Source organism: Streptomyces sp. NPDC037401 (genome assembly GCF_055602345.1).
Genome location: NZ_JBVJWO010000007.1, coordinates 165,714 through 223,384, shown reverse-complemented (window position 1 = coordinate 223,384; position 57,671 = coordinate 165,714). Strand labels below are relative to the sequence as shown.

At 71.3% G+C, this 57,671-nt stretch carries 47 protein-coding genes, 4 tRNA genes and 1 pseudogene (1 of these 52 only partly in view); 44 read left to right on the top strand and 8 right to left on the bottom strand.

What is annotated here, in order from left to right:
• From ACZ7H1_RS09340 to ACZ7H1_RS09325, 4 genes are all read left to right on the top strand, one after another.
• Positions 1 to 52 carry the final stretch of an ABC transporter permease gene (locus tag ACZ7H1_RS09340; RefSeq protein ID WP_470785065.1) on the top strand. It extends 2,405 nt beyond the left edge of the window, so only the last 52 of its 2,457 coding nucleotides appear in the window; the start codon falls outside the window, past its left edge; it ends in the stop codon at positions 50 to 52.
• Between the two features lie 105 nt (positions 53 to 157).
• The gene (locus tag ACZ7H1_RS09335; protein ID WP_470785063.1) at positions 158 to 1,543 is read left to right on the top strand and encodes a pyridoxal phosphate-dependent decarboxylase family protein; all 1,386 of its coding nucleotides are present in this window, start codon (positions 158 to 160) and stop codon (positions 1,541 to 1,543) included.
• Positions 1,540 to 2,022, top strand: coding sequence for an HD domain-containing protein (locus ACZ7H1_RS09330; RefSeq protein ID WP_470785062.1), 483 nt, complete (start codon positions 1,540 to 1,542; stop codon positions 2,020 to 2,022). The genes ACZ7H1_RS09335 and ACZ7H1_RS09330 overlap by 4 nt, the downstream gene beginning before the upstream one ends.
• A 176-nt stretch (positions 2,023 to 2,198) precedes the next feature.
• Positions 2,199 to 2,393 carry a hypothetical protein gene (locus ACZ7H1_RS09325; RefSeq protein ID WP_470785060.1) on the top strand — a complete coding sequence of 65 codons (195 nt, stop codon included), beginning with the start codon at positions 2,199 to 2,201 and terminating at the stop codon, positions 2,391 to 2,393.
• A 103-nt stretch (positions 2,394 to 2,496) separates the two neighbouring features.
• Here the strand turns inward: ACZ7H1_RS09325 and ACZ7H1_RS09320 are convergent.
• Positions 2,497 to 2,570, bottom strand: a tRNA-Gly gene (locus ACZ7H1_RS09320).
• A gap of 140 nt (positions 2,571 to 2,710) precedes the next feature.
• On the opposite strand from ACZ7H1_RS09320, the gene ACZ7H1_RS09315 reads away from it, so the two are divergent.
• From ACZ7H1_RS09315 to clpX, 5 genes are all read left to right on the top strand, one after another.
• Positions 2,711 to 2,787 (top strand) — tRNA-Pro (locus ACZ7H1_RS09315).
• 284 nt (positions 2,788 to 3,071) lie between these two features.
• Positions 3,072 to 4,463, top strand: coding sequence for a trigger factor (tig, locus tag ACZ7H1_RS09310; protein ID WP_470785058.1), 1,392 nt, complete (start codon positions 3,072 to 3,074; stop codon positions 4,461 to 4,463).
• A gap of 257 nt (positions 4,464 to 4,720) precedes the next feature.
• Entirely contained in the window at positions 4,721 to 5,338 is a 618-nt protein-coding gene (locus ACZ7H1_RS09305; protein WP_366480418.1) for an ATP-dependent Clp protease proteolytic subunit, read from the top strand.
• Positions 5,339 to 5,391: 53 nt separating this feature from the next.
• Entirely contained in the window at positions 5,392 to 6,060 is a 669-nt protein-coding gene (locus ACZ7H1_RS09300; RefSeq protein WP_470785057.1) for an ATP-dependent Clp protease proteolytic subunit, read from the top strand.
• A gap of 153 nt (positions 6,061 to 6,213) precedes the next feature.
• Positions 6,214 to 7,500, top strand: coding sequence for an ATP-dependent Clp protease ATP-binding subunit ClpX (clpX, locus tag ACZ7H1_RS09295; protein WP_470785056.1), 1,287 nt, complete (start codon positions 6,214 to 6,216; stop codon positions 7,498 to 7,500).
• 73 nt (positions 7,501 to 7,573) lie between these two features.
• On the opposite strand, the gene ACZ7H1_RS09290 is transcribed toward clpX, so the two are convergent.
• A complete protein-coding gene (locus ACZ7H1_RS09290; protein ID WP_470785054.1) occupies positions 7,574 to 8,533 on the bottom strand; it encodes a hypothetical protein in 960 nt (319 codons plus the stop codon).
• Between the two features lie 127 nt (positions 8,534 to 8,660).
• On the opposite strand from ACZ7H1_RS09290, the gene ACZ7H1_RS09285 reads away from it, so the two are divergent.
• Complete coding sequence (locus tag ACZ7H1_RS09285) at positions 8,661 to 11,285, top strand: valine--tRNA ligase (protein WP_470785052.1); 2,625 nt, start codon at positions 8,661 to 8,663, stop codon at positions 11,283 to 11,285.
• A gap of 91 nt (positions 11,286 to 11,376) precedes the next feature.
• Here the strand turns inward: ACZ7H1_RS09285 and ACZ7H1_RS09280 are convergent, their stop codons facing one another.
• Positions 11,377 to 11,931: a vitamin K epoxide reductase family protein gene (locus tag ACZ7H1_RS09280; RefSeq protein WP_470785051.1), complete on the bottom strand. Its 555-nt coding sequence runs from the start codon at positions 11,929 to 11,931 to the stop codon at positions 11,377 to 11,379.
• A gap of 151 nt (positions 11,932 to 12,082) precedes the next feature.
• Between ACZ7H1_RS09280 and ACZ7H1_RS09275 the strand changes: the two genes are divergently transcribed.
• Positions 12,083 to 13,231, top strand: coding sequence for a sensor histidine kinase (locus tag ACZ7H1_RS09275; RefSeq protein ID WP_470785049.1), 1,149 nt, complete (start codon positions 12,083 to 12,085; stop codon positions 13,229 to 13,231).
• Between the two features lie 65 nt (positions 13,232 to 13,296).
• Here ACZ7H1_RS09275 and ACZ7H1_RS09270 read toward each other — a convergent pair whose 3' ends face one another.
• Positions 13,297 to 14,373 carry a rod shape-determining protein gene (locus ACZ7H1_RS09270; protein WP_470785048.1) on the bottom strand — a complete coding sequence of 359 codons (1,077 nt, stop codon included), beginning with the start codon at positions 14,371 to 14,373 and terminating at the stop codon, positions 13,297 to 13,299.
• Positions 14,374 to 14,490: 117 nt separating this feature from the next.
• Between ACZ7H1_RS09270 and folC the strand changes: the two genes are divergently transcribed.
• The 18 genes from folC (at position 14,491) to galE (ending at position 38,843) form a co-directional block, all read left to right on the top strand.
• Positions 14,491 to 16,002: a bifunctional tetrahydrofolate synthase/dihydrofolate synthase gene (gene folC, locus ACZ7H1_RS09265; protein ID WP_470785046.1), complete on the top strand. Its 1,512-nt coding sequence runs from the start codon at positions 14,491 to 14,493 to the stop codon at positions 16,000 to 16,002.
• A gap of 3 nt (positions 16,003 to 16,005) precedes the next feature.
• On the top strand, positions 16,006 to 16,365 hold the full coding sequence (locus tag ACZ7H1_RS09260; RefSeq protein ID WP_470785044.1) for a DUF4233 domain-containing protein: 360 nt from the start codon (positions 16,006 to 16,008) through the stop codon (positions 16,363 to 16,365).
• Between the two features lie 226 nt (positions 16,366 to 16,591).
• On the top strand, positions 16,592 to 17,005 hold the full coding sequence (gene ndk, locus ACZ7H1_RS09255; RefSeq protein WP_470785043.1) for a nucleoside-diphosphate kinase: 414 nt from the start codon (positions 16,592 to 16,594) through the stop codon (positions 17,003 to 17,005).
• A gap of 285 nt (positions 17,006 to 17,290) precedes the next feature.
• On the top strand, positions 17,291 to 18,310 hold the full coding sequence (locus tag ACZ7H1_RS09250) for a rod shape-determining protein (protein WP_125647420.1): 1,020 nt from the start codon (positions 17,291 to 17,293) through the stop codon (positions 18,308 to 18,310).
• A 124-nt stretch (positions 18,311 to 18,434) separates the two neighbouring features.
• Positions 18,435 to 19,403: a rod shape-determining protein MreC gene (mreC, locus tag ACZ7H1_RS09245; RefSeq protein ID WP_470785042.1), complete on the top strand. Its 969-nt coding sequence runs from the start codon at positions 18,435 to 18,437 to the stop codon at positions 19,401 to 19,403.
• Positions 19,404 to 19,412: 9 nt separating this feature from the next.
• Positions 19,413 to 20,108, top strand: coding sequence for a rod shape-determining protein MreD (gene mreD, locus ACZ7H1_RS09240; protein WP_470785040.1), 696 nt, complete (start codon positions 19,413 to 19,415; stop codon positions 20,106 to 20,108).
• A 13-nt stretch (positions 20,109 to 20,121) separates the two neighbouring features.
• Positions 20,122 to 22,302, top strand: a complete 2,181-nt coding sequence (gene mrdA, locus ACZ7H1_RS09235; protein ID WP_470785038.1) for a penicillin-binding protein 2 — start codon at positions 20,122 to 20,124, stop codon at positions 22,300 to 22,302.
• On the top strand, positions 22,299 to 23,498 hold the full coding sequence (rodA, locus tag ACZ7H1_RS09230) for a rod shape-determining protein RodA (RefSeq protein WP_470785036.1): 1,200 nt from the start codon (positions 22,299 to 22,301) through the stop codon (positions 23,496 to 23,498). Before mrdA ends, rodA begins: the two co-directional genes overlap by 4 nt.
• Before the next feature lie 75 nt (positions 23,499 to 23,573).
• Positions 23,574 to 25,106 (top strand): CYTH and CHAD domain-containing protein, encoded by a 1,533-nt coding sequence (locus ACZ7H1_RS09225; RefSeq protein ID WP_470785035.1) that lies wholly within the window; start codon positions 23,574 to 23,576, stop codon positions 25,104 to 25,106.
• A gap of 82 nt (positions 25,107 to 25,188) precedes the next feature.
• Positions 25,189 to 27,114 (top strand): TIGR03960 family B12-binding radical SAM protein, encoded by a 1,926-nt coding sequence (locus tag ACZ7H1_RS09220; RefSeq protein ID WP_470785033.1) that lies wholly within the window; start codon positions 25,189 to 25,191, stop codon positions 27,112 to 27,114.
• A gap of 119 nt (positions 27,115 to 27,233) precedes the next feature.
• On the top strand, positions 27,234 to 28,493 hold the full coding sequence (locus ACZ7H1_RS09215; protein WP_470785032.1) for a hypothetical protein: 1,260 nt from the start codon (positions 27,234 to 27,236) through the stop codon (positions 28,491 to 28,493).
• A gap of 129 nt (positions 28,494 to 28,622) precedes the next feature.
• The gene (locus tag ACZ7H1_RS09210; protein ID WP_470785031.1) at positions 28,623 to 29,402 is read left to right on the top strand and encodes a TIGR03936 family radical SAM-associated protein; all 780 of its coding nucleotides are present in this window, start codon (positions 28,623 to 28,625) and stop codon (positions 29,400 to 29,402) included.
• A 232-nt stretch (positions 29,403 to 29,634) separates the two neighbouring features.
• Positions 29,635 to 33,660, top strand: coding sequence for an Rne/Rng family ribonuclease (locus ACZ7H1_RS09205; RefSeq protein WP_470785030.1), 4,026 nt, complete (start codon positions 29,635 to 29,637; stop codon positions 33,658 to 33,660).
• Positions 33,661 to 33,860: 200 nt separating this feature from the next.
• Complete coding sequence (gene rplU, locus ACZ7H1_RS09200) at positions 33,861 to 34,181, top strand: 50S ribosomal protein L21 (RefSeq protein ID WP_114036861.1); 321 nt, start codon at positions 33,861 to 33,863, stop codon at positions 34,179 to 34,181.
• 14 nt (positions 34,182 to 34,195) lie between these two features.
• Positions 34,196 to 34,450, top strand: coding sequence for a 50S ribosomal protein L27 (gene rpmA / locus ACZ7H1_RS09195; RefSeq protein WP_008738950.1), 255 nt, complete (start codon positions 34,196 to 34,198; stop codon positions 34,448 to 34,450).
• A gap of 161 nt (positions 34,451 to 34,611) precedes the next feature.
• Positions 34,612 to 36,054: a GTPase ObgE gene (gene obgE, locus ACZ7H1_RS09190; RefSeq protein WP_470785028.1), complete on the top strand. Its 1,443-nt coding sequence runs from the start codon at positions 34,612 to 34,614 to the stop codon at positions 36,052 to 36,054.
• A 67-nt stretch (positions 36,055 to 36,121) separates the two neighbouring features.
• Positions 36,122 to 37,792 (top strand): glycosyltransferase family 2 protein, encoded by a 1,671-nt coding sequence (locus ACZ7H1_RS09185; RefSeq protein WP_470785026.1) that lies wholly within the window; start codon positions 36,122 to 36,124, stop codon positions 37,790 to 37,792.
• A gap of 52 nt (positions 37,793 to 37,844) precedes the next feature.
• The gene (gene galE / locus ACZ7H1_RS09180; RefSeq protein ID WP_470785025.1) at positions 37,845 to 38,843 is read left to right on the top strand and encodes a UDP-glucose 4-epimerase GalE; all 999 of its coding nucleotides are present in this window, start codon (positions 37,845 to 37,847) and stop codon (positions 38,841 to 38,843) included.
• A 33-nt stretch (positions 38,844 to 38,876) separates the two neighbouring features.
• Here the strand turns inward: galE and ACZ7H1_RS09175 are convergent, their stop codons facing one another.
• The 3 genes from ACZ7H1_RS09175 to ACZ7H1_RS09165 form a co-directional block, all read right to left on the bottom strand.
• Positions 38,877 to 40,784, bottom strand: a complete 1,908-nt coding sequence (locus ACZ7H1_RS09175) for a glycosyltransferase family 2 protein (RefSeq protein ID WP_470785024.1) — start codon at positions 40,782 to 40,784, stop codon at positions 38,877 to 38,879.
• Between the two features lie 114 nt (positions 40,785 to 40,898).
• On the bottom strand, positions 40,899 to 42,095 hold the full coding sequence (locus ACZ7H1_RS09170; protein ID WP_470785022.1) for a glycosyltransferase: 1,197 nt from the start codon (positions 42,093 to 42,095) through the stop codon (positions 40,899 to 40,901).
• A complete protein-coding gene (locus ACZ7H1_RS09165; protein WP_470785165.1) occupies positions 42,095 to 44,935 on the bottom strand; it encodes a bifunctional glycosyltransferase/CDP-glycerol:glycerophosphate glycerophosphotransferase in 2,841 nt (946 codons plus the stop codon). The genes ACZ7H1_RS09170 and ACZ7H1_RS09165 overlap by 1 nt, the downstream gene beginning before the upstream one ends.
• Positions 44,936 to 45,214: 279 nt before the next feature.
• On the opposite strand from ACZ7H1_RS09165, the gene ACZ7H1_RS09160 reads away from it, so the two are divergent.
• The 7 genes and pseudogenes from ACZ7H1_RS09160 (at position 45,215) to ACZ7H1_RS09130 (ending at position 51,821) form a co-directional block, all read left to right on the top strand.
• Entirely contained in the window at positions 45,215 to 46,234 is a 1,020-nt protein-coding gene (locus ACZ7H1_RS09160) for a glycosyltransferase family 2 protein (RefSeq protein WP_470785020.1), read from the top strand.
• Positions 46,231 to 46,680 carry a GtrA family protein gene (locus ACZ7H1_RS09155; protein WP_470785019.1) on the top strand — a complete coding sequence of 150 codons (450 nt, stop codon included), beginning with the start codon at positions 46,231 to 46,233 and terminating at the stop codon, positions 46,678 to 46,680. The genes ACZ7H1_RS09160 and ACZ7H1_RS09155 overlap by 4 nt, the downstream gene beginning before the upstream one ends.
• A 66-nt stretch (positions 46,681 to 46,746) precedes the next feature.
• Complete coding sequence (gene proB, locus ACZ7H1_RS09150) at positions 46,747 to 47,874, top strand: glutamate 5-kinase (RefSeq protein ID WP_470785017.1); 1,128 nt, start codon at positions 46,747 to 46,749, stop codon at positions 47,872 to 47,874.
• Positions 47,875 to 47,974: 100 nt separating this feature from the next.
• A complete protein-coding gene (locus ACZ7H1_RS09145; RefSeq protein ID WP_470785015.1) occupies positions 47,975 to 48,379 on the top strand; it encodes a hypothetical protein in 405 nt (134 codons plus the stop codon).
• Positions 48,380 to 48,546: 167 nt separating this feature from the next.
• Entirely contained in the window at positions 48,547 to 49,830 is a 1,284-nt protein-coding gene (locus ACZ7H1_RS09140; protein ID WP_470785013.1) for a glutamate-5-semialdehyde dehydrogenase, read from the top strand.
• Between the two features lie 76 nt (positions 49,831 to 49,906).
• Positions 49,907 to 50,621, top strand: a pseudogene (locus tag ACZ7H1_RS09135) (SCO2584 family spore wall biosynthesis protein).
• A 60-nt stretch (positions 50,622 to 50,681) separates the two neighbouring features.
• Positions 50,682 to 51,821 carry an SCO2583 family membrane protein gene (locus tag ACZ7H1_RS09130; RefSeq protein ID WP_470785011.1) on the top strand — a complete coding sequence of 380 codons (1,140 nt, stop codon included), beginning with the start codon at positions 50,682 to 50,684 and terminating at the stop codon, positions 51,819 to 51,821.
• On the opposite strand, the gene ACZ7H1_RS09125 is transcribed toward ACZ7H1_RS09130, so the two are convergent.
• Positions 51,781 to 52,881, bottom strand: a complete 1,101-nt coding sequence (locus ACZ7H1_RS09125) for a M48 family metallopeptidase (protein ID WP_470785009.1) — start codon at positions 52,879 to 52,881, stop codon at positions 51,781 to 51,783. The two genes, ACZ7H1_RS09130 and ACZ7H1_RS09125, sit on opposite strands and share 41 nt — an antisense overlap.
• Before the next feature lie 157 nt (positions 52,882 to 53,038).
• On the opposite strand from ACZ7H1_RS09125, the gene ACZ7H1_RS09120 reads away from it, so the two are divergent.
• The 8 genes from ACZ7H1_RS09120 to ACZ7H1_RS09085 all read left to right on the top strand — a co-directional run bounded on the left by ACZ7H1_RS09120 (position 53,039) and on the right by ACZ7H1_RS09085 (position 57,569).
• A complete protein-coding gene (locus ACZ7H1_RS09120) occupies positions 53,039 to 53,206 on the top strand; it encodes a hypothetical protein (RefSeq protein WP_470785007.1) in 168 nt (55 codons plus the stop codon).
• 38 nt (positions 53,207 to 53,244) lie between these two features.
• Positions 53,245 to 53,862 carry a nicotinate-nucleotide adenylyltransferase gene (gene nadD, locus ACZ7H1_RS09115; protein ID WP_470785006.1) on the top strand — a complete coding sequence of 206 codons (618 nt, stop codon included), beginning with the start codon at positions 53,245 to 53,247 and terminating at the stop codon, positions 53,860 to 53,862.
• A gap of 23 nt (positions 53,863 to 53,885) precedes the next feature.
• Positions 53,886 to 55,607 carry an LCP family protein gene (locus tag ACZ7H1_RS09110; protein WP_470785004.1) on the top strand — a complete coding sequence of 574 codons (1,722 nt, stop codon included), beginning with the start codon at positions 53,886 to 53,888 and terminating at the stop codon, positions 55,605 to 55,607.
• 130 nt (positions 55,608 to 55,737) lie between these two features.
• The gene (rsfS, locus tag ACZ7H1_RS09105) at positions 55,738 to 56,184 is read left to right on the top strand and encodes a ribosome silencing factor (RefSeq protein WP_470785002.1); all 447 of its coding nucleotides are present in this window, start codon (positions 55,738 to 55,740) and stop codon (positions 56,182 to 56,184) included.
• Positions 56,181 to 56,828, top strand: a complete 648-nt coding sequence (locus tag ACZ7H1_RS09100) for a histidine phosphatase family protein (RefSeq protein ID WP_470785164.1) — start codon at positions 56,181 to 56,183, stop codon at positions 56,826 to 56,828. Before rsfS ends, ACZ7H1_RS09100 begins: the two co-directional genes overlap by 4 nt.
• Before the next feature lie 100 nt (positions 56,829 to 56,928).
• Positions 56,929 to 57,001 (top strand) — tRNA-Ala (locus ACZ7H1_RS09095).
• A 143-nt stretch (positions 57,002 to 57,144) separates the two neighbouring features.
• The gene (locus ACZ7H1_RS09090) at positions 57,145 to 57,378 is read left to right on the top strand and encodes a hypothetical protein (RefSeq protein ID WP_008738908.1); all 234 of its coding nucleotides are present in this window, start codon (positions 57,145 to 57,147) and stop codon (positions 57,376 to 57,378) included.
• A gap of 118 nt (positions 57,379 to 57,496) precedes the next feature.
• A tRNA-Ala gene (locus tag ACZ7H1_RS09085) sits at positions 57,497 to 57,569 on the top strand.
• The last annotated feature ends 102 nt before the right edge of the window (positions 57,570 to 57,671 follow it).

Here is a 57,671-nt window from a genome sequence, read left to right as displayed (position 1 = left end):
CGCAGCCACCCACCTCCCCGCCCGCCACGCCCTCCGCCGCCCCGCCGCATAGGCGGCCGGGCCGCCCGCCACCCGCAGGCGGCGGGCGCCGGGCGGACCGGCCACCCGGTCGGAATTGGACCGGGCGGGGGCCCGGGGGCGGGGCTAGCGTGCCGGCATGGACAACCAGCTCGCCGCCGACCTGGCCCGGCTCCCCGCCCTGCTCGACGCCACCCGCCGGCACGCCGTGCAGGCCCTGGACGCGCTCGACGCCCGCCCGGTCCTGCCCGCCCCCGCCCCCGCGCCCGCCGCCGGGCCCGCGCCGCTCCCGGAGGCCGGCAGCGGGGCCGAAGCCGCCCTCGCCTCCTTCGCCGCCCGCTGGGAGCCCCGCCTCTCCGCCTCCGCCGGCCCCCGCTACCTCGGCTTCGTGACCGGCGGCGCCACCCCCGCCGCCCTCGCCGGCGACTGGCTCACCGCGGCCCACGACCAGAACTCCAACTCCGCACTCGACGGCGGCGGCCAGGACCTCGAACGCGAGACGGTCGGCTGGCTGCGCGAGCTGTTCGGCCTTCCGGACGCCCACACCGGCACCTTCGTCAGCGGCGCCACCATGTCCAACACCACCGGCCTCGCCATCGCCCGCGAATGGCTCGGCGAGCGGCTCGGCGTCTCGCCCGCCGAGGACGGCACCGCCGCGCTCGGCCCCGTCCGCGTGCTCTCCGGCGCCCCGCACTCCTCCATCGGCAAGGCCCTCGCCATCCTCGGCCTCGGACGGAACTCCCTCGTCCAGGTCCCCACGCTGCCCGGCCGGGAGGCCGTCGACCCCGCCGCACTCGACCGCGCGCTCGCCGACACCCCGGGCCCCTGCGTCGTCGTCGCCAACGCCGGCACCGTCAACACCGTCGACTTCGACGACCTCACGGCCCTCGCCGACCTCAGGCGGCGCCACGACTTCTGGCTCCACACCGACGCCGCCTTCGGTGCCTTCGCCGCCCTCTCGCCCGAGCACGCCCACCTCGCCGAAGGCCTCGGCGAGGCCGACTCCGTCTGCATCGACCTGCACAAGTGGCTGAACGTGCCCTACGACAGCGCCGTGCAGTTCACCCGCCGCCAGGACCTCCAGACCCGGGTCTTCCAGAACTCCGCCGCCTACCTCGGCCCCCTCGGCGACCACCCCGACCTGGTCCACCTCACCCCCGAGAACTCCCACCGGCTGCGCGCCCTCGCCGCCTGGTTCACCCTCGCCGCGTACGGCCGCCGGGGCCACCGCGAGATCGTCGAGCGCAACGTCGCGTGCGCCCGCGCCCTCGGCGGGCTCCTCGACCGCGACCCCGCCTTCCGGCTGCTCGCCCCGGTACGCCTGAACGTCGTCTGCTTCACCCTCGCGGCCGAGCCCACGCCCGCCCGGCTCGCCGCCCTGCGCGAGGCGGTGGCACCCGACGTCTTCCTCACCCCCACCGTCCTGGCGGGAACCCCGGCCCTGCGCGCCGCGTTCTCCAACTGGCGGACCACACGCGCCGATGCGGAGCGCGTCGCCGAGGTCCTCCGGAGGGAGGCGAAGTGAGCGGGGACCCGTCAGCAGACCGGTCGGGCCGGACAGGCCTGACCCTGGCCGAAGTCGAGGCGCTCGCCCGCGCCGCCCACGAAGGCCAGACCGACAAGGCCGGCCGACCCTACGCCGAACACCTCCAGGCGGTGGCCGAAGGGGTGCGCGCACGCGGCGGCAGCGAGCGCCAGATCGCGGCGGCCTGGCTGCACGACTCCGTCGAGGACGACGCGCTCAGCCACGCCTGGCTGGAATCCGCCGCGCTCCCGCGGTCCGTGAAGGACATGGTCCTGGCGGTCACCAAGCGCCCCGGCGAGCCGGTCGAGCAGTACACCGCCCGCATCCTCGCCACCCCGGGCGCCCTCCTGGTCAAACAGGCCGACCTGGCGCACAACGCCGACCCGGCCCGGCTCGCCGTCCTGGACCCCGCGACCCGGGACCGGCTGACAACGAAGTACGCGTACGTACGGCAGTTGCTGGGGCTGCAGGAGGACTGACGGGCCGAAAATTGCCGCAAACACCTCCGGTTGGCGTGAATCGGTCCCGAACGATTCGTCACGAGGCGGATAGCGGGGGCCCGTTGGTGGCACGATGGTCCATGTGGGGGTGTGCGCGGCCGTACGCCCCGGGCCGACCGCGGCCCATCAGGGGACGACCGAGGGTGTGATCAGTAGTGGCCATTTCGCTGTCTGTGGTGGTTCTTTTGGCCGTGATCCTGTTCGTACTGATCCGCGGCAACCACATCAAGCCGGGCCCGGCCATCGTCGCCGTGCTCTTCGGCTTCTTCCTGGCGTCGAGCTCCATCGCGCCGGACGTCAACCGCTTCCTGAAGTCGCTGAGCGACACCATCGCGGGCATCAGCCTCTAGCGGCCCGCGCGGGCGAACCCCCGGGGCGGGCCCCCGGCCGGCCCCGGAAGCCCGGGAAAGCCGAAGAGCCGGCCCCCGCCTGGGCGGGAACCGGCTCACTCGATGGAGCGGGCGACGGGAATCGAACCCGCGTAGCTAGTTTGGAAGACTAGGGCTCTACCATTGAGCTACGCCCGCATGCAGCACACCGCAGGTCACAGGACCGCGGTACGGACAGCATCCTAGCGGGTCCGTGCGCCGGAGCGCACACCCCATTCCGGGCGGCGGAAGTCGCGCGTTCTCGGCCTCGCGGGCATGTACCCTACGTGTCGCACCGACGGGGTGTGGCGCAGCTTGGTAGCGCGTCCGCTTTGGGAGCGGAAGGTCGTCGGTTCGAATCCGGCCACCCCGACCAGCTGGCACCCGCACGTCCGCTTCCGTACGCGGCACCGGGGCCCTGCTCTTTCCGCCTCTTCCCGCGCTTCCGGTATTTCCGGTGCTTCCCGGTTCCTCCCCGATCTCCCCGCGATCCCCCTGTGATCGGACCTCTCCCGATGATCGCGTTGTGGGCGGCCGACCGCTTGCGGTTACTATGCAAGCTGCGTGCCCGTGTGTCTGATGTGCCGGGCCCCAGCCGCTGATCCGCTGAATTCGCAGCATCGGCAGAACCCCAGTAGTCAGCCACAAGGAGACCGAACCGTGAAGAGCGCCGTGGAGACCCTGAACCCGACTCGGGTTCGGCTCACTGTCGAGGTGCCCTTCGAGGAGCTCAAGGACAGCCTCGACGCGGCGTACAAGAAGATCAACCAGCAGGTCACGGTCAAGGGCTTCCGCAAGGGCAAGATCCCGGCCCGGGTCATCGACCAGCGCTTCGGCCGCGGTGCGGTGCTGGAGGAGGCCGTCAACGACGCCCTCCCGAAGTTCTACACCGAGGCCGTGAACGAGGCCGAGGTCAACCCGCTGGGCCAGCCCGAGGTCGACATCACCGAGCTGAAGGACGGCGAGCTGCTGGCCTTCACCGCCGAGGTCGACATCCGCCCGGCCATCGAGATCCCGGACTACTCCGGCATCGAGGTCGAGGTCGACGCGGTCGAGGTCACCGACGAGGACGTCGAGAAGTCGGTCGAGCAGCTGCGCAACCGCTTCGCCTCCACCAACCCGGTCGAGCGTGCGGCCGCGGACGGCGACGTCGTGACCGTGGACCTCGAGGCCAAGGTCGACGGTGAGGTGCTGGAGGACGGCGTCGCTTCCGGCGTCTCCTACACCATCGGTTCGGGTGAGCTCCTGGACGGCATCGACGAGGCCGTCACCGGCCTCGAGGCCGGCGGCGAGGCCACCTTCACCTCGCAGCTCAAGGGCGGCTCCGCCGAGGGCAAGGACGCCGAGATCACCGTCAAGGTGACCGCCGTCGCCGCCAAGGAGCTCCCGGAGCTCGACGACGAGTTCGCCCAGATGGCGAGCGAGTTCGACACCCTCGAGGAGCTCAAGGCGGACAGCCGCAAGCGCCTCGAGAACATGAAGCAGTTCGACCAGGCCACGCAGGCCCAGGAGCGCGTCCTCGAGAAGCTCCTGGAGATCGTCGAGGTCCCGATCCCCGAGAAGCTCCTCGAGGACGAGGTCAACACCCGCAAGCACAACCTGGAGCACCACCAGCTCGGCCAGATGGGTCTGGACCTCGCGAAGTACCTCGAGATCCAGGGCAAGACGGCCGAGGAGTTCGACGCCGAGACCCGCGAGCAGGCGGTCAAGGGCATCAAGACGCAGTTCGTCCTCGACGAGCTCGTCAACAAGGAGAAGCTGAACGTCAACCAGGAAGAGCTCACCGAGCACCTCCTGCGCCGCGCGCAGTCCTCCGGCATGTCCCCCGACCAGTTCGCCCAGGCCGTCGTCGAGGGCGGCCAGGTCCCGATGCTCGTCGGCGAGGTCGCCCGCGGCAAGGCCCTCGCGGTCGTCGTCGAGGCCGCCAAGGTCGTCGACACCAACGGTGAGGTCGTCGACCTGACCGACGAGGACGAGGTCGAGGACGCCGCCGAGGTCGTCGAGTCCGTCGTGGACGCCGACGCCGAGGTCAAGGCCGACGAGGCCAAGTAAGACCCCGCGGGACCCGGCCCCAGGCCAGGCCCGCAGAAGGGCCCGGACAACGCTTGTCCGGGCCCTTCGCCGTCCCTCCGCACAGCCGCTCGAAACCCGCTCGACGGGCCGCCCGTACCTTGCGCTCCCAGCGAACAGTTCGGGAAGCGGGATGGCGTTGTCCGACCTGCGCGTTAGGGTCCATGAATACGAGGGCACTGCCCTCTGAACGAGACGCTGAGACGGCACGTAGCCGTCGGAGACGAGCAGGTGGATACGTGACGAATCTGATGCCTTACGCCGCGGGTGAGCCGTCCATCGGTGGCGGCCTCGGCGACCATGTCTACAACCGGCTGCTCGGCGAGCGGATCATCTTCCTCGGCCAGCAGGTCGACGACGAGATCGCCAACAAGATCACGGCGCAGCTCCTCCTCCTGGCCGCCGAGCCGGAGAAGGACATCTACCTCTACATCAACAGCCCCGGTGGCTCGGTGACGGCCGGCATGGCGGTCTACGACACCATGCAGTACATCCCGAACGACGTCGTCACCATCGGCATGGGCATGGCCGCCTCCATGGGCCAGTTCCTGCTCACCGGCGGCGCCAAGGGCAAGCGCTTCGCCCTGCCGAACACCGACATCCTGATGCACCAGGGCTCCGCCGGCATCGGCGGCACCGCGTCGGACATCAAGATCCAGGCCCAGTACCTGCTGCGCACCAAGCAGCGCATGGCCGAGATCACCGCGTTCCACTCGGGCCAGACCGTCGAGGCGATCATCCGCGACGGCGACCGCGACCGCTGGTTCACCGCCCAGGAGGCCAAGGAGTACGGCCTCATCGACGAGATCATCTCGGCCGCGTCCAACGTTCCGGGCGGCGGCGGCACCGGGGCCTGATCCCCGGCCCGGTCCCCGACCCGCACAGCCTCAGCCCGCAGAACGCCACCAGGATGGTGAACACCCACATGCAGAACAACCTCTCCGCGAGCGGCCTCTACACCGGCGCGCAGGTGGACAACCGCTACGTCGTCCCGCGCTTCGTCGAGCGCACCTCGCAGGGCGTGCGCGAGTACGACCCGTACGCCAAGCTCTTCGAAGAGCGCGTGATCTTCCTCGGCGTGCAGATCGACGACGCCTCCGCCAACGACGTCATGGCGCAGCTGCTCTGCCTGGAGTCGATGGACCCGGACCGGGACATCTCGATCTACATCAACAGCCCCGGCGGTTCCTTCACCGCGCTGACGGCCATCTACGACACGATGCAGTTCGTGAAGCCGGACATCCAGACGGTCTGCATGGGCCAGGCGGCCTCGGCCGCCGCGGTCCTGCTCGCCGCCGGCACCCCGGGCAAGCGCATGGCGCTGCCGAACGCCCGCGTGCTGATCCACCAGCCGTCCGGCGGCACCGGCCGCGAGCAGCTCTCCGACCTGGAGATCGCGGCCAACGAAATCCTCCGTATGCGTGACCAGCTGGAGTCCATGCTGGCCAAGCACTCCTCGACCCCGATCGAGAAGATCCGCGAGGACATCGAGCGCGACAAGATCCTCACTGCCGAGGACGCGCTGGCCTACGGCCTGATCGACCAGATCATCTCCACCCGCAAGATGAACAACGGCTGATCTTTGCCGCCCCTTGACGTGGCCGCATCGTCACGAACGGCGATGTGAACCACGTCAAGGGGGCCCCGAACCGGGGCCCCGGCAAGGTACCGTCGGATATGAGGCACCAGGAGCGCTGAACCAGGCGTCTCCCAGGCGAAGGGGAAGCACCTCGTGGCACGCATCGGTGACGGCGGCGACCTGCTCAAGTGCTCGTTCTGCGGAAAGAGCCAGAAGCAGGTGAAGAAGCTCATCGCAGGGCCCGGTGTGTACATCTGCGACGAGTGCATCGACCTCTGCAACGAGATCATCGAAGAGGAGCTCGCGGAGACCTCCGAGGTCAGGTGGGAGGAACTCCCCAAGCCCCGTGAGATCTACGAGTTCCTGGAGAGCTACGTCGTCGGCCAGGAGCCGGCGAAGAAGGCGCTCTCCGTCGCTGTGTACAACCACTACAAGCGCGTTCAGGCCGGCGAGAACGGCGGCGCGCAGGGCCGGGACGACGCGATCGAACTCGCGAAGTCCAACATCCTGCTGCTCGGGCCCACGGGCTCCGGCAAGACGCTGCTGGCGCAGACGCTGGCCCGCATGCTCAACGTCCCGTTCGCCATCGCCGACGCGACGGCGCTGACGGAGGCCGGGTATGTCGGCGAGGACGTCGAGAACATCCTGCTCAAGCTGATCCAGGCGGCCGACTACGACGTCAAGAAGGCCGAGACCGGGATCATCTACATCGACGAGATCGACAAGGTCGCGCGCAAGAGCGAGAACCCGTCCATCACGCGCGATGTCAGCGGCGAGGGCGTGCAGCAGGCCCTGCTGAAGATCCTCGAGGGCACGACCGCCTCGGTCCCGCCGCAGGGCGGACGCAAGCACCCGCACCAGGAGTTCATCCAGATCGACACGACGAACGTCCTGTTCATCGTGGGCGGCGCGTTCGCCGGCCTGGAGAAGATCATCGAGTCGCGGGCGGGTGCCAAGGGCATCGGCTTCGGGGCGACGATCCGCTCCAAGCGCGAGATCGAGGCCAGCGACCAGTTCCAGGAGGTCATGCCGGAGGACCTGGTGAAGTTCGGGATGATCCCCGAGTTCATCGGCCGCCTCCCCGTGATCACCTCGGTCCACAACCTGGACCGCGAGGCCCTGCTCCAGATCCTGGTCGAGCCGCGCAACGCCCTGGTGAAGCAGTACCAGCGCCTCTTCGAACTCGACGGCGTGGAGCTGGACTTCGAGCGCGGCGCGCTCGAGGCCATCGCCGATCAGGCCATCCTCCGCCAGACCGGCGCGCGCGGCCTGCGCGCCATCATGGAAGAGGTCCTGATGTCGGTGATGTACGAGGTCCCGTCCCGCAAGGACGTGGCCCGCGTGGTCATCACCGCCGACGTGGTCCGCTCCAACGTCAACCCGACCCTGGTGCCCCGCATCGTCCCGAAGGACCAGGGCCCGCACGAGAAGTCCGCGTAGCGGCTCCGACGCGGCGCACGCAGAAGGGGCGCCCCTTACCGGGGGCGCCCCTTCTGCGTGCGCTGCGTCGGAGTTACTTCTTCACGCGCGCGGTGTTGTACAGCTTCGCGGCGTACTCCGAGGTCTGGTCCAGGGTGTAGCCCTGCTTGCCGGTCATCAGGGCGCCCAGGTCGAGGGCCGAGACCGTGCCCACGGTGCTGTAGTCACCCCAGATGCACACCGGGAAGGACATCGTCTTCGGGGTGGGGAGGTCCGAAGACTGTTCCTTGGAGGTGAACTTGATCTCCTGGCACTTCATCACCGCGCCCTCGAACCCCGCGGGCTCCATGGCCTTGGGCGAGCCCACGAACTCCGCGGTTCCGCCGTCGTTGTCCTTGGCGGCTTCCGCCTTCGCGGCCGAGAAGTACGCATCCACCGCCTTCGCGGGGTCCGCGACCTCGCCGTAGTAGCCGGTGAAGCTGAGCCCCTTGCCGGTGAGCGGGTTGGAGGAGCCGCCGCCGGACTCGTAGTCCTGGTTCACCTGCTGGGCGTCCTTGATCCCGGCCGCCTTGGCCTGCGCCCGGTCCTCGGAGTCGAAGGACTCCGGCTTGTCCTTGCCCTTCTGGAACTCTGCGACCGCCGGCGGCGGGACCAGCTTGTAGCCCTTGGTCGCCTCGGAGACGTCGCCGCTCCCGCTCTTTCCGTTCAGCAGGAGGTACGCGCCGCCGGCGACCAGGGCCAGTGCGACGACCGACGCCACGACGATCAGGCCGGTCTTCTTCTTCGCCGGGGGCTGCACGGACGGGGGCATCGGGGCGCCGTACGGCGGCTGGAGCGGCTGCTGGCCGTACGGGTTCGGCTGCGGGGGCTGGCCCGGCTGCTGCGGGTAGCCGTAGCCCTGCGGGGGGACGCCCTGCGGGGCGTTCTGCGGGTAGCCGTAGCCCGGCTGCGGGGCCGGCTGGCCGTACGGGTTCGGCTGCTGCGGCGGCTGACCGCCGTACGGGTTGGGCTGCTGCGGCTGTCCGCCGTACGGGCCGGGCTGGTTGTAGCTCATGCCCACGTCCCCCTTCAGGATGCTTATGTGTCGCTGACATCCTGGCGGAAGCCGGGACCCGACACGGCTCCGGGCCCCCGGAATACCGGTTTCAGTACCGGACCGTTACGCCTCTAAACTGTGCCTCGTGACCGAGAACACTCAGCAGCAGCCAAGCGCCCCGAACTCCGATCTGCCGACCCAGTACGCGCCGGCCGAGGTAGAGGGGAAGCTCTACGAGCGCTGGGTAGAGCGCGGTTACTTCGAGGCGGACGAGAAGAGCGAGAAGCCTCCGTACACCATCGTCATCCCGCCGCCGAACGTCACGGGCAGCCTGCACCTGGGCCACGCCTTCGAGCACACGCTGATCGACGCCCTGACCCGCCGCAAGCGCATGCAGGGCTACGAGACCCTGTGGCAGCCCGGCATGGACCACGCCGGCATCGCCACCCAGAACGTCGTCGAGCGCGAGCTCGCCAAGGAGGGCAAGTCCCGCCACGACCTGGGCCGCGAGGCCTTCGTCGAGCGCGTCTGGCAGTGGAAGGGCGAGTCCGGCGGTCAGATCTCCGGCCAGATGCGCCGCCTCGGCGACGGCGTCGACTGGTCCCGCGAGCGCTTCACCATGGACGAGGGCCTGTCCGAGGCCGTCCAGACCATCTTCAAGCGGCTCTACGACGACGAGCTGATCTACCGCGCCGAGCGCATCATCAACTGGTGCCCGCGCTGTCTGACGGCGATCTCCGACATCGAGGTCGAGTACCAGGACGACGACGGCGAGCTCGTCTCCATCCGCTACGGCGAGGGCGACGCCTCCATCGTCGTCGCCACCACCCGCGCGGAGACGATGCTCGGCGACACGGCCGTCGCCGTCCACCCCGAGGACGAGCGGTACAAGCACCTCGTCGGCACCGAGATCGAGCTGCCGCTGACCGGCCGCCGCATCCCGGTCGTCGCGGACGAGCACGTCGACCCCGAGTTCGGCACCGGCGCCGTCAAGGTGACCCCGGCGCACGACCCGAACGACTTCGAGATCGGCCAGCGCCACGGCCTGCCGAACCTCGCCGTCATGGACGAGCGCGCGGTCATCACGGCCCACGGCCCCTTCCAGGGCCTGGACCGCCTGGAGGCCCGCTCCGCCATCGTCGCCGCGCTGCGCGCCGAGGGCCGGATCGTCGCCGAGAAGCGCCCGTACGTCCACTCCGTGGGCCACTGCTCGCGCTGCAAGACCACCATCGAGCCGCGCCTGTCGATGCAGTGGTGGGTCAAGGTCGGCCCGCTCGCGAAGGCCGCCGGAGACGCGGTCCGCGACGGCCGGGTCAAGATCCACCCGCAGGAGATGGAGAAGCGGTACTTCGACTGGGTCGACAACCTGCACGACTGGTGCATCTCGCGCCAGCTGTGGTGGGGCCACCGCATCCCGGTCTGGTACGGCCCGAACGGCGAGATCGTCTGCGTCGGACCCGACGAGCAGCCGCCGGCCGGCGAGGGCTGGACCCAGGACACGGACGTCCTGGACACCTGGTTCTCCTCGGGCCTGTGGCCCTTCTCCACGCTCGGCTGGCCGCAGCAGACCGACAGCCTCGCGAAGTTCTACCCGAACTCCGTCCTGGTCACCGGCTACGACATCCTCTTCTTCTGGGTCGCCCGGATGATGATGTTCGGCCTGTACGCGATGGACGGCACCCCGCCGTTCCACACCATCGCCCTGCACGGCATGGTCCGCGACCAGTTCGGCAAGAAGATGTCGAAGTCCTTCGGCAACGCCGTCAACCCGCTGGACTGGATGGACGAGTACGGCTCCGACGCCGTCCGCTTCACCCTGGCGCGCGGCGCCAACCCGGGTGTCGACGTCCCGATCGGCGAGGACTGGGTCCAGGCCTCCCGCAACTTCGCCAACAAGATCTGGAACGCCACGCGCTTCGCGCTGATGAACGGCGCCACCATCGAGGGCGAGCTGCCGGCCCCCGAGGAGATGTCGGCGACCGACCGCTGGATCCTGTCGCGGCTGAACAAGACCGTGGCCGAGGTCGACGCGTTCTACGAGGACTACCAGTTCTCGAAGCTGTCGGACTCGCTGTACCACTTCGCGTGGGACGAGGTCTTCAGCTGGTACGTCGAGCTCTCGAAGACCACCTTCTTCGCGGGCGGCGAGCAGGCCAAGGTCTCCGGCCGCGTCCTGGGCGAGGTCCTCGACGTGATGCTGCGGCTGCTGCACCCGGTGGTCCCCTTCGTCACCGAGACGCTGTGGACCACGCTCACCGGGCGCGAGTCCCTCGTCATCGCCGACTGGCCTGCCGACAGCGGCTTCCGCGACGAGGCCGCCGAGGCCGAGATCGAGCAGGTCCAGGCCGTGGTCACCGAGGTCCGCCGGTTCCGCAAGGAGCAGGGCCTGCAGGACGGCCAGAAGGTCCCGGCCCGCCTGGACCTGGCCGGTACCGCGCTCGCCGCGCACGAGGGCGCCATCCGCCAGCTGCTGCGCCTGCAGCCGGAGGGCGACTCCTTCAGCGCCACCGCGACCCTCCCGGTCGCCGGCGCCACGGTCGCCCTCGACCTCTCCGGCACCATCGACGTCGCGGCGGAGCGCAAGCGCCTCGCCAAGGACCTCGCGGCCGCCGAGAAGGAGAAGCAGCAGGCGGAGGCGAAGCTCGGGAACGAGGCCTTCCTGGCGAAGGCCCCCGACAACGTCGTGGACAAGATCAAGGGCCGGCTGGCCAAGGCCGAGGCGGACATCGCCCGGATCCAGGCCCAGCTGGACGCGCTCCCGGCCGCTTAGGTCGCGCGCACGGACACACGGGAAGGCCCCCGCACCGGATGGTGCGGGGGCCTTCCCCGTTGGTCGCCTGTCCGTCGCCCGTCCTCGCCGGTCAGCCGAAGCGCGCCACCGTCAGGGCCGCCATCACCGCGTACACGGCGAGCGGGACCAGCCAGTGGGGGAGGGCGGCGAGCGGCCTCGGAAGACGGACCACGTACCGCGTCACGTACCAGAACAGCGGTACGACCACCGCCCACACCACCACGCACCACGGGCACAGCGCGCCGATCACGTACAGGCACTGGGTGAACAGCCACAGGACGAAGCCGAACGCCCCCGTCACGGCCGCCAGCACCAGCAGCCACAGCCAGCGCGGGAACACCGCCCCGGCGACCAGCGCCAGTCCGAGGGCGGCCAGCCCGGCGAACCCGGCGAGCCCGAGCAGGGTGTTCGGGAAGCCCAGCACGGAGCCCTGCCAGGTCGCCATCACGTCGCCGCAGCTGAACAGCGCGTTGACGTTGCAGCCGGGGGTGAAGAACGGGTCCTCCAGCATGCGGATGCGGTCGTACGTGAGCACGCCCGAGGCCAGCGCGCCGACGACGCCTCCGAAGAGGAGCAGCAGGGCCGGTCCGGGCGCGGACCTGCGGGGGGAGAGGTCGGTGGTCATCTTTCGACGCTACGGAGCGCCGCCGGCCGCGGACAGGGCGGAAGGTCGCGGACCGAGGGGGTCTTATGTCCCGTTCCGAAGTGCCGTAAATCACGTATTCCGGGCGCCTGCCGGAGCGGATCCTCCCTGCGGACCTTGGATGATGGAGGGCATGCGCCTGAAGCCCGCCGCCCCGCCGATCCAGCGGACGGCGGCCGCCGTCCGCCGGTTCGCGCGCGGCCGGACGGGTTCGCCCCGCGCCCTCGACGTCCTCACCGCGCTCAGCTGCTTCGCGCTGATGCTCCTCGACGTGCCCGGCCTGGCAGCCGCGGACAACTCGCTCAACGGAGCCACGGCGGTGCTGGTCCTCGCGGCCGGTGCGGCCACGACGCTGCTGCGGCGCCGGGCGCCCTGGGTCGCGTACCTGACGGCTCTGCTCTTCATCGGCTGGCTGCACGAGCTGACGCTGATCCAGTTCGCCCTGTACTCCATCGGCCGCTACCGGGGCCGGCGGGCGGGCGTCCTGGCGACCGCCGGGTACATCGGCTACGCCTACCTGCTGTTCAACCTGCCCGGCTGGCCGGCGGACCAGGGCGACACGCTGAGTGCCTTCCTGAGCCTCGTGGTGCCGATCGGGGTGCTCGCCGCGGCCGTCGGCATCGCGGCGTACCGCCAGGACCTGGTCCGGGAACTGGACGCGCAGCGGGCCGAGTCGGCCGTGCTGCACGCCGTCCAGCAGGAGCGCACGTCCGTGGCCCGCGACGTGCACGACTTCGTGGGCCGCGAGCTGACCATGCTGACCGTGCGCTCCGAGGTCCTCGCGATGCGGGCGCGCGGCAAGTCGTACGAGAAGGACTTCGACGAGCTCGCGGAGACCGCGCGCCGGGCCCACCTGGTGCTGAACGAGATCATCGTGCAGCGCGGCGAACGCACCTCGACCCCCGGAGTGGACGGGCTGCCGGCCCTCGCCCAGGAGAGCGGCCGGGCCGGGTCACCCGTACGGCTCACCGTCGACGAGGCCTCGCACGGACTGTCGCCGCTGCGCCAGGCCGCGGTCTACCGCGTGGTCCAGGAGTGCCTGACCAATGCCGCCAAGCACGCGCGCGGCGAGACCGTCGACGTCTCGATCTCGGCGGACGGCCCGCAGCTGCGGATCGCGGTCAGCAACCCGCTGCCCGCCCGCAGTCCGCTGCGTGCGCCCATCTCCGCGGGCTCCGGTACGGCGAGCATGTCCGAGCGCGTCCGCAGCCTGGGCGGCACCCTGACCGCGGTACGCACGGACGGCTGCTACGAGGTCGTCGCGACCCTGCCCCGCGGCTGAGGCCCCGGCTGAGGCCCCGGCTGAGGCCCCGGCCGAGGCTGCGGCCGAGCCCGAGGCCGCGGCGTCTACGCCCGTGCCGTGGCCGGCAGGCCGCCCAGGCCGCCGGTCCCGCCCGCGCCGTCCATGGTGTCCAGGGCCTCCACGCACATGCCGGAGCCCAGCGCCACGCAGTCCAGCGGGGCGTCCGCGACGAACACCGGGATGCCGGTCTCCGAGGCCATCCGCAGGTCCAGCCCCGGCAGCAGTGCGCCGCCGCCCGTCAGCACGATGCCGTGCTCCATGACGTCGCCGGAGAGCTCGGGAGGGCACTCCTCCAGGGTGGTCCGCACCGCCGCGATGACCGCCTCGACCGGCTCCGCCAGCGCGCTGCGCACGTCGGGCGCGGACAGCTCCAGGGTCCTGGGCATCCCGCCGACCTTCTCGCGGCCGCGCACGGTGAAGGTCCGGGTCTCCAGCTCGGGCAGGCCGGGCACCGGCCAGGCCGAGCCGATGGCCACCTTGACGTCCTCGGCGGTGCGCTCGCCGATCAGGAGCGCGTGCTCCTTGCGGACGTAGTCCATGATCGCGGCGTCCAGGCGGTCGCCGCCGACCCGCAGGGACCGGGAGGTCACGATCCCGCCGAGGGAGATCACCGCGACCTCGGTGGTGCCGCCGCCGATGTCGACGACCATGGAGCCGCGCGGTTCGGCGACGGGCAGTCCGGCCCCGATCGCCGCGGCCATCGGCTCCTCGATCAGGTGTACGGTGCGGGCGCCCGCACGGGTGGAGGCGTGGACGATCGCCCGGCGCTCCACGGGGGTGACCCCGGAGGGGACGCACACGACCATGCGGGTACGGGTGCGGCGCCCCGGGACGGCCTTGCGGACGAAGTGCCGGATCATCTCCTCGGCGGCCTCGTAGTCGCAGATCACGCCGTCCTTGAGGGGGCGTATCGCGGTGATGGAGCCGGGGGTGCGCCCGATGGTCTCCTTGGCCTCGGTGCCGACGGCCAGCGCGGTGGTCGTGCCCGCCTTGACGGCTACCACGGACGGCTCATTGAGGACGATTCCGTGCCCGCGCGCATAGACGAGGGTGTTCGCGGTCCCCAGGTCGATCCCGATGTCGCGGCTGGTGGCTGTCTTGTTGGCGCTGGCCTGCGGCATTTGTTCCCCTATCTCCTGACCGCAAGGCTTGCATAACGATCAGGGCGCCAATTCCGCCGAAGGTCCCGAAACGGCCGGGCCGAAAGTCCCGGCGTCCCCCGTCCGTAGACTGGCCCTGTGAGTGAGCAGCAGCCCGAGAGTGCCGACCGGTTCGATCAGTTCGATGAGATCGTCGCCGAGGAGACCGACCGCGACCCCGACCTGGCGGTGATCGAGGCGGGCAGCCGTACCCTGCGGGCCCAGGCCGGGCCGCCACAGGGGGACCCGGCGCCGACCCGCCCCGCCGATCCCGAGGTGGACAAGGCACTGCGCCAGGTGGAGGAGGAGCTCGCCGGACGCTGGGGCGAGACCAAGCTCGAGCCGTCGGTGTCGCGCATCGCGGCGCTGATGGACGTGCTCGGCGAGCCGCAGCGCGCGTACCCCTCGATCCACGTCACCGGTACCAACGGCAAGACCAGCACGGCCCGGATGATCGAGGCCCTCCTGAACGCCTTCGACCTGCGCACGGGCCGGTACACCAGCCCGCACGTGCAGTCGATCACCGAGCGGATCAGCCTGGACGGGGCACCGATCGACGCCGAGCGCTTCATCGAGACGTACCGCGACGTCCAGCCGTACGTGGAGATGGTGGACGCCGCGCAGGAGTTCCGGCTGTCCTTCTTCGAGGTGCTGACCGGAATGGCCTACGCGGCCTTCGCGGACGCGCCCGTGGACGCGGCCGTGATCGAGGTCGGCATGGGCGGCAGCTGGGACGCGACGAACGTCATCGACGGGTCGGTCGCGGTGATCACCCCGATCAGCCTCGACCACACCGACCGGCTCGGCTCCACGCCCGGCGAGATCGCCCAGGAGAAGGGCGGGATCATCAAGCAGGGCGCGACGGTCATCCTGGCCCAGCAGCCCGTGGACGCCGCGCAGGTGCTGCTGAAGAAGGCCGTCGAGGTCGACGCGACCGTGGCCCGCGAGGGCATGGAGTTCGGCGTCGTCTCGCGCGAGGTGGCCGTCGGCGGCCAGCAGCTGACGCTGCGCGGCCTGGGCGGCGAGTACGGGGACATCTTCCTGCCGCTGTACGGCGCGCACATGGCGCACAACGCCGCCGTGGCGCTGGCCGCGGTCGAGGCGTTCTTCGGCATCGGCGCGCAGCACGCGCGCCCGCTGGACGTGGACACGATCCGCCGGGCCTTCGCCTCGGTGACCTCCCCGGGCCGGATGGAGGTGGTCCGCCGCAGCCCCACCGTGGTGCTGGACGCGGCCCACAACCCGGCCGGCGCTCAGGTCACCGCCGAGGCGATCACCGAGGCCTTCGGCTTCAGCCGGCTGATCGGCGTCGTCGGCACCAGCGAGGGCAAGGACGTCCGGGGCGTCCTGGAGGCGTTCGAACCGATCTTCGCCGAGGTCGTGGTGACCGCGAACACCAGCCACCGGGCCCTGGGCGCGGACGAGCTCGCGGCCATCGCGGTCGAAGTGTTCGGCCCCGACCGGGTCCAGGTCGAGCCCCGCCTCGACGATGCGCTGGAGGCGGCGATCACCCTGGCGGAGGAAGAGGCCGAGTACGGAGGGGCCGGCGTCCTGGTGACCGGCTCCGTGATCACGGTGGGCGAGGCCCGCCTGCTGCTGAAGAGGGGCTGAACTGTGCGTACGCTCTGCGCATCGACGCTGATCGGCGAGTTCTTCGTGATCGGTTTCGCGGGACTGGTCGCGATGAAGGACCCCGACCTCACCCAGACGGCCGTCTGGACGGTCTGCGGCATCACGATGCTGCTGTCCGTACTGCTGTGCGGGATGCTGTCGCGGCCCGGCGCGGTCCAGATCGGCTGGGCCCTCCAGACCGGTCTGATCGCGAGCGGCTTCGTCGTCCCGACGATGTTCTTCCTGGGCGCGGTCTTCGCCGGCCTGTGGTGGTGCTCGGTCCACTACGGCCGGAAGGTCGACGAGGCGAAGGCCCGCTGGGCGGCCCAGGCGGAGGCCTCCTCCGCACCTGACGCTGCGTGACGACGCCTCGTACCCGCCCTGTAGCCTCATAGGGTCTGGCTCCCGGGCCATGCCGGGCCCGCGGCATCCGGCACCACGCCTCGCTGCGTTCTCGTCAGTCGCCGATGCTCCGCATGGACTCCTTCCTCGGCCTTGCGATGCGCGGCGCCAGACGTCGCGGGCTGATCCGGCCTGGCCCGGGAGCCAGACCCTCCCACCGCACCCGTATGCCGCAAGGAGTTTCACCATGACCCAGCGCACTCTCGTCATCCTCAAGCCCGACGCGGTCCGTCGCGGTCTGGTGGGCGAGATCATCGGCCGCATCGAGCGCAAGGCCGGCTGGACGATCCCCGCGCTGGAGCTGCGCACGCTGGACCAGGAGACCCTGGAGACGCACTACGGCGAGCACAAGGGCAAGGTCTTCTACGAGCCCCTGATGGGCTTCATGGCCTCCGGTCCGGTCGTCGTACTGGTGGTCGAGGGCGAGCGCGTCATCGAGGGCGTCCGCGCCCTGGCCGGGCCCACCGACCCGATCGCCGCCGCGCCCGGCTCCATCCGGGGCGACTTCGGGTCCATCACCCGGGAGAACCTCATCCACGCATCGGATTCCGAGGCCTCCGCCGAGCGTGAGCTGAAGCTGTTCTTCCCCACCCTCGCCTGACATAACGTCAGCCGAATAGCGCTCTCCACCTGGGGCGACCGAAGTAATTTCGGTCGCCCTTCGGTATTCCCGGGCATGGCCGGGAACGCATGTGCCGGACACGACGTCACCATAAAGGGGGCGGGTATCCGTTCCGGCGGGAAAGCCGGAGTCCCGTCGCGCGGTGTTCGCACTTGCGGCACTACGATGGGGCTTCCACCCACACACCCACCTCGCCGACTCCTGACAGCAGCCGCTTTCAACCGGGAAGGCCAGACGCTCCTCATGGGGAACAAGGGGAACTCAATGTCGTTCATCGGCCGTGACATGGCTGTCGACCTCGGGACCGCCAACACGCTGGTGTACGTGAGGGGCCGGGGGATCGTCCTGAACGAGCCTTCCGTCGTCGCCATCAACACGAACACCGGCGGCATTCTCGCGGTCGGCTCCGAGGCGAAGAAAATGATCGGGCGGACGCCCGGCAACATCGTCGCCGTACGGCCCCTCAAGGACGGCGTGATCGCCGACTTCGAGATCACCGAGCGCATGCTCCGGTACTTCATCCTCAAGATCCACAAGCGCCGCTACCTGGCCCGCCCGCGCGTCGTGGTCTGCGTCCCCTCCGGCATCACCGGAGTCGAGCGCCGCGCCGTCATCGAGGCCTCCACCCAGGCAGGCGCCCGCCAGGTGCACATCATCGAGGAGCCGATGGCCGCTGCGATCGGATCCGGCCTGCCGGTCCACGAGGCCACCGGCAACATGGTCGTGGACATCGGCGGCGGCACCACCGAGGTCGCCGTCATCTCGCTGGGCGGAATCGTCACGGCGCAGTCCATCCGGGTGGCCGGCGACGAGCTCGACAACGCCATCATCCAGCACATCAAGAAGGAGTACTCGCTCCTCCTCGGCGAGCGCACCGCCGAGCAGATCAAGATCACCATCGGTTCGGCGTACGACCTCGACAAGGACGAGCACACCGAGATCCGCGGCCGCGACCTGGTCTCCGGCCTGCCCAAGACCGTGGTCATCTCCGCGGCCGAGGTCCGCAAGGCCATCGAGGAACCCGTCAACGCCATCGTCGACGCGGTCAAGACGACCCTCGACAAGTGCCCGCCCGAGCTCTCCGGCGACATCATGGACCGCGGCATCGTCCTCACCGGCGGCGGCGCCCTCCTGCGCGGCCTCGACGAGCGGCTGCGCCGCGAGACCGGCATGCCCATCCACATCGCCGAGGACCCGCTCGACTCCGTCGCCCTCGGCTCCGGCAAGTGCGTCGAGGAGTTCGAGGCCCTCCAGCAGGTCCTGGACGCCCAGCCCCGGCGTTGACACACCCCTCGCAGGGGACTATGCGGAACACACAGATCCGCCGTACGGGTGCTACCGCGCCCGTGCGGCGGATCGTTGATATACAGACACAAAGATTCCGATGAGGAAGGCACGGCCGCCGCACGTGAGGGACACACGAGAGAGCCGGCTGCTCCTGGTACTGCTGGTCGCCATCGCGTTCGCGCTGATCACGGTGGACATCCGGGCAGGCGAGGAGTCACCGGTCGACGGTGCCCGGCAGGCCGCCGCCGCGGTCTTCGGACCGGTCGAGGAAGGCGTCGCGGACGCGGTCGACCCGGTCGCCAACGCCATAGGAGCCGTACGGGACTCCGGCGAGCGCCACAACCGGATCGCCACGCTCGAACGGGAAAACGCCGCGCTGAAGGCCAAGCTCGGCAGCGACGACCGCAACCGCGCCCGGCTGCGCGAGCTCGACGACATGCTGAAGAAGGCCGGAGCCGGCCAGTACGGCATCAAGGGCGCCGAAGTCATCGCCATAGGAGCGGCCCAGGGCTTCTCCTGGACCGTCACCATCGACGCCGGCAGCAAGGACGGCATCCGCCGGGACATGACGGTGCTCAACGGCGACGGCCTCGTCGGCCGCGTCACCACCGTCGGCCCCGACACCGCGACCGTCCTGCTCGCCAACGACCCCGACTTCACCGTCGGCACCCGCCTGGAGAAGACCGGCGAACTGGGCTTCGCCACCGGCCAGGGCGACCGCGCCCTGTCCGTCCAGATGCTCAACGGCAGGGCCAAGATCGGCCCCGGCGACCGGCTCGTCACCTTCGGCTCCCGCGGCAACAAGCCCTTCGTGCCCGGCGTTCCGCTCGGCGAGGTGGTCCGCGTGGAACCCGCGCGCGGCGACCTCACCCGCACCGTCTGGCTCCGGCCGTACGTCGGCTTCTCCCGGCTCGACATCGTCGGCGTGGTCGTGACGCCGCCGCGGACCGACCCGCGCGACGCCGTGCTGCCGCCCCGCCCCGAGAAGCCCAAGCCCGCACCGACGGTCACCGTGACGGTCACCCCCTCGGCGAGCGCGCCCGCCGCCGGTGATGCCGCCGCGGACCCCGCACAGCCGGCCGACGAGTAGGAGACCGCCATGCGCTTCAACCGGATCCTGCTCGCGTCGTCGCTGGTCGTCGTCGCGCTCGTCGTCCAGGTCACCATCCTGGGACGGCTCCAGCTCCCGGGCGCCGTCCCGGACCTCGTCCTCCTCACCGTCGTCGCCCTCGCGCTCGTGTACGGACACGTCAGCGGCGCCCTCATCGGCTTCGCCGCCGGACTGCTCTCCGACCTCGCGCCGCCCGCCGACCACGCCGCCGGCCGCTACGCGCTGGTGCTGTGCGTCATCGGCTACGTCGCCGGGCTCGTCCGCCCCGACAGCGGCCGCTTCCGCTCCGCCTGGGGCCCGATGCTCACCGTCGTCGCCGCGGCCCTCGCCTCGACCCTGCTCTACGCGGGCGTCGGCTCCCTGGTCGGCGACACCGCCGCCCGCCATGTCGGGCTCAGCGGGCTGCTGTTCACCGCTGCCCTCTACGACCTGCTGCTGGCGCCGTTCACCGTGCCGTTCATCATGGCGCTCGCCCGCCGTGCGGAGAACGACCCGATGGCGGTCGAGGCCAACGGCGGCCCGCCGCAGGGCACCGACGTCTCGTCCGGGTGGCTCTCCGGCGGTACGGGCCTGCGCATCGGCAGCCAGCGCGGCGGCCTGCGGCTGCGGACCGCCCGCAATCGCGCGGGCCGGGCCGGCCGGATAAAGGGCGTCAAGGGCGTGAAGAGCGTCAAGAAGCTGTGACGGGGGAACACGCGTGACCAACATTCCCGAGACCGGCCGCACCCCCCGGGTGCAGATCCGGCTCGTCATCATCCAGGTGCTCGTCTTCTCGCTGCTGTTCACCCTCGGCGGGCGGCTGTGGTACCTCCAGATCCGCAACGGCGACGAGTACACCCACGAGGCGAAGAGCAACCACGTCCAGCGGGTCGTCCACCCCGCCGTGCGCGGGTCGGTCCTCGACGCCCGCGGCGTCCCGCTCGCCGACAACGAAACCCGCCTGGTCGTCTCCGCCAGCCGCACCGAGCTGATGAAGATAAAGGACAGGGGCAAGGCCGTCCTGACCCGCCTCGCCGACGTCCTGGACATGACCCCCAAGGAGGTCATGGACAAGATCCGGCTGTGCGACTCGCAGACCCCCAAGCCCTGTTGGAACGGCTCGCCGTACCAGCCGATCCCGGTCACCCTCGAAGCCACCACGCAGCAGGCGCTCCAGATCCGCGAGCGCCCCGAGGACTTCCCCGGCATCACCGCGGAGCCCACCGCCGTCCGCCGCTACCCGGCCCCCGGCAAGGCCCGTACCTCGCAGGTCCTCGGCTACCTCTCCCCGGTCACCGACGAGGAGATCCAGAAGGCCAAGGACACCGACTCGCCGCACCTGCGCTCCGACCAGGTCGGCCGCTCCGGCATCGAGCGCACGTACGACAAGCAGCTGCGCGGCAAGGCCGGCGTCACGTCGTACGAGGTCGACAACCTCGGCCGGGTCATGGGCCAGACCGAGTCGGACCCGGGCGTGCCCGGATCCACCCTCGTCACCAGCATCGACGCCCGGGTCCAGGCCGTCGCCGAGTACGAGCTCCACGCGGCGATGAAGAAGGTCCGCGGCGAGACCGACAAGATCACCGGCCGCAAGTACGAGGCCGACGCGGGCGCCGTCGTCGTCATGGAGTCCAGGACCGGCCGCGTCGTCGCGATGGCCTCCCAGCCCGACTACGACCCCAACGCCTGGGTCGGCGGCATCTCCGCCAAGGACTACGCCCGGCTCACCAGCAAGAACTCCAACTACCCGCTGCTCAACCGGGCCATCCAGGGGCAGTCGCCCGCCGGCTCCGTCTTCAAGGTGGTGTCCGCGAGCGCGGCCGTGCGCGCCGGCTACGACTTCAACGACAAGTACCTCTGCAGCTCCTCGTACAGCATGGGCAACCGGAGCTTCGCGAACTTCGAGTCCAAGGGGCACGGCCCGATCACCCTCGGGGACGCGCTCAAGTTCTCCTGCAACACCGTCTTCTACCGCCTCGGTCACCAGGAGTGGCAGCGCGACGGCGGCCTCAAGCCGAAGAAGGGCGCCCACGACTGGTTCTACCGGACCGCCCGCGACTACGGGTTCGGCTCCGAGACCGGCATCGACGTGCCCAACGAGGTCAGCGGGCGCATCCCGGACCGCCAGTGGAAGAAGAGCTTCTGGGAGGCCAACAAGGACGCCTGGTGCAAGCAGGGCAAGAAGGGCGGCACCTACGTCGAGCAGATCGCCTACGAGAGCTGCCTCGAGGGCAACCAGCTCAAGGCGTTCGACAGCATCAACTTCTCCATCGGCCAGGGCGACGTCCTCATCACCCCCATCCAGCTGGCCACCGCGTACGCCGCCATCAGCAACGGCGGCACCCTCTACAACCCCACCATCGGAAAGGCCGTCATCAGCCCCGACGGCAAGAAGGTCGACGAGATCAAGCCCCGGGCCCACGGCAGGCTGCCGGTCGACGCCGCGACCATCAGGGACCTCGACAAGGGCCTTCGCTCCGTCGTCGAGCCCGGCGGCACGGCCGCCTGGAGGTTCGGCGGCTGGCCGCAGGACAAGATCCCGATGCACGCGAAGACCGGCACCGCCCAGGTCTACGGCAAGCAGACCACCTCGTGGTTCGCGACGTACACCAAGGACTTCACGATCGTCATGACGATCTCCCAGGGCGGCACCGGCTCCGGCGCCTCCGGCCCCGCCGTGCGCAACATCTACGACGCGCTCTACGGGCTGGACAAGGAAGGCAAGCAGGACCTGAAGAAGGCCCTGCTGCCCGGCCCCCAGCGGGGGCTTCCCAAGATCGACAAGGACGGCTCGATCGACGCGCCGGACATCAAGCCGTACGTGCCGACGCCCGAGGAGCCGGCGACCGGACTCGCCGGGCCGCCCGGCGAAGTGTGGATGGGCGGGCGGACCCTGTGACCGGAGCGAAGAACTTCTCGGTGGCCCGGTACGCGCCCGAGCGCGGACCGCTGGGCAAGCTCACCGCGCGCGACTCGCTGATGCGCCGGCTCGACTGGCCGATGCTGCTGTCGGCGATCGCGCTGTCCTTCATCGGCGCGCTCCTGGTGTGGTCCGCGACCCGCAACCGCACCCAGCTCAACCAGGGCGACCCGTACTACTTCCTGCTGCGGCACGCCCTGAACACCGGCATCGGCCTGGTGCTGATGATCGGCACCGTCTGGCTCGGCCACCGCACCCTGCGCGGCGCGGTGCCCGTGCTCTACGGACTCTCGCTGCTCCTGGTCACCGCGGTGCTGACCCCGCTCGGCGCGACCATCAACGGCGCGCACGCGTGGATCGTCATCGGCGGCGGCTTCTCGCTCCAGCCGTCGGAGTTCTGCAAGATCACGATCATCTTGGGCATGGCCATGCTGCTGGCCGCCCGGGTGGACGCGGGCGACCTGGAGCACCCGGACCACCGCATCGTCGTCAAGGCGCTGTGCGTCGCCGCCGCCCCCATGGGCATCACCATGCTGATGCCCGACCTCGGGTCCGTCATGGTGATGGTGGTGATCGTGCTGGGCGTACTGCTCGCCTCGGGCGCGTCCAACCGCTGGGTGTTCGGCCTGCTCGGCTCGGGGATCGCCGGCGCGGTGCTGGTCTGGCAGCTCGGCGTACTGGACGAGTACCAGATCAACCGCTTCGCGGCCTTCGCCAACCCCGAGCTGGACCCGGCCGGTGTCGGCTACAACACCAACCAGGCGCGGATCGCGATCGGCTCCGGCGGGCTGCTGGGCGCCGGCCTCTTCAAGGGCTCGCAGACCACCGGCCAGTTCGTGCCCGAGCAGCAGACCGACTTCGTCTTCACGGTGGCGGGGGAGGAGCTGGGCTTCGTCGGAGCCGGGCTGATCCTGGTGCTCCTGGGCATCGTGCTGTGGCGGGCCTGCCTGATCGCCCGCGAGACCACCGAGCTCTACGGCACGATCGTCGCGGCGGGGATCATCGCCTGGTTCGCGTTCCAGTCCTTCGAGAACATCGGGATGACCCTCGGGATCATGCCGGTGGCGGGTCTGCCGCTGCCCTTCGTCTCCTACGGCGGCTCGTCCATGTTCGCCGTGTGGGTGGCGATCGGGCTACTCCAGTCGATCAAGGTGGAGCGGCCGATGTCGGCGTGACGGAATTGCGCCGAGTCCGTGCGCTACCCGTGCGTAACCCGTACGACGTGTTCCGTTCAGGACTAAGTTCGGTCTATGGCGGACACGAAGCGCGAGATCGAGCGGAAATTCGAGTTCACTTCAGCCAAAGCCGCGAAGCGGGGAGTGCCGGACCTGACGGGCACGGCCGGCATCGCCGACGTCGTCGACCGGGGCACGGCCGACCTCGACGCGGTCTACTACGACACCCCTGACCAGCGCCTCGCCGCCGACGGTCTGACGCTGCGGCGCCGGACCGGCGGCGAGGACGCGGGCTGGCACCTGAAACTGCCCGTCTCGCCCGGAGTGCGCGACGAGGTGCAGGCCCCGCTGAGCGACACCCTGCCGCGCACGCTCGCCGGCCTGGTCCGCTCCCGGGTCCGCGACACCGGCCTGGTCCCGCTCGTGCGGCTGCTGTCCTCCCGCAGAGTGCTGCACCTGGTCGACGCCGACGGCAGCCTGCTCGCCGAGCTGAGCACCGACGCCGTACGCGCCGAACGGCTCACCGAACCGGTCGCCACCGCCGAGTGGACCGAGGTCGAGGTCGAACTGGCCGACGGCTCGGAGGACCCGGAGTTCCTCGACGCCGTCGAGAAGAAGTTCAAGAAGGCCGGGATCGCACCCTCCGACGCCCCCTCCAAACTGGCCCGCGCCCTGGCCGAGACCGGCGCCGTGTCCCCCCGCCCCGACGCACCCCCGCCCGACGGCACCGCCGGCGCCCACGTCCTGGCGTACCTGCGCGAACAGGTCGACGCGCTCGTCGCCCAGGACCCGGCCGTGCGCCGCAACCTGCCCGACTCCGTCCACCAGATGCGGGTCGCCTCCCGGCGGCTGCGCAGCGCCTTCAAGACGTACCGGCGCGTCATAGACCGCGGGGCCACCGACCCGCTCGGCGCCGAACTCCGCTGGCTGGCCGTCGAGCTGGGCGTCGACCGCGACCAGGAAGTCCTGCTGGAGCGCCTCCAGAAGGCCGTCGGGGAACTCCCGCGCACCCTCCTCCTCGGCCCGGTCCGCGGCCGGCTGCGGATCTGGAACAACAGCCGCCGCTCCGGCTCGCGCCGCCGTGTCCTCGCCGCCCTCGACAGCAAGCGGTACCTCACCCTGCTCGATTCCCTCGACACGCTGCTCGCCGAGCCGCCGCTGACCGCGCAGGCGGGCAAGCCCGCCGACAAGGTCTTCCCGAAGGCCGTCCTGCGCGACTACCACCGCCTCGCGACCCGCATCGACCACGCGCTGTCCCTGGAGCCGGGGGAGGAGCGGGACCTCGCCCTGCACGACGCCCGCAAGGCGGCCAAACGCGCCCGCTACGCCGCCGAGGCGGCCGTACCGGTCCTCGGCAAGCCCGCGAGCCGCCAGGCCAAGGCGATGAAGTCGGTCCAGACCCTGCTGGGCGACCACCAGGACAGCGTGGTGGCCCGCGAGGCCCTGCTCGGACTGGCGGCCCAGGCCGACGGCGCGGGCGAGTCGGGCTTCACCTGGGGGCTGCTCTACGCCCGTGAGGAAGCCCTCGCCGAACGCCGCGAGCGGGAGCTCCCGGAGGTGTGGGAAGAGGCCTCCGCCCCGCAACGGCGGGCCGGACTGCACACCTGACCGGATGATCACGGCGGGCGGGGGCCCGCGCGCCTCAAGGTACGCTTGAGAGTCGCCCCCCTGCCCGCTCATGAAGGTTGCTATGCCCGCCGAGTCAGTTTTTCCTCAGCTCGAGGCCCTGCTTCCGCACGTCCAGAAGCCGATCCAGTACGTCGGCGGTGAGCTCAACTCCACCGTGAAGCCGTGGGACAGCGCGGACGTCCGCTGGGCGCTCATGTACCCGGACGCCTACGAGGTCGGCCTGCCCAATCAGGGCGTCATGATCCTCTACGAGGTGCTGAACGAGCGCGAGGGCGTCCTCGCCGAGCGCACGTACAGCGTGTGGCCGGACCTGGAAGCGCTCATGCGCGAGCACAAGGTCCCGCAGTTCACGGTCGACAGCCACCGCCCGGTCGGCGCCTTCGACGTGTTCGGCCTGTCCTTCTCCACGGAGCTGGGCTACACGAACATGCTCACGGCCCTGGACCTGGCCGGCATTCCGCTGGAGGCCAAGGACCGCACCGTCGACCACCCGATCGTGCTCGCCGGCGGCCACGCGGCCTTCAACCCCGAGCCGATCGCGGACTTCATCGACTGCGCGGTCATCGGCGACGGCGAGCAGGCCGTCCTCGACATGACCGAGATCATCCGCGCCTGGAAGGCGGAGGGGCGGCCGGGCGGGCGCGAAGAGGTCCTGCTCCGCCTCGCCAAGACCGGCGGCGTCTACGTGCCGGGCTTCTACGACGTCGAGTACCTCCCGGACGGCCGCATCGGCCGTGTCGTGCCGAACCGCTCCGGCGTGCCGTGGCGCGTGTCCAAGCACACCGTCATGGACCTCGACGAGTGGCCGTACCCGAAGCAGCCGCTGGTCCCGCTCGCAGAGACCGTCCACGAGCGGATGTCCGTCGAGATCTTCCGCGGCTGCACCCGCGGCTGCCGTTTCTGCCAGGCCGGCATGATCACGCGCCCCGTGCGGGAGCGAAGCATCACCGGCATCGGCGAGATGGTGGAGAAGGGTCTCAAGGCCACCGGCTTCGAGGAGGTCGGCCTCCTCTCGCTGTCCTCCGCGGACCACACCGAGATCGGTGACATCGCCAAGGGCCTCGCCGACCGCTACACGGACGACAAGATCGGCCTGTCCCTCCCGTCGACCCGCGTGGACGCCTTCAACGTCGACCTGGCCAACGAACTGACCCGCAACGGCCGCCGCTCCGGTCTGACCTTCGCCCCCGAGGGCGGCTCCGAGCGCATGCGCAAGGTCATCAACAAGATGGTGTCCGAAGAGGACCTCATCCGTACCGTGTCCACGGCCTACGGCAACGGCTGGCGCCAGGTGAAGCTGTACTTCATGTGCGGCCTGCCGACCGAGACCGACGAGGACGTGCTCCAGATCGGCGACATGGCGGTCAACGTCATCGCCAAGGGCCGCGAGGTCTCGGGCCAGAACGACATCCGCTGCACGGTCTCGATCGGCGGCTTCGTACCGAAGCCCCACACGCCGTTCCAGTGGGCCCCGCAGCTCTCGGCGGAGGAGACGGACGCCCGCCTGGAGAAGCTCCGGGACAAGATCCGCGGCGACAAGAAGTACGGCCGCTCCATCGGCTTCCGCTACCACGACGGCAAGCCCGGCATCGTCGAGGGCCTGCTCTCGCGCGGCGACCGCCGCATCGGCGACGTCATCCGCGCCGTGTACGAGTCCGGCGGCCGCTTCGACGGCTGGCGCGAGCACTTCTCGTACGACCGCTGGATGGAGGCCGCGGAGAAGGCGCTGCCCGCGTACGGCGTCGACGTGGCCTGGTACACCACCCGCGAGCGCACCTACGAAGAAGTCCTGCCCTGGGACCACCTGGACTCCGGTCTCGACAAGGACTGGCTCTGGGAGGACTGGCAGGACGCCCTCGACGAGACCGAGGTCGAGGACTGCCGCTGGACCCCGTGCTTCGACTGCGGCGTCTGCCCGCAGATGGACACGCAGATCCAGATCGGCCCGACGGGCAAGAAGCTGCTCCCCCTGTCGGTCGTGAAGTGACGTAACACCCCGCTCGTCCGCGCATGCCCCCGCCGGGAATCCCGGCGGGGGCATGCGCGTGTGACGGACCCGGTCCGCACGGGTGCAACTGCCGTGGCCCCGCGGGTGTCCTGACGTTCATGGACATGGAGAAGCGGCAGCCCGCCCCGGAGCCCGGCGAAGGCTGCCTGGTGGCGCCCGTCAGGCTGGTGGCACGGGTCGTCGCGGTGCTGGTCGTGCTGCCGGTCCGGATGGCGTGGGACCTGCTCGCCGCCCTGGCCCGCGCGGCCCACCGCCGCGCCCTGCGCCCCCTGGGCCACGGCCTCGCGTGGCTGTGGAGCCACCTGGTCGCGGCCCCGGCCGTGTGGCTGTGGACCCGCGTCCTCGACCCGCTGACCCGCGCCGTCGCGCAGGTGCTGTACGTCGCGGCGAAGCTGCTCTTCGTCTGGCCGTGGCTCGGCCTGTGGCGGTACGCCGTCGTACCCGTCGCCCAGGGGATCGCCTGGCTGGGGGCGCGGGCCGCCCGCGCGGCGCGGTGGCTGGCCGCGGCCCTGTTCGTCCGGCCCTGGGTCGCGCTGTGGCAGTACGTCCTCGTGCCCGCGGGGCGGGCCATCGGCCGGTGGCTGCTGCGGCCGTCGGGCAAGGCCCTCGCCTGGCTGCTGCTCTCCTTCGCGCGCTACGTCCTCGCCCCGCTCGCCACCGCCGTGGCCCGGCTCTGCACGGCCGCCTACCGGTACGGCCTGACCCCGCTCGGCCACGCCCTGCGCGGCCTGTACCGGCACGTGCTGACCCCGCTCGGCCACGCGCTCGCCTGGCTGCTGCCCAGGGCGCTGCGCGCGGTCCTCGTCTGGCCGTGGACCGGCCTGTGGCAGTACGTCCTCGTGCCCTTGGGGCGGGGAACCGCCTGGCTCGTGCGCGGGACCGGGACGGTGCTGGCCTGGATTGCCAGGGCCCTGTTCGTCCGGCCGTGGGTCGCGCTGTGGCAGTACGTCCTCGTGCCCGCGGGGCGGGGCACGTACCGGTACGTGCTCGCCCCTCTCGGGCGCGCGCTGTACGCGTACCTGCTGAAGCCGCTCGGGCAGCTGGTCGTCTGGGCCTGGGCGGTGGCCGGCCGCGTGTCGAGGGCCGTCGGCCGCGGCCTGCGGTGGGCGGGGTGGGTACTGGTCGGGTGGCCCGCCACACGGGTGTACCGGCACGTGCTCACACCGGCCGGGCACCTGGCGCGCGAGGTGTGGCGGACCGTGCGCGCGAGCGTGCGCGAGGTGCGCGGCGAGGTCCGCCGGGCACTCTTCGGTACTCCTCCCCGGGAACCGGGGAGGTCACGGGCGCGTACTCTGGGTAGTACGACAGCTGTCGGCACGGCGCCCGCCCCCGAGATCTCCCTGCACAAGCAGGGGTGAGCCGGAGGACAGGGAGCGGCCGTACGGCTCCACAGACCTCAAGGGCGGTGCGCGCCAGCGCCCGCCCCGCACCAAGGAGAAGGACCACTGGGCAAGCGACAGCCCGAAGGACCGCCGCCCGCACCCGCGGTGCAGCGCATCCGACTGCGCTACACCAAGCGCGGCCGCCTCCGGTTCACCAGCCACCGTGACTTCCAGCGCGCGTTCGAGCGGGCCCTGCGCCGCGCCGAGGTGCCGATGGCCTACTCGGCCGGATTCACCCCGCACCCCAAGGTCTCGTACGCGAACGCCGCCCCCACGGGCACCGGCAGCGAGGCCGAATACCTGGAGATCGCCCTCACCGAGGCACGCGACCCCGAGAAGCTCCGCGAGCTGCTCGACGAGTCGCTGCCCGACGGTCTCGACATCACCGACGCGGTCGAGGCCCGTACCTCCGGGCTCGCCGACCGCCTGACCGCCTCGGTCTGGGAGCTGCGCCTGGACGGCGTGGAAGCCGCCGAGGCCGAGCGCGCCACCGCCGCCTTCCTGGCCGCCGAGACCGTCGAGGTCCAGCGCCGCACGAAGAACGGCATGCGCACCTTCGACACCCGCGGCGCTGTGGTCAGCCTCGAGGCGCTTCCTGCCGGTGCTGATAGGCCCGCGGACAGTGCCTGTGCGATACTGCGGCTGGTTGTTCGGCATTTGACACCTGCCGTGCGACCCGACGACGTCCTGTCCGGTCTCCGAGCTGTGGCCGACCTGGCGCCGCCGGTCCCCGCAGCGGTGACCAGGCTGGCGCAGGGGCTCTTCGACGAGGAGTCCGGCACGGTGACCGACCCGCTCGCGCCCGACCGCGAGGCTGTCACGGCCGCCCCACCCACGGCCGCCGTAGCCGCCGACGCGAAGGCGCCGGAAGGTCCCGCCGCGTAGGGACCGTCGTCGTAGCGCAGCCCTGGCACTCGGGAGCCACCTGGGTCGGGCAGCGCACTGACCTGAAGACTTCCGCCAGGCCGTACGGACATCACGTACGGAACCGGCGGCCTTGGACCAATGCTCCTGTGCGGTGCACGCGCCCCGGAGGCCGGTCCGCGTTCCTCACGCGGACCGTGCCGGACCGGAAGTCAGCCGCGGCGCCCGGGAGCGTGACGGGAGAACCGCCCGCATGCAGATCAACGAACACCCCAATAACGGCGACGCCACCGACGCCAGCCCCAGCGACAACCTGCCGCCGCGCCGGCGACGCCGTGCGGCGTCCCGGCCGGCCGGCCCCCCCGGCGGCACCGCGGAGACCGTGACCGCCGAGACTCCGGCCGTCGAGACCGCTCCGGCTCCGGCCGTGGAAGAGGCTGCCCCGGCTGCCGCTCCGGCCCGGACGCGCCGTCGTGCCACCCGTGCCGCTGCCGCTCCGGCCGCCGAGGCTGCTCCCGCCGCCCCGGCCGCCCCTGCGGCCGAGGCCGTCGAGGAGGCTGCGCCTGCCGCCGCCCCGGCGCGTACCCGCCGTCGTGCCACCCGCGCCGCCGCGGCTCCGGCCGCCGAGGCTGCCGAGGCCGCCCCGGCCGTCGAGACCGCTCCGGCTCCGGCCGTCGAGGAGGCTGCCCCGGCTGCCGCTCCGGCGCGTACCCGCCGTCGTGCCACCCGCGCCGCTGCCGCCCCTGCGGCCGAGGCTGTCGAGGCCGCCCCCGCCGCCGAGGTGGTCGCGGCTCCGGCTCCGGCCGTCGAGGAGGCCGCTCCGACTGCCGCTCCGGCGCGTACCCGCCGTCGTGCCACCCGCGCCGCTGCCGCCCCTGCGGCCGAGGCTGCCCCCGCCGCCGAGGTCGTCGAGGCCCCCGCCGCCGAGGCTGCTGCTCCGGCCGTCGAGGAGGCCGCCCCGGCTGCCGCTCCGGCCCGTACGCGCCGTCGTGCCACCCGCGCCGCCGCCGCTCCGGCCGCCGAGGCCCCCGCTGCCGCCGAGGCGCCCGCCGAGCCGGAGGCCGTGACGGTCACCGTCGCCGACGCCGTCGACGCGCCGAAGGGCCGCGGCCGCCGCCGCGCCACCCGGGCCACCGCGCCCGCCGCCGCCCCTGCCGAGGCCCCTAAGGCCCCGGCCGCCGAGCCCGAGGCTCCGGCCCGTGGCGGCCGCCGCCGTCCGGCCGTGGCCGTCTTCCAGGCGCCGGTCTTCCAGGCACCGATGTTCCAGACCCCGATGACCGCTGCCGCGGCCCTGGCCGCCGAGCCGGAGGCCGAGGAAGAGGAAGAGGAGACCGAGGCCCCCGCCCCGGCTCCGCAGCCCGCCGGCCGCCGTCGCCGCCGCCGTGGCGGTGCCGTCGAGCCCGAGCCGGTCGTCGAGCCCGTTGCCGAGCCCGTCGAGGCCTCTGCGCCCGCCGAGGCCGAGGTCGAGGCCGACGAGGAGCCCGAGGCCGAAGCCGAGGACGGCGACGAGTCGGGCGAGCGCCCGGGCCGCCGTCGTCGTCGCGGTGGCCGCCGTCGCCGTCGTGGCGAGGCCTCGGACTTCGACGAGTCCGCCGAGTCCGCCGAGGACGACGAGGAGTCCGACGAAGAGGCCGCCGCGCAGGCTGCCGCCGAGGCGGAGGCCGACGAGGACGAGTCCGAGGACTCCGGTCCGCTCGGCTCCAGCTCCAGCCGCCGTCGCCGCCGTCGCCGTCGCCGCTCCGGTGACACCGGCGCCGAGGCCGAGGCCGGCGACGAGGACGGCGTCCGTACGGTCGTCAAGGTCCGCGAGCCCCGCCCGGCCCGCGAGAAGGCCGACATCGGCTCCGGCAGCGACGAGGTGCAGTCCATCAAGGGCTCCACGCGTCTGGAGGCGAAGAAGCAGCGCCGCCGCGAAGGCCGCGAGCAGGGCCGCCGCCGGGTGCCGATCATCACCGAGGCCGAGTTCCTGGCCCGCCGCGAGGCGGTCGAGCGCGTGATGGTCGTCCGCCAGAGCGGCGAGCGCACCCAGATCGGCGTCCTCGAGGACAACGTGCTCGTCGAGCACTACGTCAACAAGGAGCAGGCGACCTCGTACGTCGGCAACGTCTACCTGGGCAAGGTCCAGAACGTGCTGCCGTCCATGGAGGCCGCGTTCATCGACATCGGCAAGGGCCGCAACGCCGTCCTGTACGCCGGCGAGGTCAACTTCGAAGCGCTCGGCATGGCCAACGGCCCCCGTCGCATCGAGTCCGCCCTCAAGTCCGGCCAGTCGGTCCTGGTGCAGGTCACCAAGGACCCGATCGGCCACAAGGGCGCCCGCCTCACCAGCCAGGTCTCGCTGCCCGGCCGCTACCTGGTCTACGTGCCCGAGGGCTCGATGACCGGTATCAGCCGCAAGCTGCCCGACACCGAGCGCGCACGTCTGAAGACCATCCTCAAGAAGATCGTCCCCGAGGACGCGGGCGTCATCGTGCGCACCGCCGCCGAGGGTGCGAGCGAGGACGAGCTGCGCCGCGACGTCGAGCGTCTGCAGGCCCAGTGGGAGGACATCCAGAAGAAGTCGAAGCAGATCTCGACCTCTTCGCCGAGCCTCCTGTACGGCGAGCCGGACATGACCGTCCGCGTCGTGCGCGACATCTTCAACGAGGACTTCTCGAAGGTCATCGTCAGCGGTGACGAGGCCTGGGAGACCATCCACGGCTACGTCTCGCACGTCGCTCCGGACCTGGCGAACCGCCTGCAGCGCTGGACCTCCGAGGTCGACGTCTTCGCGACCTACCGCATCGACGAGCAGCTCGCCAAGGCGCTCGACCGCAAGGTGTGGCTGCCCTCCGGCGGCTCCCTCGTGATCGACAAGACCGAGGCGATGATCGTCATCGACGTCAACACCGGCAAGTTCACCGGTCAGGGCGGCAACCTCGAAGAGACGGTCACCAGGAACAACCTGGAGGCGGCCGAGGAGATCGTGCGCCAGCTGCGGCTGCGCGACCTCGGCGGCATCGTCGTCATCGACTTCATCGACATGGTCCTGGAGTCGAACCGCGACCTCGTGCTCCGGCGCATGCTGGAGTGCCTGGGCCGGGACCGTACGAAGCACCAGGTCGCCGAGGTCACCTCGCTGGGCCTGGTCCAGATGACCCGCAAGCGCGTGGGCCAGGGCCTGCTGGAGTCCTTCTCCGAGACCTGTGTCCACTGCAACGGCCGCGGCGTGATCGTGCACATGGAGACGCCGACCGTGCAGGGCGGCGGCGGCAACGGCAAGCGCGCCAAGAAGCGCGGCCGCGGCGGTGCGCACGAGCACGACCACGACCTGGTGACGGGCATCGAGGCGGACGTCGTCGAGGGTGAGACCGAGGCCGAGGTGGCTGCCGAGGCCGCCGCGCCGCTCGCGCTGCCCGAGCCGGAGTTCGCCCCGGACGAGGAGCTGTACAGCAGCCCGGCCGAGGCCGAGGCCGCCGCCGGAATGGGCGGCGGACGCCGCTCGCGCCGTCGTGCGACCCGCAAGGCCACGGCTCCGGCCGGCGCCCCGCGGACCGCGGCAGCGGCCGCTGCCGCCCCGGTCGCGGAGCCGGTTGCCGAGCCTGTGGCCGTCGCCGAGCCTGTGGTCGAGGCCGAGCCGGTCGCCGAGCCGGCCGACACCGTCCCGGAGCCGGCCCCCGAGGCCGTCGCCGAGCCGGTTGCCGAGCCCGTGGCCGAGGAGGCCGCGCCGAAGGGCCGTACGCGCCGTCGTGCGACCCGTAAGGCCACCGCGCCCGCCGGTGCACCGGAGCAGGCCGCCGAGGCCGAGCCGGTGCCCGCGCCGGTCGTCGAGGCCGCTCCCGTTGTGGAGCCGGTCGCGGAGGCCGAGGTCGAGCCCGTGCCTGCGCCCGAGCCCGCGGTCGAGGCCGTGGCCGCGCCGGTCGTCGAGGCCGCCCCGGCGCGTCCGCGTCGCCGTGCGACCCGCAAGGCCACCGCGCCCGCCGGTTCCCCGGCAGGCGCCGAGGCCGCCGTCGTGGTCGTCGCCGCCCCGGCCGCCGAGCCGACCGCCCCGGCCGCCGCGGCCGCGGAGGAGCCGGCAGCCGAGGCCGAGGAGGCCGCTCCGGCCAAGAAGACGGCCCGCAAGGCTCCGGCCAAGAAGGCCCCCGCCAAGAAGGCCGCCGCCAAGAAGACGACGACCGCCAAGAAGGCCGTCGCCAAGAAGACGGTGGCCAAGAAGACCACGGCCAAGAAGGCGACGAAGAAGACCGCGGCGGCGGAGCAGCAGACGCTGCCCTCCGTCTCGGCCTCCACCGAAGCCTGATCGGGCCGTAGAAACAGGGGCCGGGGGCCCGGTTTGACCTCTCAAACCGGGCCCCGTACCCTGGACCGTCGGCGTGTCTCTGTGCACGCCAGCTCCTGAGCACCTCCCTCCCGGGCTTCACGGCGCGGGAGAGGCCGCCCGCGTTTCGGCGGGGTCGGCTGGCTTCAGGGGTCCCCGTATCGAGTGAGAGAGAGATCCGCGTGTACGCCATCGTGCGCAGCGGTGGTCGCCAGCACAAGGTTGCTGTCGGCGACATCGTTGAGGTTGACAAGATTTCCACTGCCAAGGTTGGCGACACGGTCGAGCTCTCGACCCTGCTCGTTGTCGACGGCGACGCTGTGACCAGCGACCCGTGGGTCCTGGCCGGCATCAAGGTCACGGCCGAGGTCGTGGACCACCACAAGGGCGCCAAGATCGACATCCTGCGCTACAAGAACAAGACGGGCTACCGTCGTCGTCAGGGTCACCGTCAGCAGTACACGGCGATCAAGGTCACCGGCATCCCGACCGCCGCGAAGTAAAGAGGGACTGAGCAATGGCACACAAGAAGGGCGCATCGTCCACCCGGAACGGTCGCGACTCCAATGCCCAGCGGCTCGGCGTGAAGCGCTTCGGCGGTCAGGTCGTTTCCGCTGGTGAGATCCTCGTCCGCCAGCGCGGCACCCACTTCCACCCGGGCGCCGGTGTCGGCCGCGGTGGCGACGACACGCTGTTCGCCCTGCAGGCCGGCGCGGTGCAGTTCGGCACCCACCGTGGCCGCAAGGTCGTGAACATCGTTCCGGCCGCCTGATCCAGCTTCTGCTGATCAAGCGTTCGTAACTTACCGAGGGCGGATCTCCGTCTTTCCGGCTCAGCCGGGAAGACCGGTCCGCCCTCGGCGCGTTTGTACAGACACACGTTTAATGGGCATTAGTGCCCGGAACAACCCCGTTCTTTCTGGAGGCAACCACCATGACCACCTTCGTGGACCGCGTCGAGCTGCACGTCGCCGCGGGTAACGGGGGCCACGGCTGCGCCTCCGTTCACCGGGAGAAGTTCAAGCCGCTCGGCGGCCCCGACGGCGGCAACGGCGGCCGTGGCGGCGATGTGATCCTCGTCGTCGAGCAGGCGATCACGACCCTGCTGGAGTACCACCACAGCCCCCACCGCAAGGCCACCAACGGCAAGCCCGGCGCGGGTGACAACCGCTCTGGCAAGGACGGCCAGGACCTGGTCCTGCCCGTGCCGGACGGCACCGTCGTCCTCGACAAGGAGGGCAACGTCCTCGCGGACCTCGTCGGCCAGGGCACGACGTACGTCGCAGCCGAGGGCGGCCGCGGCGGCCTCGGCAACGCCGCCCTGTCCTCGGCCCGCCGCAAGGCCCCCGGCTTCGCCCTCCTCGGCGAGCCCGGCACGTTCGGTGACGTGACCCTGGAGCTCAAGACCGTCGCCGACGTGGCGCTGGTCGGCTACCCGAGCGCCGGCAAGTCCTCGCTGATCTCGGTGCTCTCCGCAGCCAAGCCGAAGATCGCGGACTACCCCTTCACCACCCTCGTGCCGAACCTGGGCGTGGTCACCGCCGGTTCCACCGTCTACACCATCGCCGACGTCCCCGGCCTGATCCCGGGCGCCAGCCAGGGCCGCGGCCTGGGCCTGGAGTTCCTGCGGCACGTCGAGCGCTGCTCGGTGCTCGTGCACGTGCTGGACACCGCGACCCTGGAGTCCGACCGCGACCCGGTCAGCGACCTCGACGTGATCGAGGAGGAGCTGCGCCTGTACGGCGGCGGCCTGGAGAAGCGCCCCCGGCTCGTCGTCCTCAACAAGGTCGACATCCCGGACGGCAAGGACCTCGCCGAGATGATCCGTCCCGAGCTCGAGGCGCGCGGCTACAAGGTCTTCGAGGTCTCGGCGGTCGCCCGTACCGGCCTGAAGGAGCTCTCCTACGCCCTTGCGGAGATCGTCGCCAAGGCGCGCGCCCGCAAGCCGAAGGAGGAGGCGACCCGCATCGTCATCCGTCCGAAGGCCGTGGACGACAGCGGCTTCACCGTCGTCTACGACGAGGCGGAGGACGTGTACCGCGTGCGCGGCGAGAAGCCGGAGCGCTGGGTGCGCCAGACCGACTTCAACAACGACGAGGCCGTGGGCTACCTCGCCGACCGCCTCAACCGTCTGGGTGTCGAAACCGAGCTGATGAAGGCCGGCGCTCGTGCGGGTGACGGCGTCGCCATCGGATCCGACGAGAACGCCGTCGTCTTCGACTGGGAGCCGACCATGATGGCGGGCGCCGAGATGCTCGGCCGCCGTGGCGAGGACCACCGTCTGGAGGCCCCGCGTCCGGCTGCGCAGCGCCGTCGCGACAAGGACGCCAAGCGGGACGACGCCCAGCGCGAGTACGACGAGTTCCGCCCCTTCTGACCGGGTGGGGGCTCCTTCCGACCATGGTGTTGAAGGAGCCTTTACGCCGCTCCCGTAGGATCCCCGGGTGAGTAACGTGCTCGACCAGAAGGCCGATGGAACGGACGCTTCCACCGGCCGCGGCAGTGGCAGCAGCGTCTGCGTCGTTGTGATCGCTTACAACGACGCCGAGCTCGTGGGCGAGGCCGTGGCATCGGCTCTCGCCCAGGGCGAGGTGGTCTCCGAAGTCATTGCGGTGGACGACGCGTCGTCCGACGGCACCCCGGGGGTGCTGGACGAGCTCGCCGCTGCCCACCCGCGGCTGCGGGTCGTCCACCGTACGGAGAACAGCGGGGGCTGCGGCACCCCGCGCAACGACGGGATACGGGCCGCCACGGCCCCGTACATCCTGTTCCTGGACAGCGACGACGTGCTGCCGCCGGGCTCGGCCGCGGCCCTGGTGGCCGCCGCCGAGCGCCACCGGGCGCCGGTGACCGTCGGCTCCTGCGTGCGCCGCGAGCTGCCGCAGGAGCACGACGTGCCGTGGGTGCCCGGGCTGTACCAGGCCCCGGCGGTCATAGAGCAGCCCGCCGACATGCCGGAGCTGGTCCGCGACACGCTCTGCGTCAACAAGCTGTACGAGCGGTCCTTCCTGGACAAACATTCCATCCGCTTCCCCGATGGTCGTTTCATCTACGAGGACTTCGTCTTCACCGCCCAGGTCCTGGCTGCCGCTCCGCGGATCGCGGTGATCCCCGAGCTCGTCTACGTCTGGCACGTGCGCCGCAGCGCCGCACAGGTGTCGATCTCCCTGGACCGCGCGGACATCGGCAACTGGCAGGCCCGGGTGAGCGCCCACCGCAAGGCGGTGGAGATCCTGCGCGCCTCCGGCTCGGAGGCCCTGGCCGCCGCCTGCCGGGTCAAGTTCCTGGAGTACGACCTGCGCATGTACCTGCGCGAGATCGGCGGGAACCCGGACTACCAGGCCGCGTGGTGGGCCATGACCCGCGCCTATCTGGACGGCTTCACGCCCGCCGAGATCGCGGACGCGGGAGCCTGTGCCCGCTGGATCGCCCACGTGCTGCTGGCGAGCCCCGAACCTCCCGCCGACCTGGACCGCCTCGTCCAGTTCGCCGGCGAGCCGCCCCGGCTGCTGCCCCCGTACGCGCTGGCCGCCGGCGGTCCCGTGTGGAGCGACCGGCTGCCGGACGCGAAGCTGGACGGACTGGGCGACCTGCCGCTCGCCGAGCTGCCCCTGACGGTGGACGCCCGGCTGGTCACGGGTCTGGCCGGCGAACTGGAAGTCCGGGTGCACGACCTCTACGGCCGCCTCGCCGCTGCCGGACCGCGCTCCGCGCACCTGGAGTTCGACTCCCGCCGCGGCGACGAGCCCGCCCTCAGCCGCCCGGTCGAGCTCAAGGCCGCCGGAGACGGATCCTGGACGGCGAAACTGCCCGTCGGGATGACCGCCCTGGCCGCCGCGGGCCGCCGCCGCGGCCGCCGTGGCCTGCAGGTCTGGGACGTCCGGCTGCGCGTGCACTGCGACGACGGCGGCTCGCTGCTGGCCTCGCTGCGCCCGCATTCCGAGCGCCTGCGGCGCAGCGTCCTGCTCAGCAGCCGGTACGGTGTTCTGCTGGTGCAGCCGTACGTCACGGCCAGCGGATCGCTGGCGCTGCGGCTGGCACCGGGATGGCACGGAGCGGTCAGCCTGGTCAGGAACCGCATCGACCGGGCGCGCATGCGGCGGCAGAACCGCTGAGCGGCTCCGGGCGTCTGGTACAGGACAGGTATTCGGGACTCGGGAGATACGAATGACGTTTCTGATCACCGGCGGCGCCGGCTACATCGGTTCGCACGTGGTCCGGGCGATGACGCTCGCGGGCGAGCAGGTCGTCGTCCTCGACGACCTCTCCACCGGTGACGAGGACCGGGTTCCGGAGGGTGTTCCGCTGGTGGTCGGCTCGGTGCTGGACCGGCTCGTGCTGGACCGCACCATCCAGGAGCACCGCATCACCGGTGTGGTGCACCTGGCGGGCAAGAAGCAGGTCGGCGAGTCCGTCGAGAAGCCGCTGTACTACTACCACGAGAACGTCCAGGGCCTCACCGTGCTGCTGGAGGCGGTCGCCGCTGCCGGCATCCGCAGCTTCCTCTTCTCGTCCTCCGCGTCCGTGTACGGCATGCCCGACGTGGACTCGGTCACCGAGGAGACCCCGTGCGCGCCGATGAGCCCGTACGGCGAGACCAAGCTGGCGGGCGAGTGGCTCGTGCGCGCGGCGGGCCAGGCCCACGGCATCGCCACCGCCTGCCTGCGGTACTTCAACGTCGCCGGTGCGGCCACCCCCGAGCTCGCGGACACCGGGGTCTTCAACCTCGTCCCGATGGTCTTCGAGCGGCTGGACGCGGGCGAGGGCGCCCGGATCTTCGGCGACGACTACCCCACCCCGGACGGCACCTGCATCCGCGACTACATCCACGTCGAGGACCTCGCGGACGCCCACCTGGTGGCCGCCCGCAAGCTCGCGGAGTGGGCCGGGGCCGGCGAGTACCGCGACCTGACCGTGAACATCGGCCGCGGCGAGGGCGTCTCCGTCCGCGAGATGGTCGAGCTGATCAACGAGAACACCGGGCACACCCACGAGCCCGTGGTCACCCCGCGCCGCCCCGGCGACCCGGCGAAGGTCGTCGCCTCGGCGGACCGGATCGCGGCCGAGCTCGGCTGGAAGGCCCGGCACGACGTGGTCTCCATGATCAATTCGGCGTGGGCGGGCTGGGTCGCCCACCGCGGCGTCACGGCCCACGCGGAGCGCTGACCGCAGCAGGCCACCGGGTGATGCCCGGCGAGGTCACCGTCCGACGGTGTGCCGCACCCCCGCCAGGGTGCGGCGCGCCCGCACCGCCAGCCGCCGCCGCACGGGGGGCGGCACCGTCACCTGCAGCGGTGCGCCGTCGGGTCCGGTGACGGGCAGGTCCCGGACGAAGCCCCCGGCCTCCAGGTGCAGCTTGAGCTCCCAGGTGCCGGGCGGCAGCCCGCGGAAGCCGCAGCGCGCCACGACGTGCCCCGCCGGGTCGCAGGTCCCGTCGGCGGCCGAGAGCCATGGCTTGCGACCCGGCGCCGCGAGCAGCGGCCGTATCCGCGCCCCGGCCGGACACCCCGGCACCGTGACCTCAGCCTCGGCCGTGGTCCGGCCGAGCGTCCCGCGCAGCAGCGCGCCGTGCGCGTCGCGGCCCAGCGGGAAGCGGGTGGCGCCGATGTCCAGGTTCACGTGCCCGTGCGCCTCCGAGTGGAAGACCGCCACCGCCGTCGCTCCCGCGGCCCGGCCCCGGTCGACGAGCCGCGGCTCCACCGGCCCGTCGTAAGCGCCGTCCGCGGGCCGCGGCAGCCACGCCTGCCGCTCCAGCCCGTCCGCCTCGACCGTGATCCGCATGGTCCAGATGCCGTCGGGGAGCGGTCCGCCGTCCGCGGCGTGCCCGACGTCGACGGCGCAGGCGTAGTGGCCGTCCTCGTCGGTCTCGGCCGGTACGCGGTACGTGTACCCCTGGCGCCGCAGCAGGATCCCGGTCCGCTGTGCGGTCCCGGGGCCGAGCCCCGTCAGCCGGGCCCGGCCGCGCAACCGCAGGACCGGGCCGTCCCAGTGGTAGTCGGCGAGCTCCTGGCGCAGCGCGACCTTCGCGGTCAGGTCGAAGAGCGCGTCCGGCAGGGCAGCGGCCGGATCGCGGAACTGCGGGTACCCGGCGTACGCGCGGCCCGCCTCGACGACCGTGGGCACCGGGCCGCCCCCGGTGTCCGCCTCGACCACTGCCGTGAGCCGGTCCCGGTCGCGTTCCCGCAGCAGGTGCGCGCGCAGCCGCAGCGCCGGGGGCAGGGCGTCCAGGATCCCGTCCGTGAGCCAGCGGTCGACCAGCGCGGCCGCGGCGTCCGCCACGGCCTTGCGCCCGGCCTCGTCCCGCGCGAGGTAGCGCTCGCCGAAGACGGGCAGGACCTCGCCGTGGAAGTGCCGCAGCATCAGCTTGTCGCGGCCGGCCCCGGGGGGCACGTGCCGGGCGAGGAGTTCGAGCACCGATCCGACGAACTCGAGCTGCTCCGGCCAGTCCACGTCCTGGCGGGTGGCGTTGGTCCCGTCGCCGCGCCCTTCCAGGTAGTAGCAGTCGTAGTCCGCGACGACGGAGACCTTCGCGGCGTGCATCAGCGCGTGCACCGCGAACGGCAGGTCCTCGTTGAGGAGCCGGCCTTCGGTGAACCGCAGCCCGTGCCGCTCGACCAGGCTCCGGCGCCACAGCTTGTACGCGGCGAGGGTCCAGTAGACCGGCGAGTCGAAGAGGCTCACCTCGGGGCTCGTGGTCCGCAGGTCGACCGGGGCGGGGCGGCCGCCGATGCCGATGATCCGTCCGTACACGACGTCCGAGCCGTGCTCCTCGGCCATCGCGAGGAGCCGCTCCAGGGCCTCGTCGCCGAGGTAGTCGTCGGAGTCGAGGAAGAAGAGGAAGTCCCCGCGGGCCCGCTCGATGCCGGTGTTGCGGGGGCGGCCCGCGCCCCCGGAGGGCGGCTGGTGGACCACCGTGGTGTTGGGGTGGTCCGCGGCCCAGGCGTCCAGCCACGCGGCGGAGCCGTCGGTGGACCCGTCGTCGACGGCGATGACCTCGATCCGGTCCTCGCCCAGTGTCTGGGCGGCCACCGAGGCGAAGCAGCGTTGCAGATAGCGCTGTGTGTCGTGCACCGGTATGACGACGGTGACGCTCACCCGGGAGGCCATCGGCCGCTCCCTCGGATTGGCTGGATTCCGCTGTCTCCTCATCGAGCGTACGACGACGGGCCACCACCCGGGTGGGGCGATGGCCCGTCCTTTACCTGCGCCCTGCGCCGCCGGTCAGCGGTGCAGCAGCGCGAAGAGGTCTTCCCAGCGGCCCGTGATCTCTTCCGTGGAGTAGCGCTGGATGTCCGTACGGGCCTGCTCGCCCATGCGGTCGCGCAGCTCCTTGTCCGACATCAGCTCGTCCAGGCGGCGGGCGAACTCGCCGGTGTTGCCGGGAGGGGCGATCAGGCCGTTCACGCCGTCCGTGATGATCTCGCGGACACCGGGCGCCACGTCGAACGCCACGCAGGGCACGGCCGTGGCCATGGCTTCCATCAGGGCGAGGGGGAAGCCCTCGCCGCGGGATGACAGGGCGAACAGCGCACTGTCGCGCAGCGCACCCGGAACGTCGCTGGTACGGCCCATCCACTCGACCGAGGACGTGATCCCCAGCTGGGCGCACTGCTTCTTGAGGGCGTCCTCTTCCGCACCGGATCCGTAGATCGTCAGGACCCAGTCGGGGTGGCGGGGCGCCAGCTCGGCCCAGGAGTCGAGGAGCAGGTCCACGCCCTTCTCCTCGTGGAGCCGGCCGATGCTGACCACGCGCTTGGCGGCACGCTCGGACGGCACCTCCGGGAAGAACGGCAGCGGGTTCGGCATCGAGCCCACGTTGTCCATCCGCTGGCGGATCCACAGGTCCGCGTCCTCGCGGGTGAGGGCCAGCATCCGGTCGACGTCCTTGTAGAACCGCTTGACCCGCCCGAACCGGGAGGACTTGCGGCAGGTCTCGAAGGACTCGTGGCTCATGCCGACGACCTTGAGTCCGGCGGTGTCGGCGAGCGCCACCCACTCCATCGCCCAGACCTGCGTCACGATGACCACGGAGCCCGGCCGGGCCGCGCGGAACAGGGCGGTCAGCTTGGCCGCCTGCTCGCGCATGCCGGCCTCGCGCGCCGCCCGGCGCCGGCGCTCGACCAGGTCGAGCTTGCCCTTGAGCCCGCGCAGGGCCTTGAGGGACGGCGGGTGCGCGTCGTACAGGGTGGTGGTGCCGTACGGCAGGTCGTCGCCGAGGTCGGCGCGGCGGCCCTCGGGGGCGGGCACGACGCCCACCACGTGGACGGAGTGTCCGCGCTCCGAGAAGAGGCGGGCCATCTGATGGGACCAGCTGGTGATACCGCCGAGCTCGTCCACGCTGTTGGAGACCAGGAAGATGTCACGCAGCCTGCCGGCCTGCGCGTCGGTCGTGGTCGGTTCGGTCGTCGTCTGGGACATCAACGGCTCCACCCGGAGAAGAACGTGTCGACGATGCTCTTGGCCGCGGTGCCCTGGTCGAACTCGCCGAACTCGGCCACGAAGCGCTTACGGGCCTCCGCGTGCGCCTCGTCGCGCACGTCGAGGTCCTTCAGCGCCTCGTGGAACTCCTCCTCGGTGCGGACCACCGGCCCCGGAGCGTGCTCCAGCAGGTCGAAATAGGTGCCGCGGCCCTCGTGCACGTACTTGTCGTAGTCGTACGTGAAGAACACCATCGGCCGGTCGAGCAGCGCGTAGTCGAACATCACGGAGGAGTAGTCCGTGATCAGGACGTCCGCGAGCTGCAGCAGCGGCATGATGTCGTGGCGCGCCGAGACGTCGATGACCTTGCCCTTGGCGGTCGGCGGCAGCACCACGTGGTTCAGGTAGTGCGCGCGCACGAGCAGGACGTACCGGTCGCCGAACTCCTCGGAGAAGCGCTCGACGTCGAAGGGCAGCGGGAAGGCGCCCGGCGTCCGGAAGGTCGGCGCGTACAGCAGGACCTTCTTGTCGGCGGGGATGCCGAGCTGCGCCGCGAGGTCGCCGCGCACGCGCGTGCCGCCCGCCGCGTCCTCGGCCTGCCGCGTCTGGACGAGGACGTCGTTGCGCGGGTAGCCGACCCGCATCAGCTTGCCGTCGGCGATCCGGAACGCCTTGGCGAGCGTCCGCACGTCGTGCTCCGAGCGGCACAGGAAGTGGTCGAAGCGGTTCAGGTGCTTCTGCTCCGCGGCCTGCTGGGCCTGGGTGGCGGCCTTCAGGCCGGGCTGGTCGAAGCCCATCTTCTTGAGCGCCGAGCCGTGCCACGTCTGGATGTACGTGGTCTCGGGCCGCTTGGCGAGCTTGAGCGGGTAGCTCTGGTTGTCCACCCAGAACTCCGCCCGCGCCAGCGCCTTCAGGTAGGGCAGGGACCAGCGGCGCACCAGGTGGGCGTCCTTGGGGAAGTCCTTCGGGTTGCCGGTGTACGACCAGAACGCCTCGAACTCCAGGCCCCGGCTGCGCATCTCCTCGTAGATGGCGCGCGGGCTGTCGCTGTACTGCTTGCCCAGCATGCTCTCGAAGACGACGGTGCGCTTCTTCACGGGCAGCCGGCCGTACACCTCGTGGAAGAGGCGCAGCTTGGTCTTGTCCGAGGTCAGCGTCTTGCGCAGTTCCTTGGCCTTGCGGTAGCCGGCCTTGGCGAGCTTGCCCGGCTTGCCGCGCACGGCGGTCTGGATCAGTTCCTCGATGCGTTCGTTGTCGTGCTTGGCGGAGACCAGGCGGAACGCGAGGTGGCCCTTGGCCGTGGGGTGCGGCTCGATGTGGTCGGCGACGAGCCGGGTCAGGCGGGGCTTGACCGGCAGCAGGCCGCTGCCGAGCTCGTTGTCGGCGACGGTCAGGCGGGTGTTCGTCTTCGCGCCGTCCACGTCGAGGATGACGCGGACGTCCCACACCGAGTCGATGATGCCGAGCGGGCGCAGCTTGGCGCTGAGGTCGACCTCGGCCTCCCATTCGAGGAGCCGGCCCTCGTTGCGGAGTGCCTTCACGGGGAAGACGAAGGTCTGCAGGCTGCGGCGGCGGGCCCGGAACTCGATCTGGGCCTTGACCTTCGACTCCGGCTTGATCACGCCGAGCGGGTTGGTGATCCGGCCCGCGAGACGGACGGTGCCGTCGGACTCCGCGTACTGCGTGAGTTCGTTGCGCAGGAACATCTTCTGGACCGGCTTCTGGTGGTAGCCGAGGTCCGTGACGTCCAGCACGCTGCGGGCGAACTCGTCGTCGAGGTGCTCGGCGCACCAGTAGATCCGGCCGTCGCGCTCGGCCAGCGACGAGGAGACCTTGTCGCGGTGGATGAGCGTGTCGACGGCGGGGAGCAGGTTGTCCCAGTCGCCCTGCTGGAGCAGGTACGCGCAGATCGCCTGGATGGGCTGGACCCGGGTGTATGCCTCGCGGTCGAGACCGGCGAGGTAGTCGCGGGAGAGCTCGGCGAACTCGCGGCGGTAGGACTCGTCGCGGAACGGGAGGTCACGCAGATGCAGTACAAGGTCGTGCTTGAGGAACTTGACGTCCTTGTCCTGCTGCATCCCGGTCATGCCGTGCTGCTTGAGGAGCGCGTCGATCCGCCGGTGGATCTCCAGCCGGTGGATGTAGTTGCTCATCTCGTGCCGGCGGTTGGTCACCGACTTGACCTTGGCCTGTGCGTGCACGTGCCAGAAGTAGACCTGGTTCGGGATCAGGGTGATCTTCTTCGCGGCGAGGTAGGCCTCGGCGATGAACATCAGGTCTTCGTACAGCATCCCCTTGGGGAAGCGGAGGTTGTTCTCGTTCAGGAAGTCGCGGCGGTAGCACTTGTTCGTGGACAGGGTGTCCCACACGAACAGGTCCGGCAGCTCGCTGACCGAGGTGATGGTGCGCGTGGTGCGGTACAGCCACGAGTACCACTCGTCCCGCTTCTGGTTGCGGGTGTCCTTGTGGACGCGGACGCACAGGCCGGACACCATGTCGGCGCCCGTCCGCTCGGCGGCCTCCAGCATGTTGCGGCAGGCGTTCACCTCGAGGATGTCGTCACTGTCCAGGAACATGACGTAGCGGCCGCGGGCATGCCCGATGCCGACGTTGCGCGGCTCGCCGCCGGCACCGCTGTTCTCTGGCAGCTGGTAGGCCCGCACCCGTCCCGGATGCGCTGCCTCCAGTTCCTTTGCAACCTCGAAGGACCTGTCCTTGCTGCAGTCGTCGACGACGACGACCTCAACGTTTTCGAGGGTCTGGTCCAACACCGATTGGACGGCCGTGGGCAGCCGCGCTGCGTCGTTGTAGACGATGACGACCACGGAGACGTCGGGCACTGGCACCTCAATCCTTTTGTTCTCCTGCACGCCCGTCAAAGCTACCGTGTGTTCCTCGTGGACTCGGCAGCGGTATACCCCCCTTATGGCAGGATCCGCACGTTTTCGTCGGACCTCCGTGCCCCGGACGGGAGGCTGAAAGGGGGCAGACCGAGGCTCACCCGGATGAATGAAACACGCATAAGTGCCTTACCCGAGCATACTGGGCAAAAGTGGCATAGTGCCGAGGGTCCGGCCTCATCAGAGCAGGACAGTCCGTACGTTGACGGGGAAGCAGGCATGGCGAAGCTGTCCGTAGTCGTTCCGTGTTTCAACGAGGAAGCGGTCATCGACAGCTTCGACACCGAGATCCGCAGGGTGCTGGACGCCCTCCCCGCCGAGTACGAGGTCTGCTACGTCGACGACGGCAGCCGGGACGGCACGCTCGGCAAGCTCCGCCTGATCGCCGCCGAGCACGGCGACCGCGCCCGCTACGTCTCCTTCAGCCGCAACTTCGGCAAGGAGGCCGCCATGCTGGCGGGCCTGCGCGAGGCCACCGGCGACGCCGTCGTGATCATGGACGCCGACCTCCAGCACCCGCCCGAGCTGATCGGCCGCATGCTGGAGCTCTACCGGCAGGGCCACGACCAGATCATCGCCCGCCGCACCCGAGAGGGCGACAAGAAGATTCGTTCCACCCTCAGCCGCCTGTACTACCGCGGCGTCAACAAGTGGGTCGACGTCGAGCTCGCCGACGGGGTCGGCGACTTCCGGCTGCTCTCCCGCCCCGCCGTCGACGCCCTGCTCTCGATGCCGGAGTACAACCGCTTCTCCAAGGGCCTCTTCTCCTGGATCGGCTTCGACACCGTCCACTTCGACTACCGCAACGCCCAGCGCGAAGCGGGCGAGACCAAATGGAAGTTCGGCTCCCTGCTGAACTACGGCATGGACGGACTGATCTCCTTCAACAACCGGCCCCTGCGCGTCGGCATCTGGATGGGCGCCGCCCTGACCGCCCTCGCCGCCCTGTACGCGCTGTGGGTCGTCGGCATGGCCCTCGCCTTCGGCGTCAGCGCACCCGGCTACGTCACCCTCGTCGCGATCTCCGTCGGCCTCGGCGGGGTCCAGCTCGTCATGCTCGGCCTGATCGGCGAGTACATCGGCCGCATCTACTACGAGACCAAGCGCCGGCCGCACTTCCTCGTCAAGGAGTCCCACGCCCCCACCACCAGCCCGGCGGAGCTCGCCGCCCGCGCCGCCAAGGCCGCCTGGGTGGCCCGCGCCGGGCTCGGCGAGCCCGTCCGGCTCGACCGCCGATGAGGGACAGGATCCCGGAGATACTCCGGTTCGCCCTGGTCGGCGCCGTCAACACCGGCACCTTCTTCGCCCTCTACCTGCTGCTGCACCCCTGGCTGCCGTACTTCGCGGCCTACACCGCGGCGTTCCTCCTCAGCATGGTCGGCTCCTTCTTCCTCAACACCTACTTCACCTACCGCACCCGGCCGACCTGGAAGAAGTTCCTGCTCTTCCCGCTCACCAACGTCACGAACTACACCGTGCAGTCCGCGGGCCTGTACGCCCTGGTCGCCTGGGCCGGCATGGACTCCAGGACCGCCCCGCTCCTCGCCACCGTCGTCGCCATCCCCTTCACGTACCTCCTGTCGAAGCGGATCCTCGTCTCGCGCCAGGCACCACCCGCTCCGGCCCCCGAGCCGGCCCAGGCCGCCGCCCCGGCGCCACGGAAGTGTCCGCAGACCGGAATGTGACGACGGCCTCCCGCGGGCACCCCGTAAATTGGTGCTCACTCATCGTGTGGTGCAAAGGGGATCGACGTGTCAGCGGCAAGGCAGGGAGTCACCGACGCCCGCAGGATCGTGGTCAAGGTCGGCTCCTCCTCCCTCACCACCGCCGAGGGCGGCCTCGACGCGGACCGGGTCGACGCCCTCGTCGACGTGCTCGCCAAGGCCCGCAGCGGCGGCGAGAAGGAAATAGTCCTGGTCTCCAGCGGCGCCATCGCCGCAGGCCTCTCCCCGCTCGGCCTGCGCCGCCGCCCCAAGGACCTGGCCCGGCAGCAGGCCGCCGCCAGCGTCGGGCAGGGGCTGCTCGTCGCCCGCTACACCGCCTCCTTCGCCCGGTACGGCGTCCGGGTCGGCCAGGTGCTCCTGACCACCGACGACACCAGCCGGCGCGCCCACTACCGCAACGCCTACCGGACCCTGGACCAGCTGCTCGCCATGGGCGCCCTGCCGGTCGTCAACGAGAACGACACCGTCGCCACGGACGAGATCCGCTTCGGCGACAACGACCGCCTGGCCGCCCTCGTCGCCCACCTGGTCCGCGCCGACCTGCTCGTCCTCCTCTCCGACGTGGACGGCCTCTACGACGGCGACCCGTCGCTGCCCGGCACCACCCGGATCGAGCAGGTGCACGGCCCCGAGGACATCGCGCACGTCTCGATCGGCAGCGCCGGGAAGGCGGGCGTCGGCACCGGAGGCATGGTCACCAAGGTCGAAGCCGCCCGGATCGCCGCCGCCGCAGGCATCCCCGTGGTCCTGACCTCGGCCAGCCAGGCCGCGGACGCGCTGGCCGGCGGGGCCACCGGCACGTACTTCCACGCCACCGGCCGGCGCTCGGCCGACCGCCTGCTGTGGCTCCAGCACGCCTCCACCCCCCAGGGCCACCTGGTCCTCGACGAGGGCGCGGTGCGCGCGGTGACCGAGCGCGGCAGCTCCCTGCTGCCGGCCGGGATCGCGGCGGTCGAGGGCGAATTCGTGGCGGGCGACCCGGTCGAACTGCGCGACGCGCAGGGCCGGGCGGTCGCCCGCGGGCTGGTCAACTTCGACGCCAAGGAGCTGCCGCAGCTGCTCGGACGTTCGACCCGGGAACTCGCGAAGGAACTCGGCCCCGAATACGAGCGGGAGGTCGTCCACCGCGACGATCTGGTCCTGCTGCACGGCTGACGTACGGCTGAGGTTCGGTAAAACCGGAGCGCGGTCGCGCTCGGACTGGTCAACTTTGTTGGCGGGACATTGAAGGACGGACGCAACCAGGAGGCCGCCGGTGAGACGAACGCGCCCGGGGGAGCGAGCGTTGACCAGTGTCGAAACGGGCAATGACGTGGTGGCTTCCCGGCTGTGGCACGTCACGCTGAGTGTCTCCGGAGAGCCGGCCCCGCTGGCGGAGGTCCGCCGGGCACTGGAACAGCTCGCGCACGACCACCCCTTCCTGCTGACCAGCCGGTACGCCGGCGACCACGCGGAGATCCGCTACTGGGAAGAGGCCCGCGACCTCCACGACGCGGCTGCCGTCGCCCTGCGGCTGTGGGGCGAGCACCGGTCGTCGGCCAAGCTCCCGCCGTGGGAGATCGTCGGCCTGGAGGTCATCGACCGGGCGACCTACCACCAGCGCGTGGCCGAAGGCTACGGCCCGCCGCCGGCCTCCCCGGTGGGCGTCCACCCGTACTGACCGCCCGCCGCGCGGGGCCGGTGGCACCACCGTGCCCGAGCGCGGCGCCCCGAGGGGCCCGTCGCACCGACCCGGAGGACCGGGTCGGCCGTCTCGGGGGCCCGTACACCCGTCTCGGGGGCTGAAACCCTCGTGGGGCGCTGCGCCGGGGGGATTACCCTGCACCCATGACGACCTCGCTCAACGACGCAGCCGCCTCGCCCGTCATCGCGACCGCCCACCGCGCCCGGACCGCCGCCGCGGACCTCGCCCCACTGCCGCGGTCCGCCAAGGACACCGCGCTGCTCGCGATCGCCGACGCGCTGGAGGCCCGTACGGCCGAGATCGTCGAGGCCAACGCCGCCGACATCGCCAAGGCCCGCGAGGCCGGCACCAGCGAGACCGTCATCGACCGGCTCACCCTCACCCCCGAGCGCGTCAAGGCCATCGCCTCCGACGTCCGGGACGTGGCCGCGCTGCCCGACCCGGTCGGCGAGGTGGTGCGCGGCTCCACCCTGCCCAACGGCATCGACCTGCGGCAGGTGCGGGTCCCGCTCGGCGTGGTCGGCATCATCTACGAGGCCCGCCCCAACGTCACCGTCGACGCCGCCGCCCTCTGCCTGAAGTCCGGCAACGCCGTCCTCCTGCGCGGCAGCTCCTCCGCGTACGCCTCCAACACCGCCCTGGTCGCCGTCCTGCGCGACGCCGTCGCGAGCACCGGCATCCCCGCCGACGCCATCCAGCTCGTGCCCGGCGAGAGCCGCGACTCCGTGCGCGAGCTGATGCGCGCCCGCGGCCTCGTCGACGTGCTCATCCCGCGCGGCGGCGCCTCCCTGATCCGCACCGTCGTCGAGGAGTCGACGGTTCCGGTCATCGAGACCGGCACCGGCAACTGCCACGTCTACGTCGACGCGCAGGCCGACATCGACATGGCGGTCGACATCCTCGTCAACTCGAAGGCCCAGCGGCCCTCCGTCTGCAACTCCGCCGAGACCCTCCTCGTCCACAGCGACATCGCGGCGGCCTTCCTGCCCCGCGCCCTGGACGCGCTGGCCGACGCCGGCGTGACCGTCCACGGCGACGAGGCCGTCCTCGGCTACGCGCAGGGCTCCAAGGTGACCGCCGTGCCGGCCACCGAGGAGGACTGGGAGGCCGAGTACCTCTCGTACGACATCGCCGCGGGGGTGGTGGACTCGCTCGACGCCGCTGTCGCGCACATCCGCCGCTGGACCTCCGGGCACACCGAGGCGATCGTGACCACCTCGCAGGCCGCGGCCCGCCGCTTCACCCAGCTGGTCGATTCGACGACGGTGGCTGTGAACGCCTCCACGCGGTTCACCGACGGTGGCCAGTTCGGCTTCGGCGCGGAGATCGGAATCTCCACGCAGAAGCTGCACGCCCGCGGCCCCATGGGGCTTCCGGAGCTGACCTCGACCAAGTACATCGTCACCGGCGACGGTCACGTCCGGTAGCCGAACGCGCGACTCCGGGTGGCTGAAATCCGCGCACACCCTGCCCAAACCCGCCCCCCAGGTCTACGCTGGTCCCGTGCCGGACGACGTGGGGGGCAAGCCGTTCCCGGACGACTGGGAGCCCGACGGGGACCGCGGAGGCGCGGATCAGGACTTCGCCTCCGTGGTGTTCGACGAGGACTTCGTACGGGGCGCACGGATCCATGAACCGACCGCGGCCGAGCGGACCCGGGCGGCAGCCCAGGCGCGCGCGGAGGCGGAGGAAGCGCGGGCCATCGCGGGAGCCAGAGCCGCCCCCGACGACGGCTGCGAAAGCTACGACGGCTACCTGGACCGCTACGGCTACGGCTACGGCCCGGACGGCCAGCCCTACGGCTTCGGCCCGGACTACGCCTACGGCTACGGCCTCGGGTACGGCCCGTACGGCGCCTACGGCGGAGCCCTGCGCCCCTACCGCGGCCGGGCCCGCTGGCACCGCCCGGTGGCCTGGATGCTGGCCGTGGTGATGGGCGTCGGCATGGTGGCGCTCGCCTTCACGGCCGTCTACCGCGGTGCCTCCGACGACCGCCGGGACCAGGCGCCGCCACCCGCCACGACGGGCATCGGCACCGGATCCGGCATCCGGCCCGAGCCCGGAGGCGTCACGGGCGGCCTGGGCGGCCCGCCCGCGGTCGTCGGCCCCTGAGCCGCCCCCCGGCAGCCCCGGACCAGCCCCGGGGCGCCCCCGGGAAACTCGCGGGAACTTCCCCGGCACCGGGGCGTTTACCTTCATCCCCAGAGACCAACCCTGAAGGTACGACCCCTCCCCGGTGAGGGGCGTCTCATGCGGGCTTCTCATGCGGGGAGAAGCGATGGCAGTACCCGGAGATCCACCAGAGGGCGCCCCCGAAGGCATCGGCGGAGCCGACGACGAGTACCGGTCCGTGGTGTTCGACGAGGACTTCGTGCGGGCGGCCCGGCTCCAGGAGTACTCCGCGGACGAACGCCTCGGTGAGCACACCCGGGCCGTGCGCAGCCGGTCCATGTGGTCGGGCGGCTCGCGCGACGGCTCCGGCGGCGGCTCGGGCCCGGGGCGCGGCCGCCGTCAGGGGCTGGTCCTGGTGCTGCTCATAGCGCTCGGCTTCGGCGCGGCCGTCTACATGGGCCTGCGCCACCCGTACGTGCCACCGCCCAACAGCCACACCGACCCGCTGACCAGTACCGTCGTGCCGCTCGCGCCGAAGGGCCCGGTCCCGGGCGGCCGTGCCCCGGAGCTGTACGACGCCGGACCTGCCGCCCAGCACCGCGTGGGGGCGGCGGGGATCGCCCTGCCGGCCGTCCGCCGGACGGTCCACTTCACCGACCACCAGGTCCTGACCGCGCTCTCCACGGCCAAGGACTATCTGGTGCAGTCCTCCCTCGACCCGGACGTGCTCTCCGGCGCCGCCACCAGACCGGTGCGCGCGCTGCTCGACCCCGGGCAGGTGGAGCAGTTCGACCGGAGCCTGAGCACCCCCGCGCCCGACGGACGGCACGCCGCCACCGGCTGGCTGGTCCGCTTCGACCCGGCCGTGGCCGTCGTCGCCGACTCCCGGGTCCGCGTGACCGGCACCATGGCGGTCACGGAGGCGGGCCCCGACGTGCTGGAAGTCGTCACCGACCACACCTTCGCCTACGCCGTACGGCCGGTGGCCGAGGGCGTGCGGCCCGCGGACCGCTCCGACGCCTCCCTGTTCACCGTCCGCCGGGAGCTGCGGCTGCGCTTCGACCGGGAGGACCTGGAGCTGCGCAGGGCCGAGCTGCTCTCTGCGTACGTGCAGGCCGGACCGCTCGACTGCGCCACCGACCCCTCGGCCGGCTTCCGCCCGCTGCTCGCCGGGCAGCGGGCCTCGGCGGACGGGCCGGCCGTGACGGACCCCTTCCGGGTGGGGCACCCGCACACGGCCGCGGGCCTGTGCGGGGTCCTGGCGCCTACTGCCCAGCCTTCCCCGGATCCTGTCCGGGGTCCGTAGCGCCGCCCCGGGCGCCGTCCTCGGCCCCGTCCCGGGCCGCGGCGCCCGTGAACCGGTCGCGCAGCCGCCCGCCGAGGTCGCCCGCACCGCCGGCGATGTCGCCGACGAGCTTGAACAGCGGGTCCTTGCTGGTCCGCACCGATTCGGCGTAGTGCGAGGCCGACTGGCGGAAGGAATCCGTGACCGACGCGTCCGGGTCCTCGTCGCGGCGCGGGTAGTGGCCGTCCATGATCCGCTGGTAGTCCCGTGTCGACGCCCACTTCTTCAGCTCGGCGGCGCGCACGGTGGTGAAGGGGTGCGTGCGGGGCAGGACGTTCAGGATCTTCAGCACCGAGTCGCGCAGGTCGCCGGCGGCCTCGTACTCCTCCGCCTGGGCCAGGAACGCGTCGACGTTCATCTCGTGCAGGTGGTTGCCGCCCGCGATCTTCATCAGTCCGCGCATCGAGGCCTGCAGATCCTGGCCGACCAGGAGCCCGGCCCGGTCCGCGGACAGCTCGGACTTGCGGAACCACTCCCGCAGCCCGGTCACGATCGCCGAGATGGCCATGTTCCCCAGGGGGATCCACGACACCTTCAGGGCGAGGTTCGTCAGGAACAGCAGGACCGTGCGGTACACCGAGTGGCCGGACAGCGCGTGGCCCACCTCGTGGCCCACGACCGCCCGCATCTCCTCCTCGTCGAGCAGTTCGACGAGGCCCGTGGTCACCACGATGATCGGCTCGTCCAGGCCGATGCACATGGCATTCGGCTTGGGGTCCTGCTGGACGTACATCTGAGGGACCTTCTCCAGGTCCAGGATGTAACAGGCGTCCCGCAGCATCGCGTGCAGATGGGGGAACTGCGTCTCCCCGACGCGCACCGAGTCCGACAGGAACAGCAGCCGCAGGCTGCGCTCGGGCAGCAGGCCGCTGAGGGCCTTCAGCACCGTGTCGAAACCGGTCAGCTTGCGCAGCGCCACCAGCGCCGACCGGTCCGCCGGGTGCTCGTACGCCCGGGAGGAGATCCCCTGGAAGCGCCGCCGGTCGCGCCCCGGAAGTTTCTCGAACCTGCTGTCTGTCATCGCGCTGCCCCCTCGACCGGACCCTGCTTCTGCCGTTCTCTGCCCTCTCAACGCATGAGTCGGCGTGAGGGTGCCCGGGGGTCCCGCATACGATGTGCGCGAAGTCTCTCCGCTCCGAGCTGCCCGCGAACAGCCGACACGAAATGGTCCCTGCCTGATGACGCTCCTCAGCACCGCCAACGACCTGGTCACCCTCGCCTCCGGCGGCGGTGAGCACGGCGGCGGCAACCACGACAGCCTCAACCCGTACCTGACCGGCGGCGGCGCCCTCGTCGCCCTGCTGCTCCTGCTGTGGATCACCACCCGCCTCAACCGCGACCGCTGAGTCGGGGTCGCTCCACCGGGCCAGTAGGCTCTGCACGCATGGGAGAGCAGGAAGTGCCTACCGGTCCGGTCAAGCGCCGACTCGGGGTGATGGGCGGGACGTTCGATCCGATCCACCACGGACACCTGGTGGCCGCCAGCGAGGTGGCCGCGCTGTTCCACCTCGACGAGGTGGTGTTCGTGCCGACGGGTGAGCCGTGGCAGAAGTCCCAGCGGGCCGTGTCGCCCGCCGAGGACCGCTATCTGATGACGGTCATCGCGACCGCCTCCAACCCGCAGTTCTCGGTCAGCCGCATCGACATCGACCGCGGCGGTCCCACGTACACGATCGACACCCTGCGGGACCTGCGCTCCCTCAACGACGACGCCGACCTGTTCTTCATCACGGGTGCGGACGCCCTCGCGCAGATCCTGACGTGGCGGGACGCCGAGGAGCTGTTCTCGCTCGCCCACTTCATCGGTGTCACCCGCCCCGGCCACATACTGACCGACGACGGTCTGCCCGAGGGCAAGGTCTCCCTGGTGGAGGTGCCCGCGCTCGCCATCTCGTCGACGGACTGCCGTGAAAGGGTGGCCCAGGGCGATCCCGTCTGGTACCTGGTGCCGGACGGCGTGGTGCGCTACATCCACAAGCGTGAGCTGTACCGGGGCGCCTGAAGGTTCCGGAGAGAGGGGCACCGGTGAACGACCGACAGGACCCGTACGACCGGTATGACGAGTACCCGGCGGAGCCGCAGCTCATCGGCTACGACGCCTATGGGCAGCCGGTCTACGGCCAGGCCCCGGCGCAGCCCGCTCAAGCCGGCCGGCCCGGCCCGCCCGGTCAGAACGCCTCGCAGTACGACGGGTACTCCTACGGCTACGACGCCTACGGCCAGCCGGTTCAGCAGCCCGCGCAGCAGCAGCCGCAGGCGTACGAGACGTACGGCGACACGTACGGCGGACAGCAGCAGTACCCGCCGCAGCAGTACGCCTACGACACCGGTGCCACGGGCCAGTACCCGGCGGTCGACCTCTCGCAGCAGCCCCAGGCCGCCGCGCAGCAGACCCAGCAGTGGATCCCGCAGCAGGCGCCCGCGCCCGAGCCGCCGGCCGCCGCGCAGGTCCCCGAGCCGCGCCGCCCCGAAGCCGAAGGCGCCCCCGACTACCGCACCGAGCAGTTCGCCTTCATCGACCAGCCCGACGAGGACTCCGAAGACGTCATCGACTGGCTCAAATTCACGGAGAGCCGTACCGAGCGCCGCGAGGAGGCCCGCCGCCGCGGCCGCAACCGCGTCGTCGCGCTGATCGTGGTCCTCGCGCTGTTCGTCGTCGGCGGCATCGGCTACCTCTGGTACGCGGGCAAGATCCCCGGCCTCGGCGACGGGCCCGGCACCAAGACCGGCGCCGCCGTCGGCCCGCAGAAGCGCGACATGGTCGTCGTCCACCTGCACAACACGAAGAAGGGCGGCACCTCGACGGCGCTGCTCGTCGACAACGTCACCACGAAGAAGGGCGCCACGGTCCTGCTGCCGAACGCCCTCGCCGTCAGTGCCGACGACGGCACCGCCACCACCCTCGGCAAGTCCGTGGAGGAGGACGGCCTCGGCGGCACCAGGGAGTCCCTGGACGCCATGCTCGGCACGAGCATCGAGGGCACCTGGCGGCTCGACACCCCCTACCTGGAAAACCTCGTCGAACTGGTCGGCGGCATCGAGGCCGACACCGACACGGCGGTCCCCGCCGACGCCAAGGCCAAGACCCCGGCCGTCGCCAAGGGCGAGAAACAGAGCCTGAGCGGCCCGATGGCCGTCGCGTACGCCACCCACCGGGCCCCGGGCGAGCCCGAGGCCCGTCAGCTCCAGCGGTTCGGCACGGTCCTCTACGGCGTCCTGCGCAAGATCCCCGACGATCCGAAGGCGGCCACCATGACCGTCGAGACCCTCGGTCAGATCCTCGACCCGTCCCTCACCGAGAAGGACCTCGGCAGCGCGCTCGCCAGGCTGGCAGAACACGCCAAGATCGGCGACTACCGCACTCAGGTCATGCCGGTGAAGGACGACGGAGCCCTCACCGACGAGGCCTCCGCCACGCTGGTCAAGGACCTGCTCGGCGGCGCGGTCAAGGCACCCGAGCCGGGCGCGGTCCCCCGCGTCGGCCTCAAGAACGCCACCGGCAGCGACAAGGCGGCAACGAGCGCCCGCGTCGCGCTCGTCAACGGCGGCTACACCTTCGTGGACGGCGGCAAGGCCGACAGCAGCCAGGGCACGTCGCAGGTCACGTACGCCGACGAGGCGCAGAAGGCCAAGGCGGCCGAGGTCGCCAAGACGCTGGGCCTGCCGGCCTCCGCGGTGAAGAAGGCCGACTCCAAGGTCAACGCCGACGTCGTGGTGGTCCTCGGGACCGATTACAAGGCTCCCTAACGGGGAGAGTGGACGGGGGCTGACCGGCTCTGACCAGGCCGGATGGCCCCCGGCCGCCATATGCGCGGGCGTGGGGGGCGGTACATGAGACCCTTGAGGTGATCTGCCCTCCGACCCGAAAGCATGGCTTGTGACCGCCACGGACCGCTCCATCGAGCTCATCACTGCTGCCGCCCAGGCGGCAGCCGACCGGCTCGCGCACGACATCATCGCGTACGACGTCAGCGACGTGCTGTCGATCACCGACGCCTTCCTGCTCGCCTCGGCGCCCAACGACCGCCAGGTCAAGTCGATCGTCGACGAGATCGAGGAGCGCCTGCTGAAGGAGCTCGGCGCCAAGCCGGTGCGCCGCGAGGGCGACCGCGACGCCCGCTGGATCCTCCTCGACTACGTCGACATCGTCGTGCACGTGCAGCACAGCGAGGAGCGCGTCTTCTACGCCCTGGAGCGGCTGTGGAAGGACTGCCCCGAGATCGAGCTGCCCGAGGACGCCAAGCTCACCAAGGGCAAGGCCGAGGAGCACGCCAAGCTGCGCGAGGCCCAGGGGGACGACGACCTGGACGGTGATCTGTTCTGAGCGCGCCGAAGACCGGCCGCAGGATCGTCCTGTGGCGACACGGCCAGACCGCGTGGAACCTGGAACGCCGCTTCCAGGGTTCCACCGACATCGAGCTGACCGAGACCGGCCGGGGGCAGGCCCGCCGCGCGGCGCGCCTGCTCGCCTCGCTGAAGCCGGACGCGATCGTCGCGTCCGACCTCAGCCGGGCGGCCGCCACCGCCGCCGAGCTGGCAGCGATCACCGGCCTGTCCGTCCAGCACGACGAGGCACTGCGCGAGACCTACGCCGGCGAATGGCAGGGACTCACGCACGACGAGATCCTCGCGAAGTACGGCGAGCAGTACGCCGCGTGGAAGCGCGGTGAGCCCGTGCGCCGCGGCGGGGGCGAACTGGAGACCGAGGTCGCCGACCGCGCGGCCCCGGTGGTGCTCCGGCACGCCGGCGCGCTGGGGGAGAACGGCACGCTGGTCGTGGTCAGCCACGGCGGCACGATCCGCACCACCATCGGCCGTCTGCTGGGTCTCGACGCGCACCACTGGGAGGGCCTCGGCGGGCTCTCGAACTGCTGCTGGTCGGTCCTCGGCGAGGGCGCGCGCGGCTGGCGGCTGCTCGAGCACAACGCCGGCACGCTCCCCGAGCCGGTCCTCGGCGACGACGACTGAGCGCCGTCGCGCGGATTTCACTTTCCGGCTGGTCACAGGCTATGGTTCTTCTTGTTCGGAGCGAACACCGCAGGAAACAGCGGGGGAAGCGCCGGAGAGCGGGGCTATAGCTCAGTTGGTAGAGCGCCTGCATGGCATGCAGGAGGTCAGGAGTTCAATTCTCCTTAGCTCCACAATCAGGATCCCGTCCCCAACAGGGGGCGGGATCCTTGCTTTTGTCTCCACTGCCCGAACCCCCGCCGACGTGGCAGAATCGGACGGCCGGAGGGGGAGACGACGGCCCGGACGGCTCTGAACGGGAGGGAGTCGCTGACGGATGGGTGCACACCGGCGGCGGTGCGACTGGTGCAACAACGGCACGCCGATCGTGCGGGACATGGACCCGGTCAACCCCGATTACCAGTACTGGTGCGAGGAATGCGCGCGGGCGCTGATCATAAAAGGCGACCCGATCGAGACGTACCGTGAGCTGGAGGGGGAGCCGATCTACGGCCGGCTGCTCGACGAACACTGCACGTTGAAACGCTTCTATCAGTTCGCCAGAGCGTGACAAAACGGACAGCTCGAAACCGATTTTTGGACCTGGGCCATGACCGTGTAATGTTCTCGATGTCGCCAGGGGGAACCGGCAAGGGAGACCGAGCAGGGGCCCGGCGGCAAAGAAGCAAGGGGCTATAGCTCAGTTGGTAGAGCGCCTGCATGGCATGCAGGAGGTCAGGAGTTCAATTCTCCTTAGCTCCACAGTGAAGAGAAGCGGGGGGGGGGGGGGGGGGGGGGGGGGGGGGGGTGGGGGGGTGGTTTGGGGGGGGGGGGGGGAGGGGAGCGGGCCCGCGGCCCCACGCG

Bases quoted from the DNA above. Each gene is read 5' to 3' on its own strand.
- ACZ7H1_RS09335 (WP_470785063.1), top strand. From the start codon at position 158: ATGGACAACCAGCTCGCCGCCGACCTGGCCCGGCTCCCCGCCCTGCTC.
- ACZ7H1_RS09300 (WP_470785057.1), top strand. From the start codon at position 5,392: ATGGTGAACACCCACATGCAGAACAACCTCTCCGCGAGCGGCCTCTAC.
- ACZ7H1_RS09290 (WP_470785054.1), bottom strand. From the start codon at position 8,533: ATGAGCTACAACCAGCCCGGCCCGTACGGCGGACAGCCGCAGCAGCCC.
- ACZ7H1_RS09280 (WP_470785051.1), bottom strand. From the start codon at position 11,931: ATGACCACCGACCTCTCCCCCCGCAGGTCCGCGCCCGGACCGGCCCTG.
- ACZ7H1_RS09275 (WP_470785049.1), top strand. From the start codon at position 12,083: ATGCGCCTGAAGCCCGCCGCCCCGCCGATCCAGCGGACGGCGGCCGCC.
- ACZ7H1_RS09270 (WP_470785048.1), bottom strand. From the start codon at position 14,373: ATGCCGCAGGCCAGCGCCAACAAGACAGCCACCAGCCGCGACATCGGG.
- ndk (WP_470785043.1), top strand. From the start codon at position 16,592: ATGACCCAGCGCACTCTCGTCATCCTCAAGCCCGACGCGGTCCGTCGC.
- ACZ7H1_RS09250 (WP_125647420.1), top strand. From the start codon at position 17,291: ATGTCGTTCATCGGCCGTGACATGGCTGTCGACCTCGGGACCGCCAAC.
- mreD (WP_470785040.1), top strand. From the start codon at position 19,413: ATGCGCTTCAACCGGATCCTGCTCGCGTCGTCGCTGGTCGTCGTCGCG.
- ACZ7H1_RS09225 (WP_470785035.1), top strand. From the start codon at position 23,574: ATGGCGGACACGAAGCGCGAGATCGAGCGGAAATTCGAGTTCACTTCA.
- ACZ7H1_RS09220 (WP_470785033.1), top strand. From the start codon at position 25,189: ATGCCCGCCGAGTCAGTTTTTCCTCAGCTCGAGGCCCTGCTTCCGCAC.
- ACZ7H1_RS09215 (WP_470785032.1), top strand. From the start codon at position 27,234: ATGGACATGGAGAAGCGGCAGCCCGCCCCGGAGCCCGGCGAAGGCTGC.
- ACZ7H1_RS09205 (WP_470785030.1), top strand. From the start codon at position 29,635: ATGCAGATCAACGAACACCCCAATAACGGCGACGCCACCGACGCCAGC.
- rpmA (WP_008738950.1), top strand. From the start codon at position 34,196: ATGGCACACAAGAAGGGCGCATCGTCCACCCGGAACGGTCGCGACTCC.
- obgE (WP_470785028.1), top strand. From the start codon at position 34,612: ATGACCACCTTCGTGGACCGCGTCGAGCTGCACGTCGCCGCGGGTAAC.
- galE (WP_470785025.1), top strand. From the start codon at position 37,845: ATGACGTTTCTGATCACCGGCGGCGCCGGCTACATCGGTTCGCACGTG.
- ACZ7H1_RS09175 (WP_470785024.1), bottom strand. From the start codon at position 40,784: ATGGCCTCCCGGGTGAGCGTCACCGTCGTCATACCGGTGCACGACACA.
- ACZ7H1_RS09170 (WP_470785022.1), bottom strand. From the start codon at position 42,095: ATGTCCCAGACGACGACCGAACCGACCACGACCGACGCGCAGGCCGGC.
- ACZ7H1_RS09160 (WP_470785020.1), top strand. From the start codon at position 45,215: ATGGCGAAGCTGTCCGTAGTCGTTCCGTGTTTCAACGAGGAAGCGGTC.
- ACZ7H1_RS09155 (WP_470785019.1), top strand. From the start codon at position 46,231: ATGAGGGACAGGATCCCGGAGATACTCCGGTTCGCCCTGGTCGGCGCC.
- ACZ7H1_RS09140 (WP_470785013.1), top strand. From the start codon at position 48,547: ATGACGACCTCGCTCAACGACGCAGCCGCCTCGCCCGTCATCGCGACC.
- ACZ7H1_RS09130 (WP_470785011.1), top strand. From the start codon at position 50,682: ATGGCAGTACCCGGAGATCCACCAGAGGGCGCCCCCGAAGGCATCGGC.
- ACZ7H1_RS09125 (WP_470785009.1), bottom strand. From the start codon at position 52,881: ATGACAGACAGCAGGTTCGAGAAACTTCCGGGGCGCGACCGGCGGCGC.
- ACZ7H1_RS09120 (WP_470785007.1), top strand. From the start codon at position 53,039: ATGACGCTCCTCAGCACCGCCAACGACCTGGTCACCCTCGCCTCCGGC.
- nadD (WP_470785006.1), top strand. From the start codon at position 53,245: ATGGGAGAGCAGGAAGTGCCTACCGGTCCGGTCAAGCGCCGACTCGGG.
- ACZ7H1_RS09090 (WP_008738908.1), top strand. From the start codon at position 57,145: ATGGGTGCACACCGGCGGCGGTGCGACTGGTGCAACAACGGCACGCCG.